49 protein-coding genes and 1 riboswitch (1 of these 50 only partly in view) are annotated in these 57671 nt (G+C 60.3%); of the genes, 9 read left to right on the top strand and 40 right to left on the bottom strand.

The window, feature by feature from the left end; translation table 11 throughout:
• The 13 genes from DXD48_RS10220 to DXD48_RS02280 form a co-directional block, all read right to left on the bottom strand.
• Window positions 1-195, bottom strand: a 195-nt coding sequence (locus DXD48_RS10220) for a hypothetical protein (protein ID WP_233514954.1), incomplete at its 3' end; no start/stop codon positions are given.
• Window positions 196-404: 209 nt separating this feature from the next.
• On the bottom strand, window positions 405-1688 hold the full coding sequence (locus DXD48_RS02225) for an aminotransferase class III-fold pyridoxal phosphate-dependent enzyme (RefSeq protein WP_117563809.1): 1284 nt from the start codon (window positions 1686-1688) through the stop codon (window positions 405-407).
• 68 nt (window positions 1689-1756) lie between these two features.
• Window positions 1757-2737, bottom strand: a complete 981-nt coding sequence (argB, locus tag DXD48_RS02230) for an acetylglutamate kinase (protein WP_117563810.1) — start codon at window positions 2735-2737, stop codon at window positions 1757-1759.
• A gap of 81 nt (window positions 2738-2818) precedes the next feature.
• Entirely contained in the window at window positions 2819-4087 is a 1269-nt protein-coding gene (argJ, locus tag DXD48_RS02235) for a bifunctional glutamate N-acetyltransferase/amino-acid acetyltransferase ArgJ (RefSeq protein ID WP_199407876.1), read from the bottom strand.
• Between the two features lie 135 nt (window positions 4088-4222).
• The gene (argC, locus tag DXD48_RS02240; protein WP_117563812.1) at window positions 4223-5293 is read right to left on the bottom strand and encodes an N-acetyl-gamma-glutamyl-phosphate reductase; all 1071 of its coding nucleotides are present in this window, start codon (window positions 5291-5293) and stop codon (window positions 4223-4225) included.
• A 257-nt stretch (window positions 5294-5550) separates the two neighbouring features.
• Window positions 5551-5961: a pyridoxamine 5'-phosphate oxidase family protein gene (locus DXD48_RS02245; RefSeq protein ID WP_055252303.1), complete on the bottom strand. Its 411-nt coding sequence runs from the start codon at window positions 5959-5961 to the stop codon at window positions 5551-5553.
• Window positions 5962-6012: 51 nt separating this feature from the next.
• The gene (locus DXD48_RS02250; RefSeq protein ID WP_117563813.1) at window positions 6013-6459 is read right to left on the bottom strand and encodes a pyridoxamine 5'-phosphate oxidase family protein; all 447 of its coding nucleotides are present in this window, start codon (window positions 6457-6459) and stop codon (window positions 6013-6015) included.
• A 30-nt stretch (window positions 6460-6489) separates the two neighbouring features.
• A complete protein-coding gene (locus tag DXD48_RS02255; protein ID WP_117563814.1) occupies window positions 6490-7290 on the bottom strand; it encodes an energy-coupling factor transporter transmembrane protein EcfT in 801 nt (266 codons plus the stop codon).
• Window positions 7290-9194 (bottom strand): energy-coupling factor transporter ATPase, encoded by a 1905-nt coding sequence (locus tag DXD48_RS02260; protein WP_117563815.1) that lies wholly within the window; start codon window positions 9192-9194, stop codon window positions 7290-7292. Before DXD48_RS02260 ends, DXD48_RS02255 begins: the two co-directional genes overlap by 1 nt.
• Window positions 9191-9781 carry an ECF transporter S component gene (locus DXD48_RS02265; protein ID WP_117563816.1) on the bottom strand — a complete coding sequence of 197 codons (591 nt, stop codon included), beginning with the start codon at window positions 9779-9781 and terminating at the stop codon, window positions 9191-9193. Before DXD48_RS02265 ends, DXD48_RS02260 begins: the two co-directional genes overlap by 4 nt.
• A gap of 5 nt (window positions 9782-9786) precedes the next feature.
• Window positions 9787-9979, bottom strand: a riboswitch (FMN riboswitch).
• A gap of 371 nt (window positions 9980-10350) precedes the next feature.
• Window positions 10351-11988, bottom strand: a complete 1638-nt coding sequence (gene groL / locus DXD48_RS02270) for a chaperonin GroEL (protein WP_006234938.1) — start codon at window positions 11986-11988, stop codon at window positions 10351-10353.
• A gap of 96 nt (window positions 11989-12084) precedes the next feature.
• Complete coding sequence (gene groES, locus DXD48_RS02275) at window positions 12085-12378, bottom strand: co-chaperone GroES (protein WP_022094351.1); 294 nt, start codon at window positions 12376-12378, stop codon at window positions 12085-12087.
• 919 nt (window positions 12379-13297) lie between these two features.
• Window positions 13298-14935 (bottom strand): amidohydrolase, encoded by a 1638-nt coding sequence (locus DXD48_RS02280; RefSeq protein WP_233506759.1) that lies wholly within the window; start codon window positions 14933-14935, stop codon window positions 13298-13300.
• Between the two features lie 165 nt (window positions 14936-15100).
• On the opposite strand from DXD48_RS02280, the gene DXD48_RS02285 reads away from it, so the two are divergent.
• A complete protein-coding gene (locus DXD48_RS02285) occupies window positions 15101-16564 on the top strand; it encodes a M20 family metallopeptidase (RefSeq protein WP_117563817.1) in 1464 nt (487 codons plus the stop codon).
• A gap of 140 nt (window positions 16565-16704) precedes the next feature.
• On the opposite strand, the gene DXD48_RS02290 is transcribed toward DXD48_RS02285, so the two are convergent.
• The 11 genes from DXD48_RS02290 to DXD48_RS02340 form a co-directional block, all read right to left on the bottom strand.
• A complete protein-coding gene (locus DXD48_RS02290; RefSeq protein ID WP_158548908.1) occupies window positions 16705-18009 on the bottom strand; it encodes a zinc-ribbon domain-containing protein in 1305 nt (434 codons plus the stop codon).
• A 150-nt stretch (window positions 18010-18159) separates the two neighbouring features.
• Window positions 18160-19182 carry a YitT family protein gene (locus DXD48_RS02295; RefSeq protein WP_117563819.1) on the bottom strand — a complete coding sequence of 341 codons (1023 nt, stop codon included), beginning with the start codon at window positions 19180-19182 and terminating at the stop codon, window positions 18160-18162.
• A 206-nt stretch (window positions 19183-19388) separates the two neighbouring features.
• Window positions 19389-19904, bottom strand: a complete 516-nt coding sequence (locus DXD48_RS02300; protein WP_055251999.1) for an Asp23/Gls24 family envelope stress response protein — start codon at window positions 19902-19904, stop codon at window positions 19389-19391.
• Window positions 19905-19948: 44 nt separating this feature from the next.
• Window positions 19949-20326: a DUF2273 domain-containing protein gene (locus DXD48_RS10225; RefSeq protein ID WP_231500738.1), complete on the bottom strand. Its 378-nt coding sequence runs from the start codon at window positions 20324-20326 to the stop codon at window positions 19949-19951.
• The gene (locus tag DXD48_RS02310) at window positions 20319-20864 is read right to left on the bottom strand and encodes a hypothetical protein (protein WP_147324129.1); all 546 of its coding nucleotides are present in this window, start codon (window positions 20862-20864) and stop codon (window positions 20319-20321) included. Before DXD48_RS02310 ends, DXD48_RS10225 begins: the two co-directional genes overlap by 8 nt.
• 165 nt (window positions 20865-21029) lie before the next feature.
• Entirely contained in the window at window positions 21030-21836 is an 807-nt protein-coding gene (locus DXD48_RS02315) for a YebC/PmpR family DNA-binding transcriptional regulator (protein WP_055251993.1), read from the bottom strand.
• Between the two features lie 165 nt (window positions 21837-22001).
• The gene (locus DXD48_RS02320) at window positions 22002-24185 is read right to left on the bottom strand and encodes a DUF6020 family protein (RefSeq protein WP_233506760.1); all 2184 of its coding nucleotides are present in this window, start codon (window positions 24183-24185) and stop codon (window positions 22002-22004) included.
• Window positions 24186-24326: 141 nt separating this feature from the next.
• Window positions 24327-25148, bottom strand: coding sequence for a prolipoprotein diacylglyceryl transferase (lgt, locus tag DXD48_RS02325; protein WP_117563821.1), 822 nt, complete (start codon window positions 25146-25148; stop codon window positions 24327-24329).
• Between the two features lie 110 nt (window positions 25149-25258).
• A complete protein-coding gene (locus tag DXD48_RS02330; RefSeq protein WP_035137589.1) occupies window positions 25259-25537 on the bottom strand; it encodes a NifU family protein in 279 nt (92 codons plus the stop codon).
• Window positions 25538-25714: 177 nt separating this feature from the next.
• A complete protein-coding gene (locus tag DXD48_RS02335; RefSeq protein ID WP_117563822.1) occupies window positions 25715-26239 on the bottom strand; it encodes a dCMP deaminase family protein in 525 nt (174 codons plus the stop codon).
• An 84-nt stretch (window positions 26240-26323) separates the two neighbouring features.
• Window positions 26324-27175, bottom strand: a complete 852-nt coding sequence (locus DXD48_RS02340; protein WP_117563823.1) for a type III pantothenate kinase — start codon at window positions 27173-27175, stop codon at window positions 26324-26326.
• 192 nt (window positions 27176-27367) lie between these two features.
• Here DXD48_RS02340 and DXD48_RS02345 point away from each other — a divergent pair, with 192 nt between their 5' ends.
• Window positions 27368-29071: an OPT/YSL family transporter gene (locus DXD48_RS02345; RefSeq protein WP_117563824.1), complete on the top strand. Its 1704-nt coding sequence runs from the start codon at window positions 27368-27370 to the stop codon at window positions 29069-29071.
• A gap of 200 nt (window positions 29072-29271) precedes the next feature.
• On the opposite strand, the gene DXD48_RS02350 is transcribed toward DXD48_RS02345, so the two are convergent.
• The gene (locus DXD48_RS02350; protein ID WP_117563825.1) at window positions 29272-32727 is read right to left on the bottom strand and encodes a CAP domain-containing protein; all 3456 of its coding nucleotides are present in this window, start codon (window positions 32725-32727) and stop codon (window positions 29272-29274) included.
• A gap of 308 nt (window positions 32728-33035) precedes the next feature.
• On the opposite strand from DXD48_RS02350, the gene DXD48_RS02355 reads away from it, so the two are divergent.
• On the top strand, window positions 33036-34175 hold the full coding sequence (locus DXD48_RS02355; RefSeq protein ID WP_117563826.1) for a DUF389 domain-containing protein: 1140 nt from the start codon (window positions 33036-33038) through the stop codon (window positions 34173-34175).
• A 105-nt stretch (window positions 34176-34280) separates the two neighbouring features.
• On the opposite strand, the gene DXD48_RS02360 is transcribed toward DXD48_RS02355, so the two are convergent.
• The 10 genes from DXD48_RS02360 to DXD48_RS02405 form a co-directional block, all read right to left on the bottom strand.
• Window positions 34281-34730 carry a hypothetical protein gene (locus DXD48_RS02360; protein ID WP_117563827.1) on the bottom strand — a complete coding sequence of 150 codons (450 nt, stop codon included), beginning with the start codon at window positions 34728-34730 and terminating at the stop codon, window positions 34281-34283.
• Between the two features lie 481 nt (window positions 34731-35211).
• Window positions 35212-39993, bottom strand: coding sequence for a 2-hydroxyacyl-CoA dehydratase (locus DXD48_RS02365; protein WP_117563828.1), 4782 nt, complete (start codon window positions 39991-39993; stop codon window positions 35212-35214).
• A gap of 12 nt (window positions 39994-40005) precedes the next feature.
• Entirely contained in the window at window positions 40006-40716 is a 711-nt protein-coding gene (locus DXD48_RS02370; RefSeq protein ID WP_117563829.1) for a TetR/AcrR family transcriptional regulator, read from the bottom strand.
• A gap of 121 nt (window positions 40717-40837) precedes the next feature.
• Window positions 40838-41695, bottom strand: coding sequence for an HAD-IIB family hydrolase (locus DXD48_RS02375; protein ID WP_117563830.1), 858 nt, complete (start codon window positions 41693-41695; stop codon window positions 40838-40840).
• Window positions 41696-41810: 115 nt separating this feature from the next.
• Complete coding sequence (locus DXD48_RS02380) at window positions 41811-43073, bottom strand: MFS transporter (RefSeq protein ID WP_117563831.1); 1263 nt, start codon at window positions 43071-43073, stop codon at window positions 41811-41813.
• Window positions 43074-43173: 100 nt separating this feature from the next.
• The gene (locus tag DXD48_RS02385; protein ID WP_158548909.1) at window positions 43174-43836 is read right to left on the bottom strand and encodes a TetR/AcrR family transcriptional regulator; all 663 of its coding nucleotides are present in this window, start codon (window positions 43834-43836) and stop codon (window positions 43174-43176) included.
• Window positions 43837-43910: 74 nt separating this feature from the next.
• Window positions 43911-44249 carry a P-II family nitrogen regulator gene (locus DXD48_RS02390; protein ID WP_117563833.1) on the bottom strand — a complete coding sequence of 113 codons (339 nt, stop codon included), beginning with the start codon at window positions 44247-44249 and terminating at the stop codon, window positions 43911-43913.
• A 207-nt stretch (window positions 44250-44456) separates the two neighbouring features.
• A complete protein-coding gene (locus tag DXD48_RS02395) occupies window positions 44457-45734 on the bottom strand; it encodes an ammonium transporter (protein WP_117563834.1) in 1278 nt (425 codons plus the stop codon).
• A 197-nt stretch (window positions 45735-45931) separates the two neighbouring features.
• Complete coding sequence (locus DXD48_RS02400) at window positions 45932-46951, bottom strand: putative ABC transporter permease (protein WP_233502303.1); 1020 nt, start codon at window positions 46949-46951, stop codon at window positions 45932-45934.
• 3 nt (window positions 46952-46954) lie between these two features.
• A complete protein-coding gene (locus tag DXD48_RS02405) occupies window positions 46955-47512 on the bottom strand; it encodes an HD domain-containing protein (protein ID WP_117563835.1) in 558 nt (185 codons plus the stop codon).
• A 228-nt stretch (window positions 47513-47740) separates the two neighbouring features.
• Here DXD48_RS02405 and DXD48_RS02410 point away from each other — a divergent pair, with 228 nt between their 5' ends.
• From DXD48_RS02410 to DXD48_RS02435, 6 genes are all read left to right on the top strand, one after another.
• Complete coding sequence (locus DXD48_RS02410; protein ID WP_117563836.1) at window positions 47741-49522, top strand: 1-deoxy-D-xylulose-5-phosphate synthase; 1782 nt, start codon at window positions 47741-47743, stop codon at window positions 49520-49522.
• A gap of 455 nt (window positions 49523-49977) precedes the next feature.
• The gene (locus DXD48_RS02415; RefSeq protein ID WP_117563837.1) at window positions 49978-50970 is read left to right on the top strand and encodes a glutamate ABC transporter substrate-binding protein; all 993 of its coding nucleotides are present in this window, start codon (window positions 49978-49980) and stop codon (window positions 50968-50970) included.
• 138 nt (window positions 50971-51108) lie between these two features.
• Complete coding sequence (locus DXD48_RS02420; protein WP_117563838.1) at window positions 51109-51768, top strand: amino acid ABC transporter permease; 660 nt, start codon at window positions 51109-51111, stop codon at window positions 51766-51768.
• Window positions 51765-52598, top strand: coding sequence for an amino acid ABC transporter permease (locus tag DXD48_RS02425; protein WP_117563839.1), 834 nt, complete (start codon window positions 51765-51767; stop codon window positions 52596-52598). Before DXD48_RS02420 ends, DXD48_RS02425 begins: the two co-directional genes overlap by 4 nt.
• A gap of 36 nt (window positions 52599-52634) precedes the next feature.
• Window positions 52635-53399, top strand: coding sequence for an amino acid ABC transporter ATP-binding protein (locus tag DXD48_RS02430; protein WP_117563840.1), 765 nt, complete (start codon window positions 52635-52637; stop codon window positions 53397-53399).
• Between the two features lie 87 nt (window positions 53400-53486).
• Complete coding sequence (locus DXD48_RS02435; RefSeq protein ID WP_117563841.1) at window positions 53487-54296, top strand: gamma-glutamyl-gamma-aminobutyrate hydrolase family protein; 810 nt, start codon at window positions 53487-53489, stop codon at window positions 54294-54296.
• A 110-nt stretch (window positions 54297-54406) separates the two neighbouring features.
• Here DXD48_RS02435 and DXD48_RS02440 read toward each other — a convergent pair whose 3' ends face one another.
• The 5 genes from DXD48_RS02440 to DXD48_RS02460 all read right to left on the bottom strand — a co-directional run.
• Entirely contained in the window at window positions 54407-55225 is an 819-nt protein-coding gene (locus DXD48_RS02440; RefSeq protein ID WP_117563842.1) for a hypothetical protein, read from the bottom strand.
• Window positions 55209-56033, bottom strand: a complete 825-nt coding sequence (locus DXD48_RS02445; RefSeq protein WP_117563843.1) for a hypothetical protein — start codon at window positions 56031-56033, stop codon at window positions 55209-55211. The genes DXD48_RS02440 and DXD48_RS02445 overlap by 17 nt, the downstream gene beginning before the upstream one ends.
• Complete coding sequence (locus DXD48_RS02450) at window positions 56030-56791, bottom strand: ABC transporter ATP-binding protein (protein ID WP_117563844.1); 762 nt, start codon at window positions 56789-56791, stop codon at window positions 56030-56032. Before DXD48_RS02450 ends, DXD48_RS02445 begins: the two co-directional genes overlap by 4 nt.
• Window positions 56792-56935: 144 nt before the next feature.
• Window positions 56936-57265 (bottom strand): helix-turn-helix transcriptional regulator, encoded by a 330-nt coding sequence (locus tag DXD48_RS02455; protein ID WP_117563845.1) that lies wholly within the window; start codon window positions 57263-57265, stop codon window positions 56936-56938.
• A gap of 8 nt (window positions 57266-57273) precedes the next feature.
• Window positions 57274-57671: the 3' portion of a hypothetical protein gene (locus DXD48_RS02460; protein ID WP_147324130.1), read on the bottom strand. 142 nt of this gene lie beyond the right edge of the window; 398 of the gene's 540 nt are visible here — the last part of the coding sequence; its start codon lies off the right edge, out of view; the stop codon is at window positions 57274-57276.

The raw sequence follows: 57671 nt of genomic DNA on the forward strand, positions 1-57671 counted from the left end.
AATGGGAGCCTTTCTTTTTTGGGCCCATTTCATGGGATTCGAACCCGCCAGCACGACTGTCACAAAGGCCGTGGCCAGAAAATGGCAAAAATGAGTACTGCCACCTTGCTTACAACATATCAAAAGATAGTATTTGCTTAAGTTACGAAACATATGTCCATTATAAGGACTAGCAATTGGATCAAAATCGTGCATTCATCGCCATTTCGACTTGCCATCTGGTCTTATTAGTCCAAAATTGCTGCGACCAAATCGGTAACAGTACTCATATTTAATGTTATTTGACCAGCAGGTCTCCCCGCCTTAGCAAATCTAAGGCAAAACGGGCTCCAGACCGCTGAATCATGCCACATAGGGCACGTCCGCAGTCCGGAACCCGGTCAAAGTTAAGTTATTTCGCTGTGTTAGGCCAAAACGTCCGACAGGATCTCGATCAGACTGTCCACGTCGGCTTCCTCGCAGACGAGCGGCGGCAAGAAACGCAGCGTATGGGCACCCGTAGCGTTAATCACGGCACCAGCCCCCAATGCACGGGCCACAACGTCGTGTGCATCACCCACAGTATCGTCCAGATCGCAGCCGAGCATCAAGCCGCGGCCACGCACCTCGGTCACGTTCGGCAGCTTGGCGAGCTTTGCCTCCATATAGGCGCCTACCTTGGCAACATGGTCGGCATAATCGCCGTGCACGAGCGCGGAGAGCGTCGCGGCACACGCCGCGATGGCCAAGCAGCTACCGCCAAAGGTCGAGCCGTGGTCGCCCGGCTTAAACACGTCGGCAATCTCCTTCTTTGCCACGACGGCACCCATGGGCACGCCATCAGCAATGCCCTTGGCAAGGCTCATGATGTCGGGTTCCACGCCATAGGTTTGGAATGCAAACGGCTTGCCGGAGCGGAAGATGCCGCACTGGACCTCGTCGGCGATAAGCACGGCGCCCACTTCGTGTGCCAGGTCGCGCGCTGCCGCCATAAACTCCTCGGTCATGGGGTGCACGCCGCTCTCACCCTGGATCGGCTCGAGCATCACGGCACAAATTTCGCTCCCCAGCTGCTTAAAGATCGCACGCAGTTCATCGATATCGTTGGGCGTGCAGGCCACAAAGCCACCCGGCAGCGGGCGGAAACTATCCTGCAGCCAATCCTGCATGGTGGCGGCAATGGTCTCGAGCGTACGGCCGTGGAAGCCGCCGCGCATGCACACGATAGTGTTGCCGCCGTTACCGGCACGTTTGGCGTACAGGCGCGCGAGCTTCATCGAGCCCTCGTTGGCCTCAGCGCCGGAGTTGGCAAAGAAGGTCTCCCAAACCTGCTCATCCGCAGCCGGGGCACCAAGAGCAGCTGCCGTGGTCTCATCGCCGGCGGCAATGGCATCGGCAAGCACGCGCGCACCATCTACGTCGTCGTTAGCAAGCTTGGACAGCAGCGCCGCGACCTGTCCGCGCTGCTCAATGTAGAAGTAATTGGAGACATGCATGAGCTTTTTGGTCTGTGCCTCGAGCGCCGAGAGCACGGCCGGGTCACCATGACCTAGGCTGCACACGCCGATGCCGGCAAGAAAGTCGAGGTACTCACGGCCATCGTCGCCGGTGAGCTTCATGCCGTGACCCTCGACAAACTCGACCGGAGAGCGGCCAAAGGTATGCATAACGTAATTGGATTCAAGCGATTGCTGAGCTGCAAGTGACATGGAATGCCTTTCGTTGAGCGCCGGACGGCGCAGGCCTATGGGTGCAGGAATTGGGCGGCTGCGGTCAGCTAGACCGTCTGGAGCTTCTCGACCTCGTCGAGGTTCTCGGCCAGACGCGCCGCAAAGGTCGAAAGCGGATGCGGATGCGTATCGAACTCGTAGGCCGTCTCGGTGGAATGGATCACGGTGCCGACGCCGGCATCGGTCAGCAGCTCCAGCAGCAGCGAATGCGGCGTGGTGCCGTTGATGATGTGGGCACGAAATACGCCGCCGGCAAGCGCATCGACGGCCGCGCGCAGCTTGGGAATCATGCCCTTATCGACCTCGCCGCCGTAGAGCATCTCATTGACCTCGTCGAGCGTCAGGTTGGAGATAAGTGAATCCTTATCGCTAAAGTCCTTGTACAGGCCGTCGACGTCGGTCAAAAAGATCGCCTTGTGCGCGTGGAGCGCTGCCGCAACGGCACCGGCGGCGGTATCGGCATTGATGTTGAAGAAACCGCCGTCCTCCCCCGCCGCGACGGTAGCGATGACGGGGATGTACTCGCTATCGAGTAAGCGCTCGATATAGTCGGTGTTAACGTGCGTCACTTTGCCCACGCGACCGAGCTCGGGGTCGAGCGGCTCGGCGATGAGCGTGCCAGCATCGCTGCCCGACACGCCCACGGCCAGGTTGCCGTGGTGGTTGATGGCGACAACCAGCTCCTGGTTAACCTTGCCGCCCAGCACCTCGCGCACGATATCCATAGTCGCCGGCGTGGTCACGCGCTGGCCGTTCTTAAACTCGACGGGGATGTCGTAGTGGCTCAGCGCCTCGTTGATGGCCTTGCCGCCACCGTGCACGATAACAGGGCGCATGCCGATGATCTTGAGCAGCACGATGTCGCTCATCACGTCGCGGCGCAGCTGCTCATCAACCATGGCGGCTCCGCCATATTTGATAACAACCGTCTTACCGGTCAGGTTCTTAATCCACGGCAGCGCTTCGAACAGCAGCTGCGCGGTTGCTTCGTTGGATTCGTTCGAACGACAATCGCGTGCGAATTTCATAATCTGCCTCGTCTTTCGTATCGTTATCGCGCCGTGCTCCGCTGTCCGCAATCGCGGCAAGATGCGCAGCGTGCCTGGAATCTAGGAACGGTAGTCGCCGTTAATGGAGATGTACTCATGCGTGAGGTCGCAGGTCCACACGGTCGTTGCCGCGTCGCCTGCGCCCAGGTCGGCCGAGATCACGATCTCGGGCGCCTCGAAACGTCGTAGAGCCTCGTCCTCGTCAAAGGGAACAGTCAGACCATCGCGACAGACAGGCATGCCCATCATGTCGATGGAAACGTCTTCCTGATTAAACTTCACGCCGCACTTGCCGAGCGCCATGGCAACGCGGCCCCAGTTGCAGTCGTGGCCGGCGATGCAGGTCTTAACGAGCGGCGAGTTGGCAACGGCACGGGCGGCGATATCGGCCTCCTCGTCGTTCACGGCGCCGGTAACGTTGACCGTAACAAGCTTAGATGCGCCCTCACCATCGGCGGCGATATTGCGCGCCAGGCTCTCGCACACCTCGTGCACGGCAAATGCCAACTCGTCAAAGGCATCGGAGCCCTCGACGATAGGCTCGGCATCTGCGGCAGCGGCGCCGGAGGCAAGCATGATGCAGGTGTCGTTGGTCGAGGTATCGGAATCGACCGTTACCTTGTTAAAGGTCTGCTTGACGGTCGAGAGCAGCAGGGCATGAAGTGCCGCAGGCTCGACGGGGGCATCGGTGGTGATAACTGCGATCATGGTGGCCATGTTGGGCATGATCATACCCGAGCCCTTGCACATTCCGCCTACCGTATAGACATTGCCCGCATGACCCGCAGCCTCACTGACGTAGGACACGGCGTACTCCTTGGAGTGCGTGTCGGTCGTCATGATGGCGCGAGCGGCATCGGCGCCACCGTGGGCGGAGAGCGCCTCGTAGGCAGCAGGAATGGCGGTCTCAAACGTGTCGATCGGCAGAATCTGGCCAATTACACCCGTGGAGGCAACCAGAATCTGCTGAGGCTCGCAGCCGATGACCTGCGATGCGATGCTGCACGTCTCGCGCGCGCATGCAAGGCCGGTCTCACCCGTGGCGGCGTTGGCATTGCCAGAGTTGACCGAAATGCCGGCGATGATACCGTAGCCCTTGTCGGCACCGCCCAGGTTGGCACGGCTCACCTGCACGGGCGCCGCGCAAAAGCGATTGGTGGTAAACACGCCGGCACCGGGACAGGGTTTATCGGGCACGACGAGCGCGTAATCCAGACGCTCGGGGTTCTTGCGGAACCCAGCGTGGATGCCTGCAACTTTAAAACCAGCCGCAGCCGTAACGCCACCCTCGACGGCGCGAATCTTGATATCAAACAGCTCGGTATCCATCGTCTTTATGACTCCTTATGTCAAACAAAAAAACGGACATCGGTTGGTGCGCCATGCCAGTCGTGATCATGAGACCAGCTTAAGAGTGGCGCCCCATTCGATGCCCGACTACCAAATCGTTAACAATCGAATGTGCTACACCGGGCACGCCACTGTAGGCAAGCCTCGTCGCTCGTCAAAGCCAAAGACGATATTGGCGCACTGGACTGCTTGGCCCGCAGCGCCCTTGCACAGATTGTCGATGGCGCCCGTCGCCACCAGCACGCCCGCGCGCTTGTTGAGCGCGAGGCCAATCTGGGCAGCGTTGGTGCCGACGACCGAAGCCGTCTTGGGCTGCTGGCCGGCATCGAGCACGCGCACAAAGGTGCGACCGGCGTAGAACTGCTTGTAATGGTCGACGACATCCTCAAGAGCCAGCGTGTCGAGAGCCTGCAGCGCGAGCGGCAGCGTCACCGTGGAGAGCAGACCGCGCTTGAGCGGTGCCAGGTGCGGGGTAAAGACGACGCGATCGGTCAGGCCAAGGATTTGCTCAATCTCGGGCGTGTGGCGATGCTTGCCCACGCCGTAGGCCTCCAAGTTCTCGTCGGCGCTGCAAAAATGGGTGCGGGCGTTGCAGGACTTACCGGCGCCCGTCACGCCGCTAATGGCATCGACAATCACGGGACCGTTCTCGGCCACCCAGCCCGCGCGCACGGCGGGCGCGGCGGCAAGGCTCGTTGCGGTGGGATAGCAACCGGCGCAGGCGACCAGCACGGGTTTGCCGTCGGCATGGTCGGATGCGGCGGTCTCCAAGTCCTGGCAGAACAGCTCGGGCAGACCGAAGGCACGGGTCTTGAGCAGCTCGGGGCTCGTATGCTCGGCGGCATACCAAGCCTCAAAAACGGACGCGTCGTTCAGACGGTAGTCGGCCGAAAGATCAAAGCAGGAGACGCCCGATGCAAGCAGCGCGGGCACCTGTGCCATGGCAGCCGTGTGCGGCACGGCCAAAAAGACCGCGTCGCAGTTCTTGAGCTCGGGGGCATCATGCGTCGTAAAGACAAGATCGCTTACGCCGGTGAAGCTCGGGTACACCGCAGACAACGGCTGGCCGGCATCGGCGTTGGACGTAATGGCAGCAAGTTCAAACTCGGGATGACCGAGGACGAGGCGAATGAGCTCGGCTCCGGCATATCCAGCCGCGCCGACGATTCCAACCTTCAAAGACATATCAGACTCCTTGTCTGCGATTTATGCACCGATGCGCATTTCGCAGCGGTCGTTATGAAGTGGGTTGAAACTTTAGCACCAAAAGATGCATGAATACGTAAATGGCTTGCATATTCATGCATTGAAACATTCCCGACACATTCGCTTGAAGGAATTGACAAATGGAGCGGGCCCCGTATTGACCGGCGCTCCCAACGGCGCCGGGCAATACGGGGCCCGCCCATGCGAAAACCAAGTTGTTAGGATGAGCCAGCTGGCTAGAGCTCGACCGGCACCCATTCGTCGTGATTGCAGATAAAAGCCTCGGGATCCTCGACGCTAAAGAAGACGAGCGTGGGGTCGTTAGGCCCCTCATAGTGCTCGCCCAGGTGCTCTAGATGCTTCCACCCGGCTTCGCGCATTTCGCCTAAAGCCCGGTCATCCAAGCCGGCACGCCCGCGCAAGATGAGCCAGCCATGGCCCGGCCACCAACTCGTGGCCTCAAAGCGCTGGTTTTGCAGCAGCTCTTGCCACACATCTTTGGTGCGCGCTGTTACAAACCACAGCTTGCCATCCTGGATCTGCGCAAACGAAAACGGACGCACATGAGGCTGTCCGTCAACGCTCGTCGCCAAATACCATGCCGGCACCGACGTCAGATACTCCAACACCGTATTCAATCCGTCCATGTGTCCTCCTGGCGCTAGCTAATTCGGAACGGGTAGTTAATTTGAGACGCTCTAGAGCTCCAGGCGCTCCTCGCTGCCGTCGATATCACAGAAGCGCGCGGCAATGTTGCGGACCGAAAAGAAAGCAAGGCGGCCGTCGTTGGCACTCTCGTGTTCCTCGCCGATGCCCACCATGTGCTTAAAACCCGCTTGACGCACCTTGTCGCTCGCAACCGCGTCGTCCTCAAGTGCGGCCTCGCCGGTCAACACGATCCAACATTCCCCCGGCTTCCAGCCCGAGAGCTCAAACTTGGGATTCGCACTCAGCTCCGCCCACACATCCTTGTCGCGCGACGTGCAAAACCACAGCTTACCGTCATCGACCATGGCAAACGAAAACGGCCTCACGCGAGGCTGATGCCCGTCGGTCACATCGGTCGTGGCCAGATACCACGCCGGAATGCGCCTGAGATACGAACAGGCGCGCTCAAGCTGAGCCGTGCGGTCGTTGTCGGTCATAGGGACCCCTTTCTTGCGCTCGAATCGCGCCTAAACAAGTTGAAGGTTGACGACGATGACACACGCAAACAGCAGCATCGTCACAACCGCAGCCAGCGCATCCCCGCGGCGAAATGCAAGCGCATGCAGACGCGTGCGGCCCTGCTCGCCGTGATAGCAGCGTGCATCCATGGCGGCAGACAACGTCTCGGCATGACGGAACACGCCCGTGAACAGTGGAATCGCCACACTGCCGAGCATACGCACGCCGCCGAGCGGGCCACCCGTTACGCGTGCACCGCGGCTTGCCTGCGCGTCCGCCGTCTGCTTCATCTCGGTGGCAAACTGCGGCATAAAGCGCAACGCGATGCCCATGATCATGCCGAGCTCATGCGCAGGGAGCCCCACGCGCGCAAACGGTGCGAGCAGACGCTCAAAGCCCGCGGTGAGGTCGAGCGTAGGCGTGGTGAGCGTAATGGCGCTCATGCCGGCCATCATCAGGGTCAGGCGACACGCCATAAAGGCGGCAGAACGCAGTGAGCCCTCGCTTATCTGCAGAAAGCCGAGCTGCCACAGGATGCGCCCACTCTGATCGGTAAACAAGTTGAGCACCGCGACCACGACGACGATTGCCAGCAGCGGCGCCATCGACGACAGAACGCGACGAGCCGGCACCCGGGACACGGCATAGATCAGCACGACGAAAATTGCGACAGGAGCCAGTCCGCGGAAGCCGCCGACGGTCAGCGTCGTGATTAAAAACACAAAGCCCAGGAGCAGCTTGGTGCGCGGATCCAGGCGATGGATCGCACTATCGCTCGGATAGTAGCTGCCAAACGAAAACGCCTCCATTAGCAGCCCTCCTCTCGCGCGACCGTCTTGGATTTAGCAATGTCCGCGACGTTAGAAGGACCGTCTGAGCGACCGATCAGCAAATTTGCCAACTCGTCGGCCAACGACTCAACCGTATAGAGCCCGCCGCAACGCAGCGGCACGCCCGCTTCCGCGAGCGCCAACGCCATGCGCTGGGCGGCGGGAACGCCCAAGCCGATCGACTTGAGCTCATCGGCATGTGCAAACACCTGCGCGGGGGTTCCCTCGGCAAACACCGCACCTTCGTTCATCACGACGATGCGGTCGCAGCAGTTGGCCAGGTCATCCATACTATGCGAAACCATGACAACGGTCAGGCCATCGCGGTGAAGTCGATCGATAAGCTCAAGGAAATCCCTGCGCGCAGCCGGATCGAGCCCCGCCATGGGTTCATCGAGCACCAGGACTTCGGGCTCCATGGCGAGCACACCGGCGAATGCCACGCGCCGTTGCTGACCGCCCGAAAGCTCGAAGGGACTCTTGTCGCCGACCGTGGAAAGGTCGAGGCCCACGCGCGAGAGCGACGACTCGACGCGACGGTCGACTTCATCTTGCGGCAAGCCAAGGTTGTGCGGACCAAACGCCACGTCCCGCGCCACGGTTTCGGCAAACAGCTGACGCTCAGGATATTGAAACACCACGCCGACCTTGGCCTTAACCGCGGCGGCGTCTTTCTTGTTTGACAGATCGAGCCCCAGCGCGCGAACGGATCCCTCCTGGGGGCGAATCAAACCGTTGAGATGCTGGACCAGCGTCGACTTACCCGAGCCGGTATGACCTGCCAGCCCCAGAAACTCCCCGCGATGCACCGTCAGCGAAACATCGCGTAGCGCCCAGGGGCTGTTTGGATCGTTGCCCCAAAGAGCCTGTTTGCTCGATGCGTCCGCAGTGGCCGAGCGCTTGTGCCAGCGGCGACGCTCGCGAGCGCTCAGCGAGTAACTATACGAGAGGTGGGAAATCTCGATAACGGGCTCCGAAACATTTGTCTCGTCGGTCTCGGAGGAGGCATTGTCGGGCACGCGAGCATCGGGCACGGAAGGCCGCTCCGTGGCGCCCGCCACATTTCGCTCAACATAAGCCTGCGCAATCTCGGCGACCATATCCGCCTCGCGCACCTGTGCACAAACGGGCACGCCCCTCGCAGATAGTGCCCTGCCCAGACAGCACGACGCCGGCATATCCAGGTTGAGCTGCGCGAGTTCGTCCGCCCGCGTCAAGATTTCCTCGGGCGTGCCCAACACGGCAACGCGCCCCGCCCGAAATACCGCGACACGATCGGCCTCGGAGGCCTCTTCCATAAAGTGCGTAATCATCACGATGGTCATGCCGCGATCGTGCAACGCGTGGCAAGCCTTCATGAGGCCCTTGCGTCCACGCGGATCGAGCATCGAGGACGCCTCGTCCAAGATGAGCACGCGCGGTTCCATGGCGAGCACGCCGGCAAGCGCCACGCGCTGCTTTTGGCCGCCCGAAAGCGCATGGGTCTCGTGGCGCTCAAAGCCCACCAGCCCCACGCCCTTCAGCGCCTCGCGTACACGCTGCGCAATTTGTGCCGATGGCACGCCAAGGTTTTCGGGGCCAAACGCAACGTCATCTTCGACAAGCGTTGCCACCAGCTGGTCATCGGGATTTTGGAATACCATGCCCGCGGTCGAACGAATGTCGTAGACCAGCTCGGGGTCGGACGCATCCATACCGTTGATGCGTACCGTGCCCGCATCAGGCTGCAACAGTGCATTCAGATGCTTGGCAAACGTCGACTTGCCCGACCCATTGCCACCGAGGATGCAGAAAAACTCCCCGTCCTCGATGTTCAGATCGACACCGTCGAGTGCCGACACGGCACCGTCATAGCTAAAGGAAACGCCCCGACACTCAATCATGCGCGGCCTTTGACCTGGTCCTTTTTAGGCGTGATGAGGTTGGAGACTGCCTTGTACACTGCAAGCGTCAATACCGAGTTAAGCACGGTCTTGATAAGGTTGAACGGCAGCACGGCAGGAATCATGAGCGGGGCGATCACATCGACCGAGCCATACCAGAACCATACGCCAATGGTAAGGTTAGCGACCATAGACAGCGCCGTAGCGGCAATGACACCGAACACTAGGCCAATCACGGCACCCTTATAGGTATGCATCTTCTGGTACACGATAGCCGCGGGCAGAATGTAGCCCAGCGTAGCCACCAGGTTCATAAGTGCGCCGACCCAATCGCCCGTGGTAAGCGCATGGATAACAATCGCCATAGCGGCAACAGCAGTACCGGCGCCAGGACCATACGCAAAACCGCACACCATCGCCGGCACCAGCGACGGGTCATACGTCAAAAACGGCGCCGAAGGAAGGATGGGCAGCTGCACATACATAAACAGGGCGCCCAAGGCGCACATCAGCGCCATGGTAACGAGCTGTTTGGTGCTCCACCTATTCGTGTTCTCAAAATGGATATGCTGCGACTGTTCAGACATAAGATCACCTGCCTCTTTCATCCGGACTCTAACCGTTGGTACTGGAATCTCACCAGTTCAGCCGGCATGCGAACCAACACACGCTCGGGTCGCGGACTCATCGGCTCGGTCGCAGACGCCTCGCCTGCTCCGCGGCACCCCTTTGGCACCGCCCGATTTACCGCCAGTGGGGAATTCCACCCCGCCCTGAAACAGCACTTGCAAGTGTAGCACGAGCAATCGTTCGCGCAAGTATGCCGAGGGTAATTTGTGGTGGGGATCAGTTGCCACAACAACCACGTTCCCCACCCATCCCAAAGTAGCGCGCCTTTCGCGGCAAAGCCGCGAAACAGCGACCGGGACACGTATTCCCAACAACCAAGTCCTCCGCCCACGCCGACCTCAAGGCCGTAAACGCAGGGAATCCGGGGGCGTGACGGGGGCTTCTCTCCGGAACATTCCGCAGGACGCAGAGAGGCTCCGCAGCGCGAAGCGCGATGCGGAGCCTCTCTGCATGTCCGAGGACGTTCCGGAGAGAAGCCCCCGTCACGCCCCCGGATTCCCGGTGGGAGTTCTAGACCTTGTCGGCCTTAGTACATACCGCCGCCCTGCTGACCAGCGGTAGCAGCAGCGATAGCGTCCTCAAGCTGAGTGTTCTTGGGCACATCGGAGACGGTGGCCTCGGTGATGAGAATCAGGCTGGCGACAGAAGCAGCGTTCTGCAGGGTGACGCGGCTGACCTTGACGGGGTCGAGGACGCCCATCTCAATCATGTCGCCCCACTCGCCGTTGGCAGAGTTGAGACCCTGGCCGGCGGGCAGCTCGGCAACCTTGTCGACCACGACAGCGCCCTCAAAACCAGCGTTCTTGGCGATGGTAGCGACCGGAGCGGTCAGAGCCTTCTTGACGATATCGACGCCAATCTTCTCCTCGGGGTCGTCGATCTCGACAGCATCGAGCGCAGGAGCAGCGTCCATGAAGGCGACGCCACCGCCGGCGACGATGCCCTCCTCGACAGCAGCGCGGGTAGCCTGCAGGGCATCCTCAACGCGGTGCTTGATCTCCTTGAGCTCGGACTCGGTAGCAGCGCCGACCTTGATGACGGCAACGCCACCGGAGAGCTTGGCCAGGCGCTCCTGGAGCTTCTCACGGTCGAAGTCAGAGGTGGTGTTCTCCATCTCGCCCTTGATCTGAGCGATGCGGGCGTCGATGGCCTCCTTGGAGCCAGCGCCGCCGACGACGACGGTGTTGTCCTTGGAGATGGTGACGGACTTAGCGGTACCGAGCATATCAGCGGTGATGTCAGCGACCTTCACGCCCAGCTCGTCCAGAGCAGCCTGGCCACCGGTGAGGACGGCGATGTCCTCCAGGATGCGCTTGCGGCGATCGCCGTAGCCCGGGGCCTTGACGGCGCAGACGTTGAGGGCGCCACGGATCTTGTTGAGGACGAGGGTCGGCAGAGCCTCGCCATCGATGTCCTCAGCGATGATGAGCAGGCCACGGCCAGCGCGCTGGACAGCCTCGAGAACAGGCATGATGTCCTGGACGCTGGAGATCTTCTGGTCGGTGATGAGGATGTACGGATCCTTCATCACGGCCTCCATGCGGTCGTTATCCGTGACGAAGTAAGCGGAGACATAGCCCTTGTCGAACTGCATGCCCTCGACGGTGTCGATGGTGATGTCGAACGTCTGGGAATCCTCGACGGTGATGACGCCATCCTTGCCCACGACCTCCATGGCCTCGGCGATCTTCTCGCCGACCTCGGGGTCACCGGCGGAGATGGTACCGACGGAAGCAATCTGCTCCTTGGTCTCGACCGGCTTGGCCTGCTTCTTCATCTCGGCGACGGCGGCGTTGACGGCCTTGTCGATGCCGCGACGGATGGCCAGCGGGTTGGCGCCAGCGGCGACGTTGCGCAGACCGTCGTTGACGATGGCTTGAGCGAGCAGGGTTGCGGTGGTGGTGCCGTCACCCACGGTGTCGTTGGTCTTGGTGGCGACCTCCTTCACCAGCTGAGCGCCCATGTTCTCGATGTTGTCCTCGAGCTCGATCTCCTTGGCGACAGAAACGCCGTCGTTGGTGATGGTCGGAGCACCGAACGTGCGCTGCAGCGCAACGTAGCGGCCCTTGGGGCCCATGGTGACGGTAACGGCGTCGGCCAGAGTGTTGACGCCCTTGGCAAGCTTAGCGCGGGCATCGGTGTTGAACGTAATGTTCTTTGCCATGGTAGGTAATCCTCCAAAAGAAATGTGACTCGCGTCGCCGCTTCCGAGTCCTATGCGGCGGGCGCGTTCAAAGACGAATCAGAGATTCTGACGAGACTAGGCCTCGACGACAGCGTAGATGTCGTCGGCGCGCATCAGCAGATACTTCTCGCCGTCGACCTTGACCTCGTTGCCACCGAACTTACCATAGATGACAACGTCACCGACCTTGACGTCCATGGGGATGCGCTCACCCTTGTCGTTGACCTTGCCGGCGCCAACGGCAACGATGGTGCCGCGCTGCGGCTTCTCCTGGGCGTTGCTGGCGATATACAGACCAGAAGCGGTCTTCTGCTCGGCCTCGTCGGGCTTGACCAGAACACGATCTGCAAGCGGCTTCAAAGACGACATGCTTGTTTCCTCCTTTTTGGGCCGCGCGGTTATGCCGCGCGAATTAACCCTTTTTGTTTGCGTACGCGTTGAATGGTACCCACGAATGGCGGGTTATACAACACGGAGTCAAAAAATCTTATTTTTTGACACTTAGATTTTCTGAATGCCGGGGGATAACTTAGCGATGCCTCCCGTGTGGCTCCGGAGGGGCGGGGCATAAGGTTTCCTGCTCGGGCAGTCCTGCTCGCACGAAGGCCACATTAAGTGGCCTTCGGCTCGTGCGGAACTCGCGATAAACCTTATGCCCCGCCCCTCCGGAGCCACACGGGAGGCAGGTTAACTAATTCGGGCCCGGCATTCAGAAAAGTCAGTGCAGCAAAATGGCGATGCGGATAGCGACATGTGCATGGTTTTCGCTGCGCGCACGGGTCCCCTGGGGAGCACCGTGCATTTTTGGGAGTATTCAGCAGACTAGGACGGCTGCATACGTGCCGGACACACCATATTGGTCCCAAGGACGCCTTCGGCCGGCGATTTTGGTCGGCAGGCAAACCCCGTCAGGACAGAAAGGCATGCCTCACGCCGCACCGGAGCACAAAATGACGTCAATCTCTGCAACGTTACTCAGCCGCAGCGGCACAGGCAGAGCTCGCGGTGCTGAATACTCCGTTTTTTGCACGGCGCGGACGGGGGTACATCAGGATCCGGAAGAACATCCCAGCCTTTTTATGCAATTCGTAATGGAAAGTATGCAAAACACCTAGAGATAGCATTGCTGCTGTCCAAATTGGGCGCGGGGCGGCGGCGCCTCCGCCCCGCGCCCAAATCAAGCAGGGCGGGGACGCTCCTAACGAACCCCCCATTTGCAAACAAACGCGGCTCGAGCGCCATCCCAAAATAGGCTGCACGAGCCGCGTTTAACGGTACGACATGAATATTAGCGCTCGTAGACCAGGTTGCCGGCTAGGTAGGTGGCTTGGACTTTGGTGGCTTGGAGTTCTTGGGGGTCGATGGTGAGTGGGTTTTGGTCCAGGACTACCAGGTCGGCGTATTTGCCGGGTTCCAGGCTGCCGAGGTTTTGCTCGTCGCCTGCCGCGTAGGCGCTGCCCAGGGTGTAGTTGCGCAGGGCCGTTGCCGCATCGATGCGCTCGCTCGGCAGCCAGCCGCCCTCGGGCCAGTGGCTTTTGGGGTCTTGGCGCGTAATAGCCGTGTAGAGCACGTTCATGCTGGTAACGGCCGTGATGGGGCTGTCGGTACCGAAAGCTTGACGGATACCGCGCTGCTGATAAGTTGCGAACGGCCACATGATGCGGCTGCGTTCCAGGCCCAGGTCGCGCTCCGGGCCACCCGGGTCGAGCGTGATGTGGCAAGGCTGGCTCGAGGCAATGACGTTGAGCTTGCGCAGACGATCGATGTCCTGAGGCAGCAGATTCTCCAGGTGCTCAAGCGTATTGTGGCCGTGCTGGGGCAAGCCGTAGAGCTCTGCCGCCTCCTCAAAGATATCGAGTGCGGCATGGATGGCACCGTCGCCGATAACGTGGATGCGCACGGTATGGTCACGCTCGGCTGCCGCCAAAACCAACTTGCGCATACGCTCGACAGGGACCGTCAGGCGGCCTTGGTCGCCCGGGAAGCGCGGGTTGGTATAGGGCTCAGTGAGGTATGCGGTATGCTCGCTCGACACGCCGTCGAAGAACTGTTTAAAGCCTGGCGCCGAGAGCAGCGCGTTGTTCGCGTAGCGGGTCTGGAGTTCTTCCAAGCGCGACTGGTCATCCAGCAGCGTGGGAAACAGATGGGCGCGGATGCCCAGCTTGCCGGAGGCCTGCAGCTTGTCGTAAACATCGTCGCGAATAAAGTCGCAGCCCGGCATGGGCATGAGCGACATATCGCAGATTGAGGTGATGCCTTGCTCGGCCATACGCTTCATCTGGTCGGCGTAAGCGCTCGCGATGCGGTCCTCGCCCAGCCACTCCAGGCAGCGCGGCAGCAGCTGCATAGCAGCCGCCTCGTGGGCGATACCCGTAAGCTCGCCATTTGCATCTTTGTCGTAACTGCCACCCGCCGGAGGCTCGCTGTCGCGCGTAACGCCAAGCGCCTCGAGTGCGCGGCTGTTGAGCCACAGCGTGTGCCCGTCGCCCGAGTACATAACGCAGGGACGATCGGGAAATGCCGCATCGAGGGAGGCCTTGGTAGGGTGCTCGGGCGGATCCCAGCGGTAATCGCGCCAACCCTGGGTCACGACCCAGGCGTCATCTGGCAAGCCTTTGGAAAACTCGAGCGCATGCTGCACCAATGCTGCCTCGGACGTGCCCATATCCATGAGCATGTACGGCGAGGAGCCAACCGAAGTATGGAAGAAATGCAGGTGCGCATCGTGGAAACCGGGGCAGACAAACTGCTCGCCGTAGTCGATAACCGGCGTGGCGGCAGGAGCGGCGGCAATCACATCATCGAGCGTACCGACTGCGACGATACGGTCGCCTGCAATGGCAATCGCCAGCTCGCGGGCGGTATCGATACCGTCTTGCGCGGTAAAGACGTTCTTGGAGCGGATAATCCGATCGATATGTTGCATGGGCATCCCCATCTCTGGCAGGAAATTCAACACCCCCGAGTGTACTCCCCCGCTCCAGCTACAAAACGCCAAGCGGCAAACGGCACCTTTGCCAGGCCAAGTGGCAGGTGGCATACTGGAATGAGCTTGTACGATTTTGCAAAACCAGCAAGGAGCAAATCGACCATGACGAAGACCAAGGCACAGCAGATTATGGCGGCAACCGAGGTTCGCGCGGCAGACGACGTCACCGCGGCTATCCAGGATATCGCCGCCGAGTTTGAGCCCTACATCATTAAGCAGCGCCGCCACTTCCATAAGCACCCGGAGTTGAGCCTTGCCGAGGAGCGCACGACTTCCGACATCGCCAACCAGCTCGACGCCATGAATATCCCCTACGAGCGTCCCCTTAAGACGGGCCTGGTGGCGACCCTTCGCGGCACCGCGCCCGACGCCTACCGCGAGGACGGCACGCCGCGCCGCCGCATCCTACTGCGCGCGGATATCGACGCCCTGCCCGTCACCGAGCAGACCGGCGAGGATTTCGCCAGCGTCAACGAGGGCTGCATGCACGCCTGCGGCCACGACTGCCACATCGCCATGATGCTCGGCACGCTGCAGATCCTGCGCCATATGACCGACGACATCCACGGCGAAGTCCGCATCGTCTTCCAGCCCAGCGAGGAAAACGGCCAGGGCGCCAAGCTCATGATCGGCACGGGCGTGCTCGACGGCGTCGATGGCGCCTACGCCGCGCACATCTGGAGTGAGGTCGACGCCGGCACCGTGAGCTGCGAGCCCGGACCGCGCATGGCCAATACCGACTGGTTCCGCATCGATGTTCGCGGCACCTCATGCCACGGTGCCATGCCCCAGCGCGGCCACGACGCCGTTATGGTGGCCGCCGAGATCGTCAATGCCCTGCAGACCATCGTTTCGCGCGAGATCAGCCCCTACGAGCCGGCCGTCATTACCGTCGGCGAGCTGCACGGCGGCACCGCGCGCAACGTTATCGCCGGCACGGCCTACCTCGCCGGCACGGTGCGCACCTACGGAGATTCGACCCACGAGGAAATGCCGGAGCTCATGCGCCGCATCGTGGAGCATACCGCGGCCGCCTTGGGCGCCGAGGCAGAGCTCACCGACTACACCATCGCCAATTATAAGGTCGAAAACGATGCCGCCTCGAGCGAGCGTTGTCGTCAGGCCGTGGTCAAGTGCCTGGGTGCAGCCGGCGAAGGCCATTATCGCGGCACACTTTCGGGCGAGGATTTTTCGGAGTACCTGCGCCGTGTACCGGGCGTGCTCGCCTTTGTAGGTACGCGCAACCCCAAGATTGGCGCCACGTACGCCCAACATTCCTGCTTCTACAAGATCGACGAGACTGTGCTGGCAAAGGGCTCCATGGTGGCCGCCCAGTATGCCATCGACTTTTTGGCCGAGCCCACGCAAGAGGAGCTCGACGGCCCCACGATTGCCGCGGTCGCCGAAACCAACCCCGACCTGGCCGCCAAGTTGCGCTCTGCCAAGGCAACGACCGCCGAGGCTCGCGACGCCATCCATGACGCCCGCACGGCACGCCATGCCGCGATCAAGGGCATCCACGATGCACGTGCCGCCGCTCGCCGCGAGGAGAAGCGCGGCGAGTAGTCGATTCGCGGCCATCTCGCAGTCATAGCCACATCGCGATATCAAAGCGGGGGCGGACGTTTCGACACGTCCGCCCCCGCTCATTTGTCAAGCGCTATTTCTACCGTTTCTACCCCGTCCCCAAATGGCAGGCGGCAGGGCTACTCGTCCTGCGGGTCCTCGTCGGAGCTTGGTGCAGGCTCGGGCTCGGGCTCCGGTTCCGGCATGGGCTCGGGCTCCGGTTCCGGCATGGGCTCGGGCTCAGGCGCAGACTCGGGCTCAGGCGCGGGCTCGGGCTCGGGCGCGGGCTCGGACTCGGGCGCCGCAGCGGAATCGGATACGGGCGCTGCGTCGGCGCTAAAACCAGCCGGAGCAGACTTCTTCTCAAACGGCAGCACAAAGGTCAGGACGTCATCCTTATCCTCATCAGCCCATTCAGCTGCATAACGCGCTACCCAATAGCCAACGGCACGATGCTTGAGCATCTTGCCAAAGACCGTGAGGAATACCGTGACAAACGCCGTCAGCACCAAGAACAATACGAGCGTGATGCCACCGCCGGTAACAAGCGCCTCAATAGCCGAAGGACGGTAGTAGTAGCTATACATACCGACAGAGGCAATGGTGCCAAAGACGAGCGTCAGGATCCATGTGACAACGTTGGCGACCAGGCCCGTCAAAAACTCGGGAAGGAACGAAGCGCAGAACAGTTTGGTCTTGTTGTGCTTAAAGGCCGCCCAGACCTTATCGAGCGAAAACGCGCTCTCGACACGACCGGTCACCGCAAAGTGCATCACGGCAATGTCGGCGAACATCTTAAAGAAGACCCCCAAGACCGCCGTGGCAATCATAGCCAGGACAAGCAGGCCAAGCGAGCCGAACAGCGCTGCCTCGAGTGCATAAGAGCCGTAATACGAATACGAGCCCGCGGCGCCAATTACCACGCTCTCCACCAGCGAAAGCACTACACCGATAACGGGAATGGCAGCAATAACCTCGAGCACGACCGAGATAACGCTCGAAAAGACTCCGAGGCCAAACGACGTGGAACGCATGAGTGGACGATCCATACCGTCATCAACCTTGAGCGAAAGATCACGGCCCCACTCGATACCAAAGCCGGAACCACACACGCTCGCAATGCAAGCTGCCAAAAAGCCGATGGCAGCCGCAATGCCGCCAATAACGGGAATAAACAACACGAGCACCGACACAACGCAAATCAGCGCCGGCAAAAACGCGATTTGGCATACACGCTGAAGCACACCCGGAGTCTTGGTCATATCTTGGAACGCCTGAGCCACACAGCCCTTTGGCGCATTCGCCACGGGCGGTTGCGGAACAAACTGCTGGGGCTGAGGCTGTCCCTGGGGAGCGGGTCCAGCGGCACCGGCATTAGGAGCGCCGCACACGCCGCAGAACTTGTCGTTATCGCCCATGGGGGCGCCACACTGCGAACAGAACATCGAAATCATCCCTTCGTATCTAGAGCGAATCACCTGGATCGCAAACGATGTCTTTAGCATCATTATCGCCCAATGTGGGGACAAATACCCCAAGATGGCCGATTTGCAACGTAGCCGGCCTTATTCAATGATTCGAAGGGTGCGTCCGCGCTAGTTCGTGCCGCGGAAGCCCTTGCCGACGATTTCGGAGCTATCGACGATGGTGATGAAGGCGCCAGGGTCAATCTCGCGGGTATAGCGGCGCAGTTGCACTGCCTCGCGACGGCTCAGCACGCTCATGATCACCGTGACGCACTTGCCCGAGAAGGCGCCGTAGCCACGGCTGATCGTTGCCGTGCGGTTGAGATGCTTGACGATAAACTCCTCGACTTTGCGCGGTTCGGCGCAAATAATCGTGCAGACCTTGCGCAGGTGAATGCTCTCGATGGCCTTGTCGACCACAAGCGTCTTGGCAAACAGGCCGAGCACGCAGTACAGGCCGACGCGCGGGCCATACAGGAAAGCCGCGATGGTCACGATGCCGATATCGACCAGCAACAGTGCGCGGCCAATCTCGAGCGTGGTGCGGCGTTTGAGGATCATGGCAAGAATGTCCGTGCCACCCGTCGAGGCGCCAATGTCAAAGACAATAGCACTGCCGAGCGCCGGCAAGATAACGGCAAAACACAGGTCGAGCCACATATCGCCCGTCATCGAAACATCCGTCGGGAGGAAGAGCTCGAACAGCGAGACGTAGGCCGAAAGCGCAAACGAAGCGAAGACGCTCCACAGAATCGCCTTGCGCTCCAAAAAGATAAAGCCCAGAACGACCAGGATTGCGTTGATAATCCACATAAAGACGCCGACGGGCAGGGTCGGGAACAGCGTAGAAAGAATGACCGACACGCCCGAGGTGCCGCCGAAGGCAAAGTGATTGGGGGTTTTAAAGGCCACGATGGCAAAGGCCGTCAGGATCAGGCCCAGGTTGAGCTCGGCAAAAAAGCGCGGAAAGCCTGGTTCCTGGCTGCGCTTGCGGCCGGCACGCTCGCCTTGCTCAATAACATCGCGATCGACAACGCGCTCCATCGGCACCACCGGAGGACGATGCACCTCCTCGGCGGCACGCGACGCCGCCTCTGCCGCAGCGGCCTCAATCGCCCATGCCCTGCTTTCGGTCTCGTGTTCGTCGGCCATTACGGCAACCCCTCGTTAACAATTTGGAAACAATGCGCCCATTAGGGTAACGCGGAACGTGGGGATTGCAACCCTTAGTTAGACGAGCGGTATGACTACATCGGGAGCGTACAAAAACGGCCGGCCACGCTTTTGCTTGCGCGGTCGGCCGTTTAACGTTTTCGCAGATAAAACCTGCCAAAACAAACCTGTCCCTTTTTGGAAGGTTATTCGTGCTGGCTGGTGCGATGCTCGTACTCCTCGGGGGTGATGACATCCTCGATGCGCAGGTTGACGCCCGCCACCTCAAGGCCAGTCATCGCGGCAAGGCGCTCGGTGACACGTGCCTTAACATCGTCAAAGATCGCGGGCGCATAGGCGCCGTACTCGATGATGACGGAGATGTTGACGACCACGCGATTATCGTCGGTGACCTCGACCGTCACGCCCTTGGTCAGATTCTCGGCACCAAACTGCTCCTGCACAAAGTGCATGAGGTTACCCTTCATGCCCAGAACGTGCGGAACCTCGCGGGTGGCCATGGCAACGATCTTCTCGATCACGCCGTTGGAATAGGTCAGCGAGTCCTCGGACTCATCCGCTTCCTCGTCGTCCTCATCCGTATCGGACTCGGCCTCGACGAGAGCCTCATCCTCGAGCGTCACATCCTCAGCTTCGGCGACGACCGCCTCGTTCTCCTCGAGCTCGGTATCGGCTACATCGACCTTCGTATTAAAAGCCATGGTTCCTCCTTATGCCTGCCGCGGATGCGACAGTCGAATACATATTAGCGGCCGCTAAACAGACGGCCGAAGAAGTTGACGATCCCGTTCTCGCCGTCGCGAATTTGGCCGATCACAGCGCCGATCAGCACGAAGAATGCAATGACGAGCGTGTCCCACAGGCCCAACGTGAGCACCAACACGGCGAGGATAAAGCCGGCGACGGCGCCGAGCGTGGTGTTGGGATGACGCACAGCATAGCTCCAGATGGCAGCGCCCGTACCCTTGATGAGACCCATAGCCTCGTCAAAATCCGCGGCTGCCGCGTCTTGTAACTCGGTTGCCTCTGCTTTGGAATCAACAGGTTCGCTCGCCGACGTGGCGCTCTGGTCAATCGTCAGGCGCGGCGTACGAGCGGTCTTATCTTGATTGGTATCACTCACCGGAAACCTCCACGGTCTGGACGGTAGTCTTGGACGGCAAAAAACGGACACGCGCGGTCGTACCCGGCGTGCCGAGCATGGTGTCGCAGGCCTTCTCGATGCGCTGCTGCATCGCGGTAGCCAGAGATGCCACGTCCTTATCGTCAAGCGCGATAGCCTCGACCTTAAAACGGACGTGCGAATCGTCGGGGCCTTGGACGCGAGCCTCGACATGCTCGACCATCACGCGGTCGTCGCGCTCGGCAGCAACCCTGGCGCACGAAGAAAGCGCCGCAAGGGTAACCTCGATATTGCGCTCCCCCGCCGGATGCACGCAGGACGGCTCGCGACGGGCGAACATCAGGCGGAAAAAGCTCAGCAGTACGCCAAACGCCACGACGCCGGCGCACGCCGTCACGACGATGCGCGGCATGGGGTCGCGCATCAGCAGCATAAAGCGATACGTATACGGCCCCCAGAACTGGCAGACAAGCGTACCCAACGCCACGATGGCGGCGGCAAGATACACGATCGCTAGGGCTCGTTTGAGTACGCGCACGCGCGCTCCCTTCAGGTTTCGGTCCACAGAATGCAAAACGATTCGCATCATTATAAAAGAGCCGGGTCCGGTGCCATACGCACGCGGATCCGGCTCATCTATTCCACGAGGCTTGCATGCTCGCTTCATTATGCCCAGATATGCACGGCTTAACCCGTGCAGGCGCTACTCCTCCTCGAGGGCAGCGATGACCTCGTCGGTCATGTCCATGGTGCTGTAGACGTCCTGGACGTCGTCGAGCTCCTCGAGACGGTCGATGAGGCGCTGAACCTTCTTGGCGTCGGTACCGGAGACCTCGGTCGGGGTGGTCGGAACCATGGTGGTCTCGGAACCCTTGACCTGGACGCCCTGCTCCTCGAGCGCCTTGGAGACAGCCATGACGTCGTTAGCAGCGGTCCAGACGATCCACTCCTCGCCGGCGTCCTCGTAGTCCTCGCCACCGGCCTCGGCGATGGCCATCATGAACTCATCCTCGTCACCGGCAGCACCGTTGGCGATCATGGTCTCCTTCTTGGCGTTCTCGTCCAGGATCTCCTTGGCGACGACGATCTGGCCCTTGCGCTCAAACTGGAAGGCGACGGAGCCGGAGGTGCCCAGGTTGCCACCAGCGTGGGAGAAGGCGGAACGGACATCGGCGGCAGTACGGTTGCGGTTGTCGGTCAGGCAGTCAACATAGACGGCGACACCGGCGGGACCATAGCCCTCGTACACGATGTTCTCGTAGACGGCGGCATCGGCACCCGAACCAAAGGCCTTGTCGATAGCGGACTTGATCTTGTCCTTGGGCATGGACTGAGCCTTGGCCTTAGCAACGGCAGCGGCGAGGCTGGCGTTGTTCTCGGGCAGCGGGTCACCGCCGAGACGGGCAGCAACGGTGATGTTGCGGCTCAGCTTGGAGAAGAGGGCGGAACGCTTGGCGTCCTGCGCGCCCTTACGATGCTTGGTTGTGGCCCACTTAGAGTGTCCGGACATACGTGTCTCCTATCGGTTTTGACCTAAAGCCCAGCGCAGATGCTCGGGCAATATAAACAAACGTCGTTATGATATACCTACTGGCCTGCGAGATAAACCCCAAAATGAAGGCGTCGCGATGATGCCATCCTTTGGTGCAAAGCAACCTGTCCCCTTTACACCAAATTAGGACCAGAGAAGGTCGCTGCGAGTGATGGTGGCGCCGATGGCAAAGGGCATGCAGGCGATAACCGGATACAGGTAGCGCATATAGGTCGAACCGTTGCAGGGACCGATCAGACACACGGCGAGCACGCCCAGCAGCGGCACCCAAATGGCCAGCCCGCGCCACGAATGGCGGCGCAACAGGTAGACCACCACGGCGATCATAATCCACACATAGGTGGCCGAGCTCATGGTGAGCGAGATAAACGGAATGCGCTGCACCGCCACGCGATACAGGTTGATCAGGTGGTCGCACCAGCGCACAACCTTGCTATCGACCGGATGGAAGTCAAAGTACTTGAGGTTATCGGGCTTCGCCATAATCTCGGCACTGCGCGCCGTGCTGTAGACCCACGCATCGCGGGCACTCGGATAAAAGTAGCCGTAGTAGTTATTGATGAGCGCCGAGATGTAGCACTCGGGATCCTTTTTGAACATCTGCGCCCAGACCTCAAAATAGGCCTTGATGTCCTCCTGCGAAGCGTACTCGTTAAAGCAGTTCTTGACGGCGTCGGACTTGTCGGGGTTGTAACGGCGGCCCAGATTGTCGTACTTGAGCACACGGTCGATCACGGCACGCTCATCGTCGGTCACCAAGCCGTCGCAAGGAGCCTCCACGATAGTACCGTCCTCCTTAACCGTAGGGTTGACACCCGAGTTGAGGCCGTCGTGCTTTTGGACGAAACGAGCCGTCTGCTGGAACGGAATCGAGAGGATTTCGCGCTTGGAACCAGGCGTAATGTCGTGCGCCGGCATAAAGACCTTGGTGAAGTACATATTAGAGGCAAGGCAGAGTCCAAGCACCGCAAGAACTCCCACCCAGCGGAAACGCGAGATGGCGCCCGAAGGCGCAGCACCGGCCTGCTTGACTGCACGACGAGCCACATGCGCGTCCCATGCGCAAAACGCCGCCGCGATTACGCATGCCGCCAGGGGAAACACCAGGCCGCCGTTGCGCAGAAACGTGGAACCCATGGCACCCAGAGCGAGCAGCAGCCAGTCATGGCGCGCAAAGAGCACGGGCCTCTGTTCGCCCGCACGCTCGGCATTGGCATCGCGACGGGGCAGGCCGCAGGCCACGAGCTTCACGGTCTGCACCAACAGCACCAAAAACGCGTCGGCAAACAGCACATCTTTGGTAAGCAGGGCCGCGTAGTTGGAGAACATGGGCATAAACACAAAGAACAGCAAGATCACGCCGCGGACCGGCAGACTCACGCCCAGCTTGCGCAGCGACGAGATGGAATAGGCCATGCAGGCGGCCGTAATGACGAACTGAGCGCAGGTGTAGATGGCAAGACCTGCGTTGGCACTGTTGAACAGTGAAAGCCCCAGCTGGACGCACGAACCGATGATAGCCGTGTGCACCACGGGGTGATGTCCGTTGAGCAACACATTGGGATTGAGCAGACGCAGGTAGTCACTCGTGCCGTTGGGGTAGTTGAACCACTGGCGAATCTGCGCACCCGTATCTCCCATAAAAAGGCCGGGCAGCGAAGCGATGAGCGTGGGCGCCCAGGCGACCATAAGCACCAGGAAGGGCCCGACAAAGGGATGGACCGAAAGCACGGCGTGAGCCACACGCCATACGCGGCCAAAGTGCGCTTCGGAAAACGGAATGCGCCGAGAGCTCAGCCAATCTAGACACTCAAAAGCCAGGTAGAAGGCAACGACCGCCAAGAGCATCCAGCCCGCACCGCCTATCCAGGCGCAGATGATCCGAGCCTTGTCGCCGAGTACGATCTCGGCAGAATCGGTGAGGTCGTAGCTGCGGCCAAACACCATGCAGACGGCAAAGAACAGCGACGGAAGGATCACCGAAGGACGCCAAGCATCGCCGCGGCCAAAGAATACGTAGCGAAACGGCAGAGTGAGCAGGCAGGCAAGCGCAAGCAGCATGACCGCGTCGGTATGGCCGGCAAACGAGAGGAGCACCTCGTAGCACACGTACAGCATGCCCGAGGCTTTGGGGTCAATCGCCAAGACTGCGTTGCTCGAGACCGGCGCGGGATCGATGGAAAACGCCGTGGTCGCCAACAGCGCGAGCAGAAATGCGATGAGCGTCTGCTTGGCGGGGTAGCGCTTAAACCAGACGATGCGGGCAGCGTCGCGCGCAGCCGTTGTGGAGAGGTCGGAATCCTTCACAGTCCAAAGAGCCTTTCTAGAAACCCGCCAAAAAGGGACAGGTTTATTTTGGCAGGTTTTATCTGGGAAAACGTTACAGTTCTGCCATCGTTGCCCAGCAGACCACCACAAAGGCGCCTGTCCCCTTTGTGGTGGTCTTGGTTAGGCGTCCAGGTAGACGCGCTGGGGACGGTTGCGGTGTCGGGCGAAGATGATGAGCGCCAGACCCGCGATTACGAGCGGCAGGCTCAGCAGCTGACCCATGGTGATGACGCCGCCCAGCAGATAGCCCAGCTGGGCATCGGGGACGCGCACAAACTCGACGAGGAAACGGACGATGCCGTAGCCCATCACAAACACGCCCATAAACGTACCCTGGGGCAGCAGCGGTTTTTTGCGACTGAGCACCTGCAGGATGCAAAAGAGCACGATGCCTTCAAGAAACGCCTCGTAGAGCTGGGAGGGATGGCGTGGCACATCGCCCGCGGTGCCGCCAAAGACCACACCCCAGGGCAGATCGGTCGGCTTACCCCACAGCTCACCGTTTACGAAGTTGGCGCAGCGTCCCAGGCACAGGGCCAGCGGGGCGCCGATCACGGCAAGGTCGGCGACGGTCCAGGCGTCGAGCTTATACATGCGGCACACGATGATGCCGCCCAAGATGCCGCCCACCAGGCCGCCGTGGAAGCTCATGCCGCCCTCGTTGGTGGCAAAGATCTCGAGCGGGTGGGTCCAATAGTAGCCATCGCCGTAAAAGACGACGTAAAACAGGCGCGCGCCGATGATGAGGCCAAAGACCGCGCCGACCACGACGCTCGTCAGGTCATCGATCGTAATGTCGAAGCCCCAACGACGCTGCGTGCGGTACATAACGACCGCCGTGAGCAGGGCGCCGACCACGTAGGCCAGGCCGTACCAGTAGATAGTGATGGGGCCCGCCGAGATCGCGACGGGATCAAGCATATGGTAGAGGTCGTTGAGCATATCGATCCCCTGCTCCCTACGTCCAAATATGCGGCCGCGGGCCTTACGCTCGCAGCCGCATATTTGGACGTAACGTCTATGCGGAGCGTACCGTCCGCAGCTTTCGCGTCTTAGAACGGCGCGTACTCGTCGTACAGGTCCTCGGCCTCGCCGGAAGCATTGACCTGCTCAACGCGGGTAACGCCGGGCACATGCTCCTTCAGGATGCGCTCGATACCCATGGAAAGGGTTAGCGAGCTCATGGGGCAGCCGGCGCAGGCGCCCTGCAGCTCCAGCTTGACAACACCCTCGTCGTCGACCCCCACATACTCCATATCGCCGCCATCGGCCTGCAGGTTGGGGCGAATCTCTTCAAGAACCTTCTTAAGCAGCTCTTCGTTAACAGCCACAGGGGCTCCTTTCTCACAATTACGCGGGCGCGCCCGCGAACAGAAGCTATGTTACTACAGCCATGTACCCGCTCACGAGCCGTCCATGCGCGCAGACGCGACTTTCACGAGTAGTCAATTTGGGACGGGGCTTTTTTAGCTGCTTTTGCCGACGCCCGGCGCTAGCACACGCTGCCGCTACTGCTGAGTTTGTTCCCCGGTGCCAATGTGGACATCGACGATAACCTGGCGGTAGCTGATGCCGCAGGAGTCGAGAATGCGACGGCTGATGCGGCCGTCGTCGGTATCGGCGTACTTATTGTCCAGGTAGACGACCTCGCCCACGCCCACCTGCGCCAGGATCTTGGCGCAGTCGTGGCACGGGAACAGCGTGACGTAGACCGTGGATCCCTCAAGGTCTTTAAGCGAGCCGCGGTAGTTGAGCACGGCGTTGGCCTCGGCATGGACTACGTAGTTATGCTTGTCCTGTAGCGGGTCGTCGCTCGTACCCCACGGGAAAAAGTCGTCGTTGAGCGCCGAGGGCGTACCGTTGTAGCCCACCGAAAGGATACGGTGGTTGGTGCTGGCGATGCACGCACCCACCTGCGTGTTGGGGTCCTTGCTGCGGCGCTGCGCGGCGATGGCCACGCTCATAAAGAACTCGTCCCAGCTAATGACGTCCAGGCGCTTGCCTGACGAAGTTTGATGAAGATCGTCCGACATGGCAGACACCTCCGTAATCGCAATAGTTTGACCCATTGTAGCAGGTGAAAGGTGGAGGCGTTTGTCCCACCGGCGCCCTCACTTTTACACGCGGCGGGGCTTTTGGTTGATGCGGTAGAGCTCGGCGAGGCCCCGCAGCGTCAGCGCGTCGTCGACCGTCAGGCTGTGGCCGACCAACGCCGCGAGTGCCTCAGCGTCGTCGCCGGTAATGACGATGGGCACGTCGCCCTCCCCCGCGGCCTTGGTCGCGCGCATCTCGGCAAGCACCATGTCGAGCATGCCGTCGATGCGGGCCACCTCGCCCAGAACCACGCCCGAGCGCATCGCCTCGCGCGTGTTACGGCCGATTACATGCGTGGGTGCCGAGGGCTCGACCTGCGGCAGGCGTGCCGCAGCAGCCGAGAGCGAGCGGGCGCCGAGCGCCAGACCCGGCGCGATGACGCCGCCGACAAAGGTACCGCGCGCATCGATGACCTCAATATTGGTCGTAGTGCCCAGGTCAATCACGATGCACGGCGATCCGTAGACGGCGCGGGCAGCCACGGCGTCGGCGATGCGGTCGGGGCCGATCTCGGCCGGATCGTCGTAGTGCACGGGCATGCCGGTCTTGAGGCCCGGCCCCACCGTGAGCACACGCCCCGTGCATGTACGGGAAAGCGCCGTCTTCCACGGGCGCTCGAGCGCCGGCACCACGCAGCTCAGCACGGCAGCCGTGGGCACAAGCGCGCCCGGCATGCCCGCATCGGCTGCCAGTGCACCCATGACCTGCGCGAGCCTCATGCGCGCCTCGTCGGCTGTGATGCTCGACGGCGTGGTGATCTCGCACGTCGCGAGCGGGCATTCCTGTGCCGCGGCTGAATCCTCGGCAAACAGGCCAAAGCGAATGAACGTGTTGCCCACGTCGACCGTCAATATATATGCGCACCCATTAAGCATCGTCGGCGCTCCTTTCGTCTGCCCAGCAGTATATCGCCTACCTAAACCAGTCATCCCAAAATGACTAGCTTGCGGCTATACTGGTGCGCGGTCGCGCGCGAGCTCACGCGGCGGCCCTTGGTAACCCGACTTCCCGCGCCGTATCCGTAGCGGCGCTCCCGGGGGAAGCGGATATACGCAAAGGAGTTCTATATGAGCAATCCCTCGAACCGCGCCTCGATGCGCGGGCAACTCACGCTGCGCGGCGTCGTCATCGGTGTCCTTGGCTGCGTGATCATCACGGCAAGCTCGGCCTACACCGCCCTCAAGATGGGCGCACTCCCCTGGCCGATCGTCTTCGCTGCCGTCATCTCGCTGTTCTTCCTTAAGCTCATGGGCAACGCCAGCCTCAACGAGGCAAACGTCACCCACACCATCATGTCCGCAGGCGCCATGGTCGCCGGCGGCCTGGCGTTTACCATCCCGGGTGCCTGGATGCTGGGCTATGCCGACCAGATCAGCTGGCTCGACATGTTTATCGTGGCACTCGCCGGCACTATCCTGGGTCTGCTGGCCACCGCGCTCATCCACCGTCACTTTATCGTGGACGCCGCGCTGGAGTTCCCCACCGGCAACGCCGCAGCTCAGACCCTGCGCGCCACCGAGGCCGGCGGCAAGACCGGCAAGCAGCTCTTTGGTTCCATGGCCATCGCCGGCATCTACAGCGTGCTTCGTGACGCCCTGGGCGTGGTGCCCAGCATGCTGTGCACGCTCAACATCCCCGGCGTGACCTTTGGCATCTACAACTCGCCCATGCTGCTCTCCGTCGGCTTCCTCGTGGGCTTCGCCCCGGTCGCCTTCTGGTTTGCCGGTGCCCTGCTAGGCAACTTTGGCATCATTGTGGGCGGCACCGCTGCCGGTCTGTTCGACGTTGTAACCGCGCAGGGCATCGTCAAGTCCCTGGGTATGGGTCTCATGATGGGCTTTGGCGTCGCCGTCGTCCTCAAGGACATCCTGCCGCAGATCGCCGGCATCGTCCGCGGTCTTGCCGCCGACAGCTCCACCGACACCGACGAGCAGTCGCTCATCTCGGGCTCCCTTAAGCTCGACGCCGGCATCATCGGCCTAGGCGCTGCCGCCATCGCCGTGGTCATCGCCATCGTGCTTGACCTTGGCCCCGTTCCGGCCGTCATCGTCACGCTGTTCACCTTTGTCACCACCATCATGAGCGCACAGAGCTGCGGCCAGACGGGCATCGACCCCATGGAAATCTTTGGCCTCATCGTTATGCTCATCGTGGCTGCCTTCGCACAGATCGCTCAGGTCAAGCTGTTCTTTATCGCCGGCATCGTAGCCGTGGCGTGCGGCCTTGCGGGCGACGTCATGAACGACTTTAAGGCCGGTGCCGTGCTGGGCACCAACCCGCGCGCACAGTGGATCGGCCAGGCCATCGGCGGCATCGTGGGCGCCTTGGTCGCCGCAGCCGTCATGGTCGCGCTCGTCACCGCCTATGGCCCGGACGCCTTTGGCCCCGACAAGAGCTTTGTTGCCGCGCAGGCAAGTGTGGTCGCCACCATGGTCTCGGGCATCCCGAGCGTGCCGTGGTTCGCCGGCGGCTTTATCGCCGGCATCGTCATGTACTGGCTCGGCATTCCGGCCATGATGATCGGCCTGGGCGTGTATCTGCCGTTCTACATGTCACTCACGGCATTCCTGGGCTCCTGCGTCAAGCTCGCCTACGACAAGTGGTCCGCCCACCGCGACGCCACCGCTGGTCTTTCTGACGAGGAGAGGGCTGCCAAGGACGCCGCCTTCCAGGAACAGGGCCTGGTTGTCGCCAGCGGCCTGCTCGGCGGCGAGTCCATCGTCGGCGTTATCCTGGCGTTTGTCTCCGTGGGCTTAAGCCTGCTGGGCTAAGCTGAGCAGCTGCTCGACGGCAACCATATTGCCTACGACTTGCCCGGTCGGTAGCTTTTGCGGCTGCCGACCGGGCTTTTTGATACCAACGCAAAGAAAGGCCGGCGCGCTGCGTATGACAGCGCGCCGGCCTTATCGTTTGGCTATCGAGACGGTCCCGCTATGAACCGAAGTTCGTTGCAGAAACTACGCTCGAAACGCTACATCTGCTTGCGACGACGATCGCCGAGCGTCACACCCGCAGCCACGAGTGTAATACCGCCGATAACGAAGACCTCGCCCGCAAGCGCGGAGTCATCACCGGTCTGGGCGAGCGCGGCAGGCGCAGCCTGTTTCTTGGCAACGGAGACCTTTGCAGCAGCCTGCGCAACCTGAGGCTTGGCCTGCGGCTCAGCCTTGGGATGATACTTGTCGTACTCGGCCTGAGCGGCAGCCAGGGCATCCTTGGCATCGCCAAGCTCGGCAAGCGCGGCGGCATAGGCGTCGTTGGCATCGGACAGCTTGGCATCGGCATCGCTCAGAGCAGCCTTGAGACCAGCGGCGGCATCGACGGCGGCCTTATAGCGAGCGTAGGCAGCGTTCAGCTTGACCAGCTTCTCGTTACCCGTCGTGCCCGCGGCAAGGGATGCCTTGTGGTCGACAGCCTCAAGATCGGCCTTGAGCGCCTCGTCGTTGGCAAGCTCGGCCTTGGCCTTGACGATATCGAGGTTCGCATCGACGACGGCTTCGTTGGCGGCCTCGAGCTGCTTCTGGGCATCGGCGACACCGGTGACGGCAGCGTCATAGGCGGCCTTGGCGTCGTCGACCGCCTTCTGAGCGCCGGCGAAGCGCTCGAAGGCCTTGTTCGCGGTAGCCAGCTCGCCCTCGGCGGCCTTGGCCTTCGCCTGTGCGTCGGACAGGGTCTGCGTCTTGGCGGCAACTGCCTGCTTGGCGCCCGAAAGAGCGGTCGCGGCGTGCACATCTGCGGCCTGAGCCTTGTCAACGCCAGCCTGGGCAGTGTCGTCGGCCTTCTTGGCATCGTTAAGCGTGCCCTGCTTGTTCGCAAGATCCGTCTTGGCGGCATCGCGCTTGGCGGTAAGATCCTTGACCGAAGCAGTGGCATTGTCATACGCCTCATTGGCCTGCTCGGACTTTGTCTTGGCGGCGTCGCGGGCGCTGCGAGCCTTCGCCTTGTGAGCAGCGGCCTCGGCTGCCTTCGTCTTGCTGTCAGCAAGCGTGGCGTTTGCCTTATCGAGAGCTGCCTGGGCAGTGGCGGCCTTGCTCTTGGCGGCATCGAGGTTCTGCTTGAGGGACTCGATGTCGATTCCGCCGAGTGCGTCCTTCGCGGCGTCGTATGCCGTCTTCGCGGCGGCGGTGTCGGACTTAGCCTTCTCGTACTCACCCTTGGCGGTGTTCATGTTCACATCTGCTGCGGTGAAAGCGTCCTGGGCGGCATCCTGCCCGTTTACAGCTGCGAAGTAAGCTTTCCTAGTAGTTCCAAAGTTCTTCTGCGCCTCGGCGAGCTTGCCCTGAAGCTCCTTGAGCTGCTCCTTCTGCTCCTGCGTGCCGCCTGCGTTGTAAGCGGAATCGATGTAGTCGTTGAGGAGTTTCTTGAACTCGGAGACAGTGAAATCGGCCTGAGTGTCATCAGCGCTGTAATCGAATATGGTTACCTCGGAATCGGTGTTCTTACCGCTACCGGTCGCGATACCGATAGCCTTCGTGCCGGCATCGATGATGTTGAGATAGTGCCCGCACTCTTTGTAGATGCTGTAGTAGTGCTGGTAGATATAGTATGAATCATATCGATGGCTTCCAAGTGCGTCACCATACTGTTCGACGTACTTATCGAATGCCTTTTTCTCCTGGGTGTAGAGACCGGTATATGGCCAGCCAAGCGTATCCTCGGTCTCGCCGCCGGTATATGCGCCGCCTCCGCCAGCAAGATTTTCGCCGTTGTCGAAGTAACAGTTCGAGTGTCCCCAGATGTTCGATGAATATGATGTATTAAGAGCGGCTGCCGCAGTCATGCGGAGGCTGACGCTGAGCGCCGACTGACCGTTCGCCTTGCGGAGGTTGTTCTGGGTGTCGAGATATGTCAGGGCGTTGCGCATCTGCTCCAAGGAAAGCGGGTTGGTGTCGCGAGACATGTCCTGATCGACGTACTGGTCATACCATTCGGCCTTGTCAGCGGCACCGGTCAGCATCGATACGGCTTCCTGGGCGTTCTTTTTCTGCGTGGCTGTGAACTGGCTGCCGTCGCTAATATAGTTCATGAAGCCGAGTATACCTTGGCTGATGACTTCCTGGTCAACGGTCATGTTGGACTTGAGCTCAGCAATCTGCTGCTCAAGAGCCTCAACCTGGACATTAGCAGCGTCATAAGCCTTTTCCGCGGCGTTCGAAGCAGCGCAGGCTGCCTCCCACTCGCTGCGCTTCTGCTTGCGAACTTCGACAAGCTTATCGTACTCCGCCTTCTTGTCGGCCTCGGTCTGCTGGGCCTGCTCGTATGCCGTCTTCGCGGCGTCACGCTTACTGGCCGCGTCCTTGTACTCCTTGTTTGCCGCATCGTATGCAGACTGGGCAGATGCCACAGCAGCGTTGGCGGCGTTGGCCTTCTCCTGCGCGGCAGCGACGGCAGCCTGGGCGGCCTGCAGATTTGTCTGTGCGGTGGCGTCGGCATCCGTCGCGGCATTGAGCTCCGCCTGCGCGGTCTTGAGCTCACCAGCAGCAGCTTTCTTGGCGGCCTCAAGCGCACTCAGGTCAACACCCGTACCCGAGACGGCAGCATCGAGCGCGGCCTGCGCCTGGTTGAACTTCTGCTGGGCGTTATCGCGCGCGGTGGTTGCGGCTGCGAGAGCAGCGGCAGTCTCCTGCTTCTTGGCCTGGGCAGTCGTCAAAGCCGCCTCGGTATTCTGCTTTTCCTGCTGGGCGCTGGCCTCGGCAGCCTTGGCCTGGTCCAGATTGGCCTGTGCAGTAGTAACGGCCTTATTGGCGTCATCGAGCTTTGCCTGCGCGTCCTCGACGGCCTTCTTGGCGGCCTCGTACTCGTCCATACCCATGGCCTCGAGCTTGGCCTGGGCATCATCGAGGGCCTTCTTGGCCTCATCCTGCTTTGCCTTGGCGTCCTTGAGCGCCTGGGTCTTATCCTCGACACTCTTGTTGGCCTGTTCGAGCCGATCGTTCAGGTCGCCCAGCTTCTTCTGCTGCTGCTCGGTCTTTTCGACGGCGGCTTTGAGCTCGTCAATCTTCTCCTGGAGCGCGGCGACTTCTGCTGCGTTCTGCTCGGCGGCGTTATCGGTCACGGCCTGCGAGGCCTGATTCTTTTGCTGCTGCGCCTGCTTTTGAGACTGGCCCGCCGCGTCGGCCTTCTTCTGGGCGGCATCGTAGGCGGCCTGAGCGTCCTTGAACTGCTTTGCCGACTCCTCGGCCAGCTGGGCAGCCGTCTTTACGACCGCTTGGTTACCGGCGGCAACGGTGTTCTCTACAGAACTACCCCCCCCCTGAACAGAATCGCCGTTATCTGCCGTCGGTGCGGCGATTGCCGCCAGCGGCGACATGAGCGGCTGAGCGATGAGGCCCGCCGTCAAAACGGTTGCGACGGCGCGGTTGGCAACGCCCTTGACGTTGACGGCCTTAGCCCGAGGCTCAAAGTGTTGTGGACTGTAGTTTGCCATGGCTTTCTCCCTTTGACACGGATGTATCCATACGATTCAAACTGTAGGTGCCGATTTTTGAATTCTGTTGCGCAACATTGGTCACCAGCGGATTTTTTTGAAATTCGCGCTCTCGTGCTTCACAATTTCGTCACATATGTAGGAGCTGGTGCATCATATTCTTGCGGGATCGAATTGAGCCTGTGATTTGCATTTGCTCCCGCGTCATCCGCCCTATCGGATCCCGCATCCAACAGACACCCCGCCCGCCACGGTGTAGAGTTAGGACAACGGGCGCGTTGCGCGGCCCGTGCCAGAACGAGGTGGACATGGAACTCGACAAACAACAGATCAAGCGACTACGCGAACGCCATCACCGGCGCCACGGCATCCGCCCCGCCCATAGCGAGGCCATGGAGAACGCCACCCGCTTCCTAAAGCAAGCGTTCAATATTCGCGAGGGTCGCGCGCCCTACCACGTGATTCGCAAGCGCTTTGTAAACGGGGCACGCCTGACCGGCTCTCACCTGTGCATCCTCATCATCGCCATGCTCATCGCAAGCATCGGCCTCGATATCGACTCGGACATCGCCATCGTGGGCGCCATGCTCATCTGCCCGCTTATGGGATCGGTCCTTGCCATGGCATACGGCATCGCCACGCTCGACCGCGAGATTACCGTCGAAGCCGTCGCCGGCCTTGCGCTGCAAATGGCCTTTTGCCTGGTCACATCCACGTTGTACTTTAAGCTCTCGCCCCTTGGCGCCACCACAGCCGCCATTATCGACAACTCGACGCCCACCGTGTGGGACCTCGCCGTCGCGCTCGCCGGCGGCTTTGCGGGCGGCCTAGGCAACTCACGCGACCAGGAGCCCGCAACGCTCATCGCCGGCGTGGCCGTGGCGACCGCGCTCATGCCGCCCCTGTGCGCGGCGGGCTATGGCATCGCCATCGCAAGCGGGTCGCTGTTTCTCTCGGCGCTTTACGAGTTTGGCATCAACGTCGTCTTTATCGCGCTGGCGGCCGAAGCCGTACTACTTCTTTTGCGCGTGCCGCTCAAGCGTGACCTCAACGGCGACGGCATTGTGACCGCCGAGGAAAATGCCGAGGTCGACGAGCTGTCGCGCAAAGTGCGCCGCCGCATCATCGTGGACACGATCATCTTTGCCATCCCCTGCATCGTTATGACCGCGGGGTCCATTGGCTCGGCGCAGGCCGGCGTGCAGGACGGCTACGGCATCACTGAGACCACGCGCGAGCTTGCCGCGGTGCTGCCGGGCTTTAAGGATTACACCGTTGCCGTCGAGACCTCGGCAACTGAGGGCAACGAAGAAGGCATTGTCGAGCGTGAGATTGTCGCCCACGTGACGACAAGCGAGGCGCTCGGGGCGCACGACCGCCACGTCGCCCGCAAGCTCATCGACCTCAATGTACCCGAACTCGATCGCGTGGAGTTTGATGTGAGGTAACGCAGGGCGCAGGCCGAGACGAGGCGCAGACGCGGCACGAATACGAGCAAAAAGCGGGGGCGTAGTTCATGACCGCGCCCCCGCTCGCTGCTTTATTGCCGTAAATCAACTTTCCACATCGACATCGCCGGACTCCACCATAAACGCCGGATAAGTGCTCACCAGATTAAAGCGGGTCACCTTGGTATCTCTAAATAGGTAGAGCCAACCCTGATCGCGTCGACGCGAAATATACGCCACGTGGACCGTACCGAATTCTTCACCGTTTTCCTTCTTTAATAACAGGATGTTGGGGTCATCCGTACGCTTAAACTGCCCGTCTGTGCAGATTCCGTCTTGGTCGACCAGCTGCCATCGACAGTTGTCCTCCTCAAGAAAAGCCAGGGTTTCCCGACTCGTTTTGTCATCCCGATAGTAACCATCAATGGCAAAGCCTTCGGAAACGCATTCCTGCATATAGGACGTTTCTCGGCTTATAGCAAACAGCCCTGTAGCGCCCAGGAGCACAGCCAGGCAGACCACTGCAAGGGTTATCGAGACAAAACGGCGGCTCATGTTAGCCAGCCCGATACTTGTTTAACGGAGCACGAAACATACTTGGTACCTCCGATATCAGCGCAAACGTCACCTACGGCCCGCCGGCAATCATATGTTTCCAACATCAAACCATATGGTTACAACTCGTTGGAGATAGGTTCCATGAACGGACGATAATTTGCGGCGAACGGCTACATATGTTCATTATCTCAGGGTTCTGGAGGCAATTTTTGGTGCCACCGAGACGTTGTTTTCGGAAGTATGCGGCAAATTCCGGAGCCCTCGAGCACACCCCGGTTTTTCACCAATAAAACCGCAGGCACAGAGCTTGGACATATCCAGCGTGCTCGGCCTATTCAAATTTTGCCGCATACTTCCGAAATCTAAGTTCGCAGGGGGTGATAGTTGGACCGTTTACGCAACAGATGTCCAGTAAAAACGGGTGGTAACCGGTACGGCTGCCACCCGTTTGTCCCATATCTAGCCCATAGCAGGCCAGTTACTTCTTAATGCCGCGTCCCAGGCGCTCGGCGACCGATGCCACGGCCTCCTCGCTGGCCGGCCCGCAGCTCACACAGCCGTCATGAGCACGCATCTGGCCGGTGACCTCGTCCATCGCGAGCGGCGCCACCTTCTCGAGCTTAAAGCCCTTACCGGCGCGCATGTTCTCCTTCGCCACGCTGATCATGAGCTTAATACGGTTGAGCTGGTTGACCTCGGACGCACCGGGGTCGTAGTCCACCGCGACAATGTTGCTCTCGGGATGCTGACGGCGCAGCTCCTTGATTACGGCCTTGCCCACCACATGATTGGGCAGGCACGCGAAGGGCTGCGTGCAGATGATGTTGGGCGCACCGTGGTCGATCAGGTCGAGCATCTCGGCTGTGAGCAGCCACCCCTCACCCATGTTATTGCACACCGATAGCACCGTGCGGGCCTTGTCGGCCATGGTGCTGATACGCTCGGGCGCCTCAAAGCGCTGGGACTTCTCGAGCAGCTCCTCAACCGGCGTACGCATCCAGTCCACGAGCTTGATGAGCGCCTGCATGCCCGCACGTGTCGTAGCGGAGCTGCCCAGCTCGTCCTTTTGCAGCTCGGCGTTGCTCATGGAGTACAGGAAGAAGTCGAGCAGGCCCGGCACCACGGCCTCGCAGCCCTCGCGCTCGATGACATCGACCACGTGGTTGTTGGCCGTGGGGTGGAACTTGACCAGGATCTCGCCGACCACGCCCACACGCGGCTTGGTGCCCTCGCCCACAAGTGGCATGGTGTCGAACGCGCGAATGGCCTCACGGCACAGCTTGGTGTAGTTATGCCTGTTGAACTTGGGCGCCAACTTGCGAGCGCGCGCCATGTACTCCTCATAGAGCGCGTTGGCGGCACCGGGCGTGGCCTCGTACGGGCGGCAGCGGTAGAGCATCTGCATCATCACGTCGCCAAAGAGCACCGCGTAGACTGCCTGCTTAAGCAGCGCCGGCGTCAGCTTGAAGCCGGGGTTGTCCTCGCCAAGCGCCACGGCCGAAAGCGAGATCACCGGGATCTCGGGGTGGCCGCTCTCGCGCAGGGCCTTGCGGATGAGCGCGATGTAGTTGGTGGCACGGCAGCCGCCGCCGGTCTGGCTGATGACCACGGCGGTCTTGGACAGGTCGTACCGACCGCTCTCGATGGCCTCCATAATCTGGCCCGTCACCAGAATCGACGGGTAGCAAATGTCATTGTTCACATAGCGCAGGCCAGCCTCGACGGCATCGTGGTCGGTCGAGGGCAGCAGCTCCAAGTTGTAGCCGGCACCGCGGAACACCTCTTTGACCAGGTCAAAGTGGATCGGCGCCATCTGCGGGCACAGGATGGTATAGCCCTCGTCGCGCATCTGCTCGGTAAAGGGCACCTTGGGCCATGCGGTCGAAGCACTCTCGCGCTGAGCCTCGAACGTGTACTTGCGGCTCGCGAACGCGGGGGCATCCGTGGAGGGCGCCACCGGCGCAGCGTCGCCCTGCTCAAAGACCTTGCCCGCAGCCGTGGCCTCGGCCAAGCGCTCGGCCTCCTGGTCCTTGAGTGCCGCCATGAGCGAGCGGATGCGAATGCGCGCGGCGCCCAGGTTGGACACCTCGTCGATCTTGAGCACGGTGTAGATCTTGCCACTGGCCTCCAGGATCTCCTGCACCTGATCGGTGGTCAGGGCATCGAGGCCGCAGCCGAAGGAATTGAGCTGGATCAGGTCCAGGTCGTTGCGCATCGTCACAAAACGGGCGACGGCGTACAGGCGACTGTGGTACATCCACTGGTCGACGACGCGAATCGGACGCTCGGGCTTTACCAGATGCGCGAGCGAATCCTCGGTAAAGACCGCAAAGCCAAAGCTCGAGATAAGCTCGGGCAGGGCGTGGTTGATCTCGGGGTCGTTATGGTAGGGACGACCGGCGAGCACGATGCCGTGACCGCCGTGGTCCTCGACCCACTTAAGAGCCTCCTCGCCCATGGTCTGGATGTCCTCGTGGAAACGCGCATCGGCCTCAAAGGCGGCGTTGACGGCGGCATCGACCTCGGAGCGCGTGATCTTGGGACCGCGCACGCGTCCGCGACCGGCCTCAGCATCGGCCACACGGTCGACGGCGAGCACCTGGTACAGACGGCGCTTGAGCTCGGTCTTGTCATGATAGGGCACAAACGGGTACAGGAACTCGATGTTCTGCTCGCGGATCTCGTCGATGTTGAGTGCCAACGCCGTGGGGTAGCTCATGACGATGGGGCAGTTGTAACAGTTGCCGGCGGTCGGATCCTCCTTGCGCTCCCAGCGCACGCACGGCATCCAAATGAAGTCGACATCGCGGTCGATGAGGTTCATCACATGGCCGTGGCTCATCTTGGCCGGATAGCACACGCTCTCGGACGGCATGGACTCGATGCCCGCCTGGTAGGTCTTTTTGCTCGACTGGTCAGACAGCTGCACGCTAAAGCCCAAGCGCGTAAAGAACGCGTGCCAGAAGGGGTAGTTCTCGTACATGTTGAGCGCGCGCGGGATGCCGACGGTGCCGCGCGGGGCCTCGTCGGGGCTCAGCACCTCGCGGTTAAAGAGCAGATCGTTCTTCTTTTTGAAGAGGTTGGGCGCCTCGGTCTTTTGCTTTTTGTGGCCGGCACCCTTCTCGCAGCGGTTACCGGTAATGAAGCGCCTGCCGCCGCCAAAGTCGTTGACGGTGAGCTGGCAGTTGTTAGAGCAACGGCCGCAGCGGACGTGTTTTTGCGTCACGGTGAGGTGTGCGATGTCCTCGGCAGAAAGAATGGTCGAGGTGCCGTCGGCACCAGCGCGATCGCGGGCGAGCAAGGCCGCACCGTAGGCGCCCATGCAGCCGGCGATGTCGGGACGCACGGCGTGAACGCCGGTGAGCTGCTCGAACGCGCGCAACGTGGCGTCGGACATAAAGGTGCCGCCCTGAACGATCACCTGGCTGCCGATCTCCTTGGGATCGCGCAGCTTAATGACCTTGAACAGGGCATTCTTGATGACGGAATAAGACAGGCCGGCCGCGATGTCGCCCACCGTGGCGCCTTCCTTCTGCGCCTGCTTGACGCGCGAGTTCATAAAGACCGTGCAGCGGCTGCCCAGGTCGACGGGGGCCTTGGCATGGATGGCGGCATCGGCGAACGCGCGTACGTCCATGTTCATAGAGACGGCGAAGCTCTCGATAAAGCTGCCGCAACCCGACGAGCAGGCCTCGTTGAGCATGATGTGCTCAATCACGCCGTCCTTGACGCGCAGGCACTTCATGTCCTGGCCGCCGATGTCCAGGATAAACTCGACGCCGGGCAGGAACGCCTTGGCGCCGCGCAGGTGGGCGACGGTCTCGATCTCGCCGGAATCGGCCTTGAGGGCCTCGATGAGCAGCGCCTCGCCGTAGCCCGTGGTGGTCACGTGGCCAATGGTGCAGCCCGCGGGGATGTGGTTGTAGAAATCGGCCATGATGACCTTGGCCGTGCCCAGGATGTCACCGTTGTTGTTGCCGTACCAAGTGTGCAGCAGTTGACCGTCCTCGCCCACGAGCGCGGCCTTCATGGTGGTGGAGCCGGCGTCGATGCCGATGAACACGCGGCCGGTGTAGCCGTCGAGCTTGCCCTTGGGGACGACTTCCTGGTCGTGGCGACCCTTGAACTCGGCAAAGTCCTCGTCGGTGGCAAAGAGCGGATTCAGACGCTCGACCTCGGCGCCCTGCGTGTCGCCCAAGCTGTCGATGGCCTCGATGAGCTGCGGGAACGTGCTGAGCTTGTTGGACTCGTGCGCCATGGCGGCGCCGCTCGCCACAAACAAGTGAGCGTTTTGGGGCACGATGCGGTGTTCCTCGTCCAGGTTGAGCGTGAGGTAGAAGCGGTGGCGCAGCTCGGAGAGATACTGCAGCGGGCCGCCCAGGAAGGCGACGTTGCCACGGATGGGACGGCCGCACGCCAGGCCCGAGATGGTCTGGGTCACAACGGCCTGGAAGATGGAAGCGGCCACGTCCTCGGGGCGGGCGCCCTCGTTGAGCAGCGGCTGGACGTCGGTCTTGGCAAAGACGCCGCAGCGGCTGGCGATGGGATAGATGGTGGTGGCGTTGGCCGCGAGCTCGTTGAGGCCGCTCGCGTCGGTGTGCAGCAGGGTTGCCATCTGGTCGATGAACGCGCCCGTACCGCCGGCGCAGGTGCCGTTCATGCGCTGCTCGATGCCGTTATCAAAGTAGATGATCTTGGCGTCCTCGCCGCCCAGCTCGATGGCGACATCGGTGGCCGGGATGAGGGTCTCGACGGCACGCTTGCTGGCGATGACCTCCTGGACAAACTCCAGGTCGAGCCACTGGGACAGCAGCAGGCCGCCCGAGCCGGTAATGGCGCAGGTCATCTGGGCCGTCGGCAGCACGGTCGCAGCGCCTTCGAACAGGTCGCGGGCGCAGGCACGGACGTCGGTGTGGTGGCGCTGGTACTTGGCGTAGACGATCTGGTTGTCGTCGTTGAGCACGGCGAGCTTAACAGTGGTGGAGCCCACGTCGATGCCCAGGTGTAGGTTGCCGCGGGCGTTCTCGGGATTGAAGATCGCGCCTTCGGGGGCGTGGGCGGCGGCTATGGGCTCAGCGGCGGTGGCGGGCTCGCTAGTAACGGACGTCTCCCCTGCCGCGTTCTTGGCATCGGCAACTGCCTCGGCAACTTTCTCGGCTGCCGCGGTCGCGGCCTTCTGCGCGGCGTCCACCACGGCGGGCGCGGCCTCGCGTGCGGCAGCAACCATACGATCCTTGATGCCCTCGACGAGTTTGCTCATCTGTCTCTCCTCTTAGTTGTTGGACTCGACGGTTGCGGCGGTGTCGGCCGCGTCCTCGAGCTGCAAGTTCAATAGCTTCATGCCGTATTCCGGCACGTTGATATCGATGGGTTGGCCATACAGGTCACCAGGACGAACAAAAGCGAGCACCGTCATAATGCGCGCCATGGCCTCGGGCGATTCGGAAAGGTCACGCTCAAACCAGCGCTGAATCATGCCGACCTCGGCACTCACGACGTAGGTGACGTAGTAGTCAAAGAACGTGCCCAGCGCCAGGCCCAAAATGCCCGTCTGCGCACGCGGCACCACAGCCTCACGCGCAGTGTCGATAATCCTTTTAATGAAGGCCTGGTCGCCGCCCGGCCCCAGCAGCGCACCGATTAAGTCGCGGTTGGCCGCAAGATAACGCAGCAGCTCAACCGAACCGGGCGCCGGCTCGAGCTCATCGATATTGTGATAGAGATCAGGCAGCTGAGCTGCGGTAATGAACTCAATGCGCTCACGGATCTCGGCCAGCAAGCCGTCCTCGATTTGATTGATAAAGTCGGGGATATCGCGGTAGTGCGAATAGAACGTGCGACGCGTAAGGCCAGCGCGCTCGGTGAGCGACGCGACATTAATGCGCGAAAGGTCGCCGCTTTCGGCAAGCTCGCTGGCAAGCGCCTGGCGAAGGGCACGCTGCGAGCGAAGGGACCGGCGATCGCATTTCTCGAGCTGGGACAAGCGTCCTCCTTGTTACTCAGCCTGTGCGCTATTGCACAGTGCGAGTATTATTGCACACCGTGTGTATCAACACGTAAAGGCAATATTTGGAATGTGACGAGGGGGCAGTCTCTTTGTCACATTATTCGATGACGGTGCGGGAGTTTTGCTTGCGCATGGTGGCGAGCATGTGTTTGGGGACGGCGTGGACCATGCAACTGCCGATAGTTGCGCTCGCGGCGGCCTTAGCTGCATCGCTAGCGTTTTTGGTCGCGTAGCTGTGGCGGAAGCGTTTGAGCATGGCGATATCGTTGCCGCCGTCGCCGTAGACCGCGACCTCGTCCTCGGCAATACCGTAGTAGCCCGCCAGCCATGCCACGCTCTCGCCCTTGTTGCACGCCACGTCCGTAATTTCGAACATCACCGGATCGAACGGCGCGTTGACCACGCGGTCCGAGCGCTCGGCCAGATACGCCTTAAGGTCGCACTCCAGCTCGGGCGAGGTCACGCGACAGTTGATCTTGCACACATCGTGGCGCAGGATGTCACCGATCGACTGGTCGAAGTACTGTTCCTCGTGGTACCCGCCACGCGCACGCATGCCGCGCATCACGATGCGCTTGATAGGGCTGTCTTTTTTAAAGCCCGCCTGGTGCATCTCGAACGATCCGCTCGAAAACATGCCGTCGGGCGTGGAGCAGTCAAAACAGATATCCGGAAACTCCTTGAGCAGCTCCTCGGTGATCTGCGGATCGATGGTCCAGGTCTTGAGCACCTCGCCATGACTGTCGCGCACGATGGAGCCGTTAGAGCAGCAGGCATCGAGCGCCAGCCCCGTAAAGCCATGCTCGCCGATCGGCAGCGTCGAGCGTCCGGTCGCGGGAACCACATGCAGGCCGGCCTCGGTCAGCTCGCGAATGGCACGGCGGATGGTCCCATCCGCCTCGTGCAGGGCGTTCAGCAGCGTTCCGTCTAAGTCACTCGCGAACATCTTGATCATGGGCGTGCCTCTCCTTCGTCTGCACGATATTGTAGACGAAGGAGAGGCATGCCCAAACAATGCCGTCCCGGCGCGGCGGGCCACTGCCTCCGCAAATTCACGGTGCCCCAGCACGTTAAGACAATCGCCGCAAGCGATTTTTCAGCCGATAAAACAGAGCCGTCGTCAACGTCAGCACCGCCAGCATGCCTGCGAATACAATCGCCGGTGTCCATCGATCATATGCAACCCCGTACGTCAATTGGCCGATAGGTGTTGCGCAGGAAAGGACCATGTAAACGACCGAAAGCACTTTTCCGCAGAGCTCAGCCGGCGCTACCCGCTGAACAAACGCGATGATTTCAACCGACGCAATGCTTGCCCACACCATGATCCATGCCGAACCAACCGCAAACACGGTGAACACGCATACATCTGCGCCGAACAGTAGCGTAACGATAATCGGTACGACTCCAAAACAGATCCTCGCAACATATCGACATATGCCATTGAGAGAAAAGCGATGCGGCCAAATGCTGACCAAGCCACTGCCAGTAAGACCACCCAAGCCCAGAGCAACCTCAACTATCCCAACGCAGGACGATTGCATGCCGAGATGCTTTGTAACAATAATGGGAGCGCCAATCGTTAGCCCAACCAACGCAAGGTTCAAAACGGCCGCAAGCAAAATCACAGCGACCAATGATGCATTTTGCAACAGATACCGAATCGACTCCCAAAAATCGTTTCGGTATGTCGTACGAGTCGCGCCGTCTCCCATCGTTTCAGATGAGGCATTTTGTTTGATTGCGACCCCAAACAAGAGAGCTGAAATCGCAAACGCCACCGACGCGGTTGCGCAAAGAGCATCGATGCCAAAGCACCCATAGACTGCCGTCCCGACCACAGGACCCGAGATATTGCTCACCATGGTCACCTGCGAAACCAATGCAGTGGCCCGCTCAACCTTCTTTTCACCCGCCATGTGCACCGTCTCAATTTGGAGCATTGGCTTTAGCAGCGATTGAACACCATATTGAACACAAAGTATCGCTACTACGACGACCGCAAGAGGCAACGAGCGCTTCATGGGGATAGACAGCAGCGATGCAGTCATCAGAGCAATGCCAAGGGCCACGAGGACCTCGCGATGTCTTCCCCTATCCGCCAAGATTCCGCCAACCGGAGTTGCGAGTACGCCGGGTATGAATGCCGTCGCCACGACGACGCCATATAACGTTGACGATCCACTGCAATCGAACAAGTAAAGTGGATACGCAAAGCACAGCGCCGACAGCATCGAATACGTGCACAGCTGCGCAACCAGAAGTTCCGCGAGCCTGATTGACCGCACTGTTTTTGATTTCAACGAGACGCCGACGTCTCTCAGCCCAGCCATAAGCCCACCCCCTATACATACCACTAGTATGTATTTAATGACTTGAAAAGGGCAGCCGTGGCTACCCTCACAAATCAATTACATACCGTTGGTATCTATATTACCACCCAGCGCGGTCCCATACGTCCCAAATCCGTGCCGTTGTCTGGAGCACTTCCTCGCCCAAATCGAGTCCCACCGCAGCGGCCATCTGCGCCAGACATTGTGCACGAGCGAGCATTCGCTCCTTGGGCTCGAGCGGACGGAACAGTGGCAGCAACCAGAGATTCGCCAGCAACGATACGGCCTCCGCCGCTTCGCGCGGGCATTCGCACGCAATGGAGCCGTCGGCGATGCCCTCCTCGATCACTGGCAAGAGACAGCCATCGGCTGACTCGTCAAACGAGCCCTGGTACTGCATCGCCAGTAGACGCGAGCTTTTTACCGGATCCGCCGCAGGATGCATGCGTGCCCATAGCTCAATTTGCGGAACAACGGACTCGGGCGCGTACAGCCGCCTGAGCTTTTGGGCTCCGGTCATATTACCGACGCCAAGCATCGAGCGGCGGTGCTCAACAATCGGAGTCATCGCCCGATCAAACGCGGCGTTGAAAATCTCTTCTTTGCTCTTGAAGTGATGATAGACAGCGCCCTTGGTCATGCCGTCGAGACGGTCAACGATATCTTGAATACTCGTCCCCTCATAACCCTGTGCGCAGAATAGCTCCAGTGCCGCGTCGAGAATCTTCGCGACCGTCTCCTCGGGATATTTATTGCGACCCATAATCCGCCCATCCGCAACGCAAGTCTTGTGCCTCATTGCAGCATTTTAACGTTGCGGATGGCAGGCGGTCGATCCTACACCGCGGCGGGGCCGTGTTCGCCGGTACGGATGCGGATAACTTCCTCGACCGGCTCAATCCAGATCTTGCCGTCTCCAACGGCGCCGGTACGGGCGGCGTTGCAGATGATGTCGACAATGCCGTCGACATGTTCATCGGCGCAGATGAGGGTGAACTGCACCTTAGGGATCGTGTTGACAAGCAACTCGTTGCCGCGCACGTATTCCTTCCAGCCATGCTGCGCGCCGCAGCCCTGCACCTGGTTGATAGTCATGCCGCGAACATCAGCAGCAAACACCGCGTCTTTAAGAACCTCAAGCTTTTCCTGGCGCACGATAGCCGTGATCTTTTTCATAATGAATTCCTCTCAAAAATCAACGTATCCCTTTACATGAGACGCGGGTTTCCCAGGTGCCGCAAACCAACCTCAGAAATCAAAAAGTTCAACTGACTGGTCTTAGCAGGTTTCCCAAGTGCCGCAAATTGCCGTGAAAGAGGAGCGAAGCGTACTTAAGTACGTGAGCGACGATTGAACGGCAAGGTGCGGTGCTTGGGGAAGCTGCTAATCGAGTCCGGAGAACGAAGGATAAGCGCTCTCGCCGTGCTGACTCGCATCCAAGCCCAGCGCCTCATCGGCCTCGTCCACGCGCAGGCTGCCGCGGAACAGCGCCTTGACCACCGCGGCAATCACCAAGTCGAGCACCAGCACAATAGCGACCGTCACCACAATGCCCAGGATTTGCGAGATGAGCAGCGACATGTCACCCGTGTAGAACAGGCCGCCCTTACCGGTCCACGAAAGCTCCGGCACGCAGAACAGGCCCGTGAGCACGCCGCCCAAGATGCCGCCGATACCATGGCAGCCAAACGCGTCGAGCGCATCGTCGTAGCCGAACTTGGTCTTGAGATGGCTGATGGCCAGGTAACAGACGGGAGAGACGATCAGGCCCATGACCAGCGCCGCCCACGGCTCGACAAAGCCCGCGCCCGGCGTGACCACCACAAGGCCCGCAACCAGACCGGTGCTGGCGCCCACCAGCGTGGGACGACCGGTGTGCACGCGCTCGACGGCAAGCCACGAGACCATGCCCGCCGCGCTGGCCGTCACGGTGTTGAGGATGGCGAGTGCCGCCACGGCGTCGGCCTTAAACTCGCTGCCGCCGTTAAAGCCAAACCAACCAAACCAAAGTAGACCGGCGCCCAGCGCCACAAACGGCACGTTATGCGGACGGTAGCTCACCATGCCAAAGCCGCGACGACGGCCGAGCATTAAGCAGAGAATCAGGCCCGTGAGACCAGACGAAATGTGTACCACGTCGCCGCCGGCAAAGTCGAGCGCGCCGATGATGTCGCCGATAAAGGAACCATCGCCGCCCCAAACCATGTGGGCGAGCGGCGCATAGACCACGAGCAGCCAAATGCCCAGGAAGGCCGTCATGGCACCAAACTTAACGCGGCCTGCCAGACTGCCCGTAACGATAGCGGCGGTGATCATGGCAAACGCCATCTGGAAGGCGATGTTGATGATCTGAGGGTAGACGGCACCGCCCGCGGCATTGCCCTCGGCCGCCTGCAGCACCTGGTTGAGCACCGGTAGGCACAGCAACTGGTCAAGGCCTCCAATAAACGGACTCGAGCCGTCGCCGCCGTAGGCCAGCGACCAGCCGGCAACAATCCACAGCACACCAACCAGGCCAATGGCGCCAAAGCACATAAGCATGGTGTTGATGACATTTTTGCGCCTAGACAGACCGCCATAGAAAAACGCCAGGCCCGGTGTCATTAAAAACACGAGCATGGTGCAGATGAGCATAAACGTTGTCGATCCCGTATCGTACATTCGTCCCCCTTGGTCGCATGAACGTTGTCGGCGCCCATAATGCGGCCGAGGGGCAACTGGTGTAGACCAGATACGGCGTTGTTAAACGCTGCGTTGTCGAATGGAAACGGTGCCGCAATCTTGGAAACGGCGCGGCAACGGGCGCGAAACGAACGGGAAATACGCGAGCAAGGAAGCCGTGAGCGCGCCCGCCCCGCCTAGCGCCGGAACAGCTCGCGAGCTCGGTCGCGGAGATCGGTGGCCCGGATGACGCCCTCGTAGCGATTGATGCGCAAGCGCGGAAAGGCATTGAAGAAGCGCAGGTCGCGACGACTGAGCGACACACTCGGCACCGGACGGCTCATGCGCTTGCCGGCAAGGCGACGACTGAGCGACGGACGCGGCATGCTCGGCGCGGCATCGGCAACGCGGCGGGCAGCAAGCGCCAGGCCGCGAGCACCATCCGAGATAAACGTCGGCATCGAAGCCTTCTCGCGCAGGGCATCGAGCGCCGCGTCGCCCAGCTCGGCCAGCCAAGCGTTAACGGCGCGACCGCGGATATGCGTCTGCGCCACCGAGTCGATCGCCGAATCGGGAATACGTTCGAGCATAGAGTCGGAGGCGTCGGCAAGCGACTCATTGATGCGGTCGGCAAGGTCGGCACGCACACGCTCAAGCTGATCGGACAGGCGGCGCCAGCTGGCCAACGAGCACACCGCATCGACCATCATCGCGACCGCGACGATAAAGGCGGACAGCCGCACAATCAGCACCGGCAGATGGCCAAGCAGCCCCAGCAATGCCGGCTCCACTAAACGGCAAATACACAACGCACCCAAGCCAAATGCGCAGGCCCAGTACAGGCAGATGCGTCCGTGCAGGTTAAACGGCAGATGCGAGTAATCCCAAAACCGGGCACCCGTCGTTTTTTCCAACAGCACGCCCACGCTATATTCGATCACGCTGCATACGAGCGCGGCAGCGACAAACTGGCTCGAGGCGTCTGGGATTCCACGCAGCAGCAACCAGCACGCGATGCCGCCCGCACCGTAGATGGGACAACACGGCCCTAGCAAAAAGCCGCTGTTGGCAAAGCGTCCGTGGTTGAGCATGGCGCAGACTGTCGACTCCCATACCCAGCCGCAAAAACCGTAGAAGGCAAACGAGAGTACCAGCGCCGAGAGCGGACAGGCGGCAAGCGTCGCGCCGTCAAATGCCATGTCGATCGCGGTTCCCACCGTCTACCCACTCCTCTTTTCGTTCGATTCTTTGCTCGAGCCGTCACTCGACCCCTCGTTCAAATCGTTCGCGCCGCCTTTGCGCGGCAGACGGCCGGCAATCGTCTCGCGCAGCGCGCACCATTTATCCGCCAGGCACACAATCCATGCCTCACGACACGTCGGCGGCACCGGTACCAGCGGAAACATATGCCGTACGATAATATTCCGCTCGCGCGGCGTCAGCTCAAAATCTTCCTCCGCACGCGCCAAGGCAAAAAACGGGTGGCGAAAGCCATGCAGCCGATGGCTTGGGTCGGGATCGTGCCAGTCATAGAGAAAGTAATCGTGCAGCAGGGCCCCGCGCAGCAGCGATAAGCGGTCGACGGAGATACCGACGCGGCCCAGGCGCTCGGCAAAGGACAGACTTGCCCGCGCCACCGAGGTCACATGTGCATAAACCGTCACATCGCCATGTTGGATAAACTCATGCATCAGGTCCAAGCGGCCCGCCTGGGCAAGCTGACGGGCGGCATCGTCGACCTCGCGCGCGATTTTCTCGGCACGAACGGTATCGGACATGCGGCCTCCTTCCGGCGGCGCTCGGCGGCAAGCCGCAGCCTGCACGCAATGAATAAAATCATCATGGAACTTATCAGTATGGCATCGGACAAAACGTTTTGCCCCACCAGTTGGCGAATTACCGCGCCGCCGTCACATATCAAACGCCAAAATGTGCGAGACTGTCTTGTGCAATTGTGCCGGCCGAGGGAGTGCCGGCGCACGATTCGCATGGAGTAACCCACAACGATGCTGCTTACGCAAACGACAACGCCCGAGGACGTCAAGGCTCTCGATCGCGCCGAGCTTCCGCTGCTCTGCGGCGAGATCCGCCACGCCATCCTCGAAAGCTCCGCCGCCGTCGGCGGGCACGTTGCCCCCAACCTGGGCGTCGTTGAGCTTACGGTTGCGCTTCATCGCGTGTTTAACTCCCCCACCGACAAAATTGTCTTTGACGTATCGCACCAGACCTATGCCCACAAGGCGCTGACTGGGCGCGCGTACACTTATATCGACCCGGCACGCTACGGCGAGGCCTCTGGCTTTGCCAATCCCGACGAGTCCGAACACGACCTGTTCGCCATGGGCCACACCTCTACATCGGTGAGCCTGGGCTGCGGCTTGGCGCACGCTCGTGACCTGGCGGGCGATGCGTACAACGTCATCACCATCATTGGCGACGGTTCGCTTTCGGGCGGTCTGGCGTTTGAGGGCTTCAACAATGCCGCCGAGCTCGACAGCAACTTGATCATCGTCGTCAATGACAACGACCAGTCCATTGCCGAGAACCACGGTGGCCTGTATCGCAATCTGGCCGAGCTGCGCGCCAGCAACGGCACCTGCAGGCGCAACGTTTTCCGCGCGATGGGGCTCGACTACCGCTATTTAGACGCCGGCAACGATGTGTTGGCCCTCGTCGACGCGCTGCAGGAGCTGCGCGATATCGATCACCCCATCGTGCTGCACGTCTCGACCGCCAAGGGCAAGGGCTTTGAGCCAGCCCAGAGCGACCCCGAGCGCTGGCATCATGTAGGTCCGTTTGACATGGCGACTGGGCGCAAGCTCTGCCCGGGCCATCCGAGCGAGCCTGCGCCGCGCACCTATGCCGACATTACGGGCGAGGCCCTGAGCGCTGCCATAGAGCGCGATCCGCAGGTTGTGGGCATCACGGCCGCAACGCCCTACATCATGGGCTTTACGCCCGAGCTTCGCGCCGCGGCAGGCAAGCAGTTTGTTGACGTGGGCATTGCCGAGGAGCACGCCGTGACCTTTGCCACCGCGCTTGCGCGCTCGGGCGCCAAGCCAGTCTTTGGTGTGTACGGCACGTTTTTGCAGCGCGCCTACGACGAGCTGTGGCACGACCTGTGCCTCAACGACGCCCCCGCAACCATCCTGGTATTTGGCGCGTCGATCTTTGGCACCACATCCGAGACGCATCTCTCGTTCTTTGATATTTCCATGCTGGGCGGTCTTCCCAACATGCGCTACCTGGCGCCGGCCTGCATGGAGGAATATCTATCCATGCTGAGCTGGTCGCTCGACCATCGCGAGCATCCTGTGGCGATTCGCGTGCCCGGCATTGGCCTGGTAAGCCGCCCCGACTTGGCGCCTGCCGAGGACGCCGATTACGGTGTCGCGCGCTACAACGTGGTGCGCCAGGGCCGCGACGTGGCCGTGCTCGCGCTTGGCGACTTCTTTGAGCTGGGCGAGCACGTGGCAAATCGCTTGGCTGCCGAGTACGGCATCGAGGCCACGCTCGTCAACCCTCGCTTTGCAACCAAGCTTGACCGCGAGTTCCTCGACAGCCTTGCCGCCGAGCATCGCGTTGTCGTCACCCTCGAGGACGGCATCTTGGACGGTGGCTGGGGCGAGCGTGTCGCGTGCTACTTGGCCTGCACGCCCGTGCGCACGCGCACTTTTGGCATCGCCAAGGGCTTCCCCGACCGCTACGACCCCAACGAGTTGCTCGCTCAGAACGGCATGACGGTCGAGAACATGGCCGCCGAGGCCGTAAGGCTACTCAACGAGTAAAAAACCTCCGCAAGGGAAGCACCCCTGCGGAAGTTTTTATTTTTGAGCTCAACTATCTCAATCTGTAACATCTAGGGCCCGAATTCCCGTCTAACTGTTACAGATCTATACAAGACGTCTTAGTCCCTGACCTTTGTCTCAATCTGTAACAGATAGAGACCTTCTGGCCGTCTACCTGTTACAGATCGAGACATTCGAATCCCCCTGAAGAGAAAATCTCAATCTGTAACAGTTACTCGGCAAAAATGGCTGCAGATGTTACAGATCGAGACAAAACAGCAAGGCATGCCGCTGCATCGGCCAGAACCACCACAAAGGTGCCTGTCCCTCTTTGATAGGTAGAATAACCCATAAGGTAAGTATGTTTCTGAGTTATTTCGTGTTGACCCATTTGAGTGGGATAGGGTATAACTCTACTCAACCGCTAGGGATTTTATTGAGAAAGGTGTTCTACCATGAGCAAGAACCTCTCCCAGCAGGTCGTTCTCGACCGCCGCGGCTTCGTCGCCGCCACCTTCGCAACCGTCGCCGGCCTTGGTCTTGCCGGCTGCTCCGACACCAGCACCGAGGCCGACAAGGGTTCCGCCGGTTCCTCCAAGAGCTCCGAGGATACCGAGGTTTCCGCCACGCTCGACGCCAAGGCATTCGACAAGCTCGTCAACGACGGCCCCAAGGCCGATGACGACGCCATCGCCGCCAGCACCTGGGCTACGGCCGTCAAGGATGCCGGCGTCTTTACGATTGGTGGCGTCCAGACCTCCACGCTCTTCTCCCTCCTCAACGAGAAGGACGGTCAGACCCGCGGCTTCGACGCCGGTATCGCACAGCTCCTGTCCAACTACATTCTGGGCGAGAACAAGGTCGAGATCACCCAGGTGACCTCGGACACGCGCGAGTCCGTCCTGCAGAACGGCCAGGTCGACGCTGTCTTTGCCACCTACACCATCACTGACGAGCGCAAGAAGCTCGTCTCCTTTGCCGGTCCCTACTACTACACCCAGCAGGCTATCCTGGTGCTCGCCGACAACGACGACATCAAGAGCGTCGACGACCTGGCCGACAAGAACGTCGCCGTCCAGTCCGGCTCCAACGGCCCCGCCATCTTGGAGGAGTTCGCTCCCAAGGCCAGCCAGCAGGAGTTCAAGACCGACGAGGAGGCCCGCCAGGCACTCCAGCAGGGCCGCGTTGACGCCTACGTCATCGATAACAACATGCAGCAGAGCGCCCTGGTCCGCGAACCCGGTAAGTACAAGATCGCCGGCAAGTCCTTCGGCAGCAAAGAGCCCTACGGCATCGGCCTGCCGCTCGATTCCGACGGCGTCGCCTTTGTCAACGACTTCCTTAAGAAGATCGAGGACGACGGCACCTGGACCGAGCTGTGGCAGATCTGCATCGGCGACCGTACGGGCGACACCAATGTTCCCGAGCTGCCCGAGATCGGCGCCTAGGCAGCGAACCTAGTAACGGCCGCTACGAAACCATATGGAAACGCGCGATGCGCTTTATTGCGCTAAACTGTTTCCTCACTGAGTTGTCGGGGCTTCCGTACACACGGGAGCCCCTTTCCTTACCGGCGGGAGGTCCGCATGAGTCTCTCCGAGCTCTGGTCGCTCTATGGCCAGAACTATATCGACGCGTTGCTAGCAACCTGGGGTATGACGCTCGAGTCGTTTGCCATCGCCATGGTACTGGCTGTCGCTGTCACCGTGATGCGCGTGTCGCCGCTCAAGCCGCTGCGCGTCTTTGGCGACCTGTATGTCCAGGTCTTCCGTAACATCCCCGGCATCGCGCTACTCATCATCGTCGTCTATGCGCTGCCGTCGCTCAAGGTCGTCCTGCCCTACCGCACCTGCGTCATCGTCGCCACAGTGCTCTTGGGTTCTGCCTTTGGCTCCGAGAACTTTATGAGCGGCATCAACACCGTCGGTGTCGGTCAGGTGGAAGCCGCCCGCTCGCTGGGCATGAGCTTCAGCCGTATCCTCGCCAAGATCGTGATTCCGCAGGCGCTGCGCTCGAGCGTGCTGCCCATGACCAACCTCTTTATCGCCGTCATGCTCACCACCGCGCTCGGCAGTCAGGTGCCGCTTAAACCGCAGGAGCTCACCGGCGTGGTGAGCTACATCAACACGCGCTCGCTCGGCGGCGTCGCCGCGTTCTTTATCTCGGCGCTCGGCTACCTGGGCACGGCCTTTGTGGTGAGCCACATTGGCAACTATATCGATAAGAAGGTGAGGATCCTCCGATGAGCAAGCACTCCACCTCCGCGCTCACCATGCGCGATGCGCTCTACGAGGCTCCCGGCCCCAAGATGCGCGCCAAGATTCGCGTCGGCACCGCCATCTCACTTGTTGCCGTGGCCGCGCTCATCGCTCTGGTACTGCAGCGCTTTTATGTGACCGGCCAGCTTTCGGTCCATTACTGGTACTTCTTTACGCACCTCACCACCTGGAAGTTCCTGCTTGCCGGTTTTGAGGGCACGGTAAAGGTCGCGCTCACCGCCGGCGCCATCGCGCTGGTACTGGGCTTAGCCCTCATGCTCGGCCGTACCAGCGACATCAAGCCGCTGCAGCTGGTCTGCCACGTGCTCACCGATTTCTTCCGTGGCGTGCCGAGCCTGCTGTTCATCTACTTCTTCTTTTTGGTGCTGCCTCAGTACAAGATTTCACTGCCGTCGTTTTGGATGCTCACGCTTCCCGTCGCGCTCGCTGCAGCCGGCGTACTTGCCGAGATCTTCCGCGCCGGCGTCAACGCCGTGCCGCGTGGTCAGGTCGAGGCAGCCCAAGCGCTCGGTCTCTCCAAGGCCAAAATCACCTTTAAAATCGTATTGCCCCAGGCGATTCGGTTTATCATTCCGTCGTTGATTTCGCAGCTCGTGGTCGTAGTCAAAGACACCACCGTCGCCTACGTGGTGAGCTACCCCGACCTCATGCAAAATGCCCGCGTGCTCATCACCAACTACGACGCGCTCGTATCAGTCTATCTGGTGATCGCGGTCATCTACATCCTCATCAACGTCGCGATCAACAAGGCCGCTGTCTACGTTTCGCACAAGACCGGCGCGACCATCATCCGCTAACGCTTTACCATTTCGAGTCATAAGGAGCCGAGCACCATGGCACAGAGCACCTCATCCACCGGCAATCAGCCGTTGATCGAGCTCAGGCACGTCGATAAGCACTACGGCGATCTGCACGTCCTCAACGACATCAATCTCTCGGTCGACCGCGGCGAAGTCGTCGTTGTGATTGGCCCCTCGGGCTCGGGCAAGTCGACCATGTGCCGCACCATCAACCGCTTGGAGACCGTCGACTCGGGCGAGATTCTCATCGAGGGCGAGCCCCTGCCGCAGGAAGGCAAGGATCTTGCCCGCATGCGCGCCGAGCTGGGCATGGTGTTTCAGCAGTTCAACCTATTCGCACATATGACGGTGCTGCAGAACGTCATGCTGGGACCGGTCGACGTGCTGGGCGTCTCCAAGGACGAGGCCCGCGAGCGCGCCATGGACCTGCTGAGCCGCGTAGGCGTTGCCGAGCAGGCCGATAAGGTGCCCGCACAGCTCTCGGGCGGCCAGCAGCAGCGCGTGGCCATCGCCCGTTCTCTTGCCATGCAGCCCAAGGCCATGCTCTTCGATGAGCCCACGAGTGCCCTTGACCCCGAGATGATTAACGAGGTGCTCGAGGTCATGGTGCGCTTGGCGCAGCAGGGCATGACGATGATCGTCATTACGCACGAGATGAACTTTGCCCGCCGCGTGGCCGACCGTGTCGTGTTTATGGCCGATGGCCAGATCGTGGAAACCGGCACGCCCGACGGGTTCTTCGACCACCCCCAGACCAAGCGCGCCCAGGACTTCCTCAACTCCATTAAGGGCCACTAGCCAGCCACCCCGTGGGACAAATCCATTGAAAGTGTTGTCCTACGTCTCTCATGCGCCCTGTCACCTTTAGATTCGAAAGCAACACCTATGATCGGAACTCGCACTTCATCGTCATACACCCCGCACGTCGACGTCGATCCCGCCGACCGCCCGCTCATCCTCGTCGCGCCGCGTTGGGAAGAGGCAAAGCCGTTTTTAAGCGAGACGCTCTCCCCCAACGAGGAAATCGCAAGTGTCTTTGTCGATGCCATCCTTGCCGCCGGCGGCCTGCCGCTGCAGATGTCCATCACCGAGGACATTGAGGTCATCCGTCATTACGTCGACATCGCCGACGGCATCGCCATTCCCGGCGGCCCCGATGTCAATCCCAAACGTTGGGGCGATGATCGACCCTACGACCCCACCCTCTGCTGCGAAATCCGCGATAGTTTTGAGTTTAAGCTGGTCGACGAGGTACTCCGCGCCAAAAAGCCGCTCTTTACCACCTGCCGCGGCACGCAGCTGCTCAACGTCGCCACCGGCGGCACCCTGTGCATGGACGTGCCGAGCCTGGGCGCGCGCGAGGGCCGCACGCAGTGGCGCCATACCCACGTGCTCAACGACCCTGTGCATCCTGTCGAGGTCGTGCCGGGCTCGCTGCTGGAGCGCGCGGTTGGCGGGCACAGGCTGATCCAGACCAACTCCGCACACCACTGCTGCGTCGATCGTCTGGGTAAAAGCACGCGCTTGGTCGCCAAGGCAACCGACGGCGTGCCCGAGTGCATCGAAGTCGAAGGCCAGCCGTTCTGCCTGGGCGTGCAATGGCACCCTGAGTACACGTGGAAGACGCTCGAGACCGACTTTGACCTGTGGAAGTCGTTTGTCGAGGCAGCGGCCAAGGTTAAGCGGGCTCGCTAGCTCGCGAATCACACAGGCTTAAACCTTCCATGCCAGGGGGGGCGGACACCAGCCACGGTGCCCGCCCCCCTGTATTTGATACGCTCGGTATGTTTATCCCTCACAAACAATCAAAGAAATCTCGACCACAATCGGTCGACCGTAAAGCAGATGGCAAAAACGCTTGCTACGTTTATGAGGCAGTCAATTAAAATCGAAACGCATTGACCGTCCCCCAACGGGGTCACGCCGCAAATCCACATGAGCATCGAGGCTGGAAGCGGAAGCATGGAATTGGCCCCGATCTGTATGTAGATCGCTACAACGTTGACAAGCAACAGCATGCCAATCGGACCGAAGCCGGACCCAAAATAGGAAACAACGATTACGCAAGAAACCACGTATGCAAGGCAGGCGGCGGCAGCAAGAACAAGTCGATAGCAAAATACATGCAGGTTGAAATACTGCTGAGCATCCAAAACGATCGCGCAGTTAAGACAGTACAAAACGACACTCGTCAGGATAAACGCGCCCAAAAGGGCGAAAGAAGACAGCATCGCTCGCGCAACGATAGCGCACACACGCTTCCCTCCCCGGGCCTCCGACAGCCCCCACGGTTCCTCGACAAAGCCCGAACTGACAAAGCGCGGCACAATACAAGCAGCAATGAACGGAAAGAACAATGCATGAGCCAACGGGGCTACGTTGAACAGCAGACCGCGAAAAACCTCTGCATTACCAAATAGAAGGACATCCTCCGCCGATAGCGGAAGCGTCGGGTCTGGGAAAAAGCCCAAGAAACTGTTCTCACGGAGGCTACAGAACCACATCGGGAAAGAATTAAGCTGCAATATCACCATGTACGCATAAATTACCAGGATTAAGGCGTACGCCCATTTGCTCACATGCTTCAATTCTGACTGGAGAAGTCTTTTAATCTGACGAGCCATTGAGCACACCCCCAGCGCGAAAGCTCAAGAGAGCGTAAATCAATACCGATAGACAGCTGGCTGCCACGCCATATCCCAGAAGCGTCAGCTGCCCCATATCGCTATACCCAAGGGCACATCCGACTCCAAGGTACGGCCCCGGAAGGAAGAAGATCCATCGCAAGGATGGTATAGGTGCCTGAAGGAAGGCTCCGTAGAGCGTCAAGCTCATGACAAATCCGACTATCACCACGGCCCCGCTCAATACAGCGCTGCCCGTTATCCGATAGATGGTCACCGTCTCCAGCGCAACCGATATCACCAATACGGCGTTGACTATCATTGCAGGCAAAAATACAGTTAGTATGTTGTGCGAGTAGTTATGCCCTCCACGTATTATGGCTATTGCAAAAAGAAGAAGGCAAAGCGCACTATACGCTGCGCCAATTATTAAAGCAGACGAAAATGCATGGGCTAGAGCCCCATAAAAGCGGTTGAGACCTCTTGCCGAAGAAATTCGGTGCCCCTCTTTATAGCCATGCTCCTGTAAAAGCACCAAACAAACGATGAGTGGAACGAACAGGGATGTACCGGCAAAAGCGCTGCGCACAAGGGACTCATCGGGTGCAGAAGGATCGATTACATTCCAGATGAAACCAATATCCTCCCCAAAAACGCTATTGCCACAGGCGAGCAACGTTGTTCCGTTTTTTAGAAAGATGCCGAAGAGAAGGCCGAACGCCAGCATAAGCGCAAGACCAAACTTCGCCGGAAATATCCTGTGCAAACGCATCATATCTGCCTTTATGGGATGGATCGCCCGCTTCATAGCGAGACCACCTTCACCAAGCGCCTGTAATACTCTTTTAGGGACGACGCCTCATCCCTTATGACGTCCATCGATTCCTTTTTTATCAGTTCGCCGTCATGAATAAACAGGCAGCTTGTTGCAACCGATGCCAACTCATCCAAATCATGGCTAGAGATGAGCATGGTCTTACCCTGCTCTCGATTCAATCGACCGATAAGGGCCCATATACTCTCGATGCCCAACGGATCCAATCCATTTGCCGGCTCATCGAAAATTAGTACGTCGGTGTCGCCCAACAAAGCCGTAGCTATATCCAGTCGCCGTTTCATTCCCAGAGAAAAACTGCTCACGCTCTTTTTCTCATCGGCATCCAGTCCAACTAGGCTCAAAACGCGAGGAATCTCACAATTCTCATCAAGCCCCCATTCCGCACATCGAATCCGAAGATTTTCAGCCGCGCTGAGGGATTGGTATGCTCCGCTGGAATCTGGCACATAGCCGACACGCGTCCGCATCAGGCTCAGCTCTTTTTTCGACTTGCCTCCAAAGAGTTCCACGCTCCCCGACGATGGCTCGCAGAGGCCCAGCACTATTTTAATAAGCGTGCTTTTGCCCGCCCCGTTTGCACCAACAAGGGCGCAAAGCTCAGATTGATTCACCTCAAAGGAAACGTCATGCAACACACGCCGTTTTCCATAGCGCTTTGACACCTTTGATAGCTTTATCGCTGATGCGTTCATTGGCCTCCCGTTCCGCTTGATAGCAAAACCGCTCATATCGTTCCTTCTTCCCTTTATCGTTTTTCATTGTTGTTATTGTTTTTCGATAACTACTATTTGTCAAGATAATCTAAAAGAAAGAACCCGTGTTAGACACGGGTCCCTTCACGCTGATATTTCGTTTTAGTTGTTCGCCTTAAGCTACTCGTCGCTCAAATCGACAGCGAAGACTGATGTCGGAAGCGATGCCTCATTGCCTCCGCCATCCCGCATCTGCCTAACGGCATTTTTCGCGCGCTCGACAATAAGCTCCTCAAGCTCCCTCTCGCTCACGCGCTGAATAATATCTCCCGGTTGACAATCAAGCTCATCACAGATTTCGAGAAGCGTCTTAAGGCGAATAGCTTTTATTTTTCCGTTTCTTAGCTTTGAAATATTAGCCGGAGTATGCCCCGTCGCCCGAATCAGATCAGCGCTGGTCTTTCCGGTCTTAAGCAGCTGCGTCTCAAGCTCGATGATGAGATAGCTCATGTTTCCTCCTACACAAGCTCGTCAGACTGCTCTTGGAGCAGCGAGGCATAACTCCAGATCGCCGAGATAAACAGACAGACAACTGCGCCGATAACCGACCCCGCATCAAAGGTAGCGCCTTGGCAAATCTCAATAACGAAGGAATGAGGCACGATGTAAAGCTCCAGTCCGCCAATGGTGAGATTGACCGATTCATAGGCACCAACAAACGAAACCACGGCGTTAACAGCAAAGGCAAGCGCGAGAACACGGATAAGCCGCACATGCGCCTTGGTAAAGGGCGAGACGCCCCGAGAGATGTTATGGCTGATTCCGCACAAAACGACAAGCGAAACGCCCACGACGAGTGCCAGGCACAGCCCGCTTGGGATAACGATGCTCCCGCCATCGAGAAGCGTCACGACAC

Origin of the sequence: Collinsella sp. TM05-37 (assembly GCF_003436455.1) — a bacterium.
In the GTDB taxonomy this organism is placed as follows: Bacteria; Actinomycetota; Coriobacteriia; order Coriobacteriales; family Coriobacteriaceae; genus Collinsella.

Coding starts and splice junctions, on each gene's coding strand:
- DXD48_RS02350 (WP_117563825.1), bottom strand. CDS start 32,727: ATGGCAAACTACAGTCCACAACACTTTGAGCCTCGGGCTAAGGCCGTC.
- DXD48_RS02295 (WP_117563819.1), bottom strand. CDS start 19,182: ATGGCCGACGAACACGAGACCGAAAGCAGGGCATGGGCGATTGAGGCC.
- DXD48_RS02360 (WP_117563827.1), bottom strand. CDS start 34,730: ATGAGCCGCCGTTTTGTCTCGATAACCCTTGCAGTGGTCTGCCTGGCT.
- groL (WP_006234938.1), bottom strand. CDS start 11,988: ATGGCAAAGAACATTACGTTCAACACCGATGCCCGCGCTAAGCTTGCC.
- DXD48_RS02365 (WP_117563828.1), bottom strand. CDS start 39,993: ATGAGCAAACTCGTCGAGGGCATCAAGGATCGTATGGTTGCTGCCGCA.
- DXD48_RS02340 (WP_117563823.1), bottom strand. CDS start 27,175: ATGCTTAATGGGTGCGCATATATATTGACGGTCGACGTGGGCAACACG.
- lgt (WP_117563821.1), bottom strand. CDS start 25,148: ATGCTCAACGACCTCTACCATATGCTTGATCCCGTCGCGATCTCGGCG.
- DXD48_RS02285 (WP_117563817.1), top strand. CDS start 15,101: ATGACGAAGACCAAGGCACAGCAGATTATGGCGGCAACCGAGGTTCGC.
- DXD48_RS02385 (WP_158548909.1), bottom strand. CDS start 43,836: ATGGGTCGCAATAAATATCCCGAGGAGACGGTCGCGAAGATTCTCGAC.
- DXD48_RS02280 (WP_233506759.1), bottom strand. CDS start 14,935: ATGCAACATATCGATCGGATTATCCGCTCCAAGAACGTCTTTACCGCG.
- DXD48_RS02335 (WP_117563822.1), bottom strand. CDS start 26,239: ATGTCGGACGATCTTCATCAAACTTCGTCAGGCAAGCGCCTGGACGTC.
- DXD48_RS02430 (WP_117563840.1), top strand. CDS start 52,635: ATGGCACAGAGCACCTCATCCACCGGCAATCAGCCGTTGATCGAGCTC.
- DXD48_RS02255 (WP_117563814.1), bottom strand. CDS start 7,290: ATGGAGGCGTTTTCGTTTGGCAGCTACTATCCGAGCGATAGTGCGATC.
- DXD48_RS02390 (WP_117563833.1), bottom strand. CDS start 44,249: ATGAAAAAGATCACGGCTATCGTGCGCCAGGAAAAGCTTGAGGTTCTT.
- DXD48_RS02445 (WP_117563843.1), bottom strand. CDS start 56,033: ATGAAGCGGGCGATCCATCCCATAAAGGCAGATATGATGCGTTTGCAC.
- DXD48_RS02260 (WP_117563815.1), bottom strand. CDS start 9,194: ATGATTGAGTGTCGGGGCGTTTCCTTTAGCTATGACGGTGCCGTGTCG.
- DXD48_RS02450 (WP_117563844.1), bottom strand. CDS start 56,791: ATGAGCGGTTTTGCTATCAAGCGGAACGGGAGGCCAATGAACGCATCA.
- groES (WP_022094351.1), bottom strand. CDS start 12,378: ATGTCGTCTTTGAAGCCGCTTGCAGATCGTGTTCTGGTCAAGCCCGAC.
- DXD48_RS02435 (WP_117563841.1), top strand. CDS start 53,487: ATGATCGGAACTCGCACTTCATCGTCATACACCCCGCACGTCGACGTC.
- DXD48_RS02290 (WP_158548908.1), bottom strand. CDS start 18,009: ATGTTCTGTTCGCAGTGTGGCGCCCCCATGGGCGATAACGACAAGTTC.
- argJ (WP_199407876.1), bottom strand. CDS start 4,087: ATGGATACCGAGCTGTTTGATATCAAGATTCGCGCCGTCGAGGGTGGC.
- DXD48_RS02395 (WP_117563834.1), bottom strand. CDS start 45,734: ATGTACGATACGGGATCGACAACGTTTATGCTCATCTGCACCATGCTC.
- DXD48_RS02405 (WP_117563835.1), bottom strand. CDS start 47,512: ATGTCCGATACCGTTCGTGCCGAGAAAATCGCGCGCGAGGTCGACGAT.
- DXD48_RS02225 (WP_117563809.1), bottom strand. CDS start 1,688: ATGTCACTTGCAGCTCAGCAATCGCTTGAATCCAATTACGTTATGCAT.
- argB (WP_117563810.1), bottom strand. CDS start 2,737: ATGAAATTCGCACGCGATTGTCGTTCGAACGAATCCAACGAAGCAACC.
- DXD48_RS02250 (WP_117563813.1), bottom strand. CDS start 6,459: ATGACCGACAACGACCGCACGGCTCAGCTTGAGCGCGCCTGTTCGTAT.
- DXD48_RS02425 (WP_117563839.1), top strand. CDS start 51,765: ATGAGCAAGCACTCCACCTCCGCGCTCACCATGCGCGATGCGCTCTAC.
- DXD48_RS02265 (WP_117563816.1), bottom strand. CDS start 9,781: ATGTCTGAACAGTCGCAGCATATCCATTTTGAGAACACGAATAGGTGG.
- DXD48_RS02345 (WP_117563824.1), top strand. CDS start 27,368: ATGAGCAATCCCTCGAACCGCGCCTCGATGCGCGGGCAACTCACGCTG.
- DXD48_RS02375 (WP_117563830.1), bottom strand. CDS start 41,695: ATGATCAAGATGTTCGCGAGTGACTTAGACGGAACGCTGCTGAACGCC.
- DXD48_RS02245 (WP_055252303.1), bottom strand. CDS start 5,961: ATGGACGGATTGAATACGGTGTTGGAGTATCTGACGTCGGTGCCGGCA.
- DXD48_RS02420 (WP_117563838.1), top strand. CDS start 51,109: ATGAGTCTCTCCGAGCTCTGGTCGCTCTATGGCCAGAACTATATCGAC.
- DXD48_RS02315 (WP_055251993.1), bottom strand. CDS start 21,836: ATGTCCGGACACTCTAAGTGGGCCACAACCAAGCATCGTAAGGGCGCG.
- DXD48_RS02380 (WP_117563831.1), bottom strand. CDS start 43,073: ATGGCTGGGCTGAGAGACGTCGGCGTCTCGTTGAAATCAAAAACAGTG.
- DXD48_RS02455 (WP_117563845.1), bottom strand. CDS start 57,265: ATGAGCTATCTCATCATCGAGCTTGAGACGCAGCTGCTTAAGACCGGA.
- DXD48_RS02355 (WP_117563826.1), top strand. CDS start 33,036: ATGGAACTCGACAAACAACAGATCAAGCGACTACGCGAACGCCATCAC.
- DXD48_RS02415 (WP_117563837.1), top strand. CDS start 49,978: ATGAGCAAGAACCTCTCCCAGCAGGTCGTTCTCGACCGCCGCGGCTTC.
- argC (WP_117563812.1), bottom strand. CDS start 5,293: ATGTCTTTGAAGGTTGGAATCGTCGGCGCGGCTGGATATGCCGGAGCC.
- DXD48_RS02300 (WP_055251999.1), bottom strand. CDS start 19,904: ATGGCTTTTAATACGAAGGTCGATGTAGCCGATACCGAGCTCGAGGAG.
- DXD48_RS02410 (WP_117563836.1), top strand. CDS start 47,741: ATGCTGCTTACGCAAACGACAACGCCCGAGGACGTCAAGGCTCTCGAT.
- DXD48_RS02440 (WP_117563842.1), bottom strand. CDS start 55,225: ATGGCTCGTCAGATTAAAAGACTTCTCCAGTCAGAATTGAAGCATGTG.